General features: G+C 73.5%; 55 protein-coding genes and 1 pseudogene (2 of these 56 only partly in view). 23 read left to right on the top strand and 33 right to left on the bottom strand.

Annotation, left to right across the window (positions count from 1 at the left end):
* The 9 genes from AB0L89_RS16170 to AB0L89_RS16130 all read right to left on the bottom strand — a co-directional run.
* Positions 1-102, bottom strand: partial view of a type I polyketide synthase gene (locus tag AB0L89_RS16170; protein ID WP_365140714.1) — the 5' end (the start) only. The gene continues 10662 nt to the left of window position 1, outside the view; the window shows 102 of its 10764 coding nt (coding positions 1-102); the start codon lies at positions 100-102; the stop codon falls past the left edge of the window.
* 88 nt (positions 103-190) lie between these two features.
* Positions 191-1462: a methylaspartate mutase gene (locus AB0L89_RS16165; protein ID WP_365140711.1), complete on the bottom strand. Its 1272-nt coding sequence runs from the start codon at positions 1460-1462 to the stop codon at positions 191-193.
* Entirely contained in the window at positions 1459-1923 is a 465-nt protein-coding gene (locus AB0L89_RS16160) for a cobalamin-dependent protein (protein ID WP_365140708.1), read from the bottom strand. Before AB0L89_RS16160 ends, AB0L89_RS16165 begins: the two co-directional genes overlap by 4 nt.
* A complete protein-coding gene (locus tag AB0L89_RS16155) occupies positions 1923-3164 on the bottom strand; it encodes an alanine racemase (protein ID WP_365140705.1) in 1242 nt (413 codons plus the stop codon). The genes AB0L89_RS16160 and AB0L89_RS16155 overlap by 1 nt, the downstream gene beginning before the upstream one ends.
* Positions 3161-4645: an AMP-binding protein gene (locus AB0L89_RS16150; RefSeq protein WP_365141071.1), complete on the bottom strand. Its 1485-nt coding sequence runs from the start codon at positions 4643-4645 to the stop codon at positions 3161-3163. The genes AB0L89_RS16155 and AB0L89_RS16150 overlap by 4 nt, the downstream gene beginning before the upstream one ends.
* Before the next feature lie 68 nt (positions 4646-4713).
* A complete protein-coding gene (locus AB0L89_RS16145) occupies positions 4714-6291 on the bottom strand; it encodes an AMP-binding protein (RefSeq protein WP_365141068.1) in 1578 nt (525 codons plus the stop codon).
* A 26-nt stretch (positions 6292-6317) separates the two neighbouring features.
* On the bottom strand, positions 6318-6569 hold the full coding sequence (locus AB0L89_RS16140; protein ID WP_365140702.1) for a phosphopantetheine-binding protein: 252 nt from the start codon (positions 6567-6569) through the stop codon (positions 6318-6320).
* A gap of 36 nt (positions 6570-6605) precedes the next feature.
* Positions 6606-7541, bottom strand: a complete 936-nt coding sequence (locus AB0L89_RS16135) for an ACP S-malonyltransferase (protein ID WP_365140699.1) — start codon at positions 7539-7541, stop codon at positions 6606-6608.
* Positions 7542-7561: 20 nt separating this feature from the next.
* Entirely contained in the window at positions 7562-8458 is an 897-nt protein-coding gene (locus tag AB0L89_RS16130; RefSeq protein ID WP_365140696.1) for a proline iminopeptidase-family hydrolase, read from the bottom strand.
* A gap of 318 nt (positions 8459-8776) precedes the next feature.
* Between AB0L89_RS16130 and AB0L89_RS16125 the strand changes: the two genes are divergently transcribed.
* From AB0L89_RS16125 to AB0L89_RS16115, 3 genes are read left to right on the top strand one after another with little or no spacing between them, the layout of a single operon-like run.
* Positions 8777-10009, top strand: a complete 1233-nt coding sequence (locus AB0L89_RS16125; RefSeq protein ID WP_365140693.1) for a cytochrome P450 — start codon at positions 8777-8779, stop codon at positions 10007-10009.
* Positions 10010-10067: 58 nt separating this feature from the next.
* Positions 10068-11315 carry a cytochrome P450 gene (locus tag AB0L89_RS16120; RefSeq protein ID WP_365140690.1) on the top strand — a complete coding sequence of 416 codons (1248 nt, stop codon included), beginning with the start codon at positions 10068-10070 and terminating at the stop codon, positions 11313-11315.
* Positions 11316-11341: 26 nt separating this feature from the next.
* Positions 11342-11533: a ferredoxin gene (locus AB0L89_RS16115; RefSeq protein ID WP_365140687.1), complete on the top strand. Its 192-nt coding sequence runs from the start codon at positions 11342-11344 to the stop codon at positions 11531-11533.
* 14 nt (positions 11534-11547) lie between these two features.
* Here the strand turns inward: AB0L89_RS16115 and AB0L89_RS16110 are convergent, their stop codons facing one another.
* From AB0L89_RS16110 to AB0L89_RS16085, 6 genes are all read right to left on the bottom strand, one after another.
* On the bottom strand, positions 11548-12729 hold the full coding sequence (locus AB0L89_RS16110) for a GDSL-type esterase/lipase family protein (protein ID WP_365140684.1): 1182 nt from the start codon (positions 12727-12729) through the stop codon (positions 11548-11550).
* A 58-nt stretch (positions 12730-12787) separates the two neighbouring features.
* The gene (locus AB0L89_RS16105; protein ID WP_365140681.1) at positions 12788-13366 is read right to left on the bottom strand and encodes a WHG domain-containing protein; all 579 of its coding nucleotides are present in this window, start codon (positions 13364-13366) and stop codon (positions 12788-12790) included.
* Positions 13367-13454: 88 nt separating this feature from the next.
* Positions 13455-15929 carry an AAA family ATPase gene (locus AB0L89_RS16100; RefSeq protein ID WP_365140678.1) on the bottom strand — a complete coding sequence of 825 codons (2475 nt, stop codon included), beginning with the start codon at positions 15927-15929 and terminating at the stop codon, positions 13455-13457.
* Between the two features lie 162 nt (positions 15930-16091).
* Positions 16092-17003, bottom strand: coding sequence for a helix-turn-helix domain-containing GNAT family N-acetyltransferase (locus AB0L89_RS16095; RefSeq protein ID WP_365140675.1), 912 nt, complete (start codon positions 17001-17003; stop codon positions 16092-16094).
* A gap of 32 nt (positions 17004-17035) precedes the next feature.
* Positions 17036-17683 carry a response regulator transcription factor gene (locus AB0L89_RS16090; RefSeq protein WP_365140672.1) on the bottom strand — a complete coding sequence of 216 codons (648 nt, stop codon included), beginning with the start codon at positions 17681-17683 and terminating at the stop codon, positions 17036-17038.
* Positions 17668-18888 (bottom strand): sensor domain-containing protein, encoded by a 1221-nt coding sequence (locus AB0L89_RS16085; protein ID WP_365140669.1) that lies wholly within the window; start codon positions 18886-18888, stop codon positions 17668-17670. Before AB0L89_RS16085 ends, AB0L89_RS16090 begins: the two co-directional genes overlap by 16 nt.
* A gap of 108 nt (positions 18889-18996) precedes the next feature.
* Here AB0L89_RS16085 and AB0L89_RS16080 point away from each other — a divergent pair, with 108 nt between their 5' ends.
* Entirely contained in the window at positions 18997-19782 is a 786-nt protein-coding gene (locus AB0L89_RS16080; protein ID WP_365140666.1) for an ABC transporter ATP-binding protein, read from the top strand.
* Entirely contained in the window at positions 19782-22166 is a 2385-nt protein-coding gene (locus AB0L89_RS16075) for an FtsX-like permease family protein (protein WP_365140663.1), read from the top strand. The genes AB0L89_RS16080 and AB0L89_RS16075 overlap by 1 nt, the downstream gene beginning before the upstream one ends.
* A 55-nt stretch (positions 22167-22221) precedes the next feature.
* Here the strand turns inward: AB0L89_RS16075 and AB0L89_RS16070 are convergent, their stop codons facing one another.
* Complete coding sequence (locus AB0L89_RS16070) at positions 22222-23940, bottom strand: dihydroxyacetone kinase family protein (RefSeq protein WP_365140660.1); 1719 nt, start codon at positions 23938-23940, stop codon at positions 22222-22224.
* 303 nt (positions 23941-24243) lie between these two features.
* Between AB0L89_RS16070 and AB0L89_RS16065 the strand changes: the two genes are divergently transcribed.
* A complete protein-coding gene (locus AB0L89_RS16065; RefSeq protein WP_365140657.1) occupies positions 24244-25041 on the top strand; it encodes a hypothetical protein in 798 nt (265 codons plus the stop codon).
* On the opposite strand, the gene AB0L89_RS16060 is transcribed toward AB0L89_RS16065, so the two are convergent.
* From AB0L89_RS16060 to AB0L89_RS16050, 3 genes are all read right to left on the bottom strand, one after another.
* On the bottom strand, positions 25028-25459 hold the full coding sequence (locus AB0L89_RS16060; protein WP_365140654.1) for a hypothetical protein: 432 nt from the start codon (positions 25457-25459) through the stop codon (positions 25028-25030). The two genes, AB0L89_RS16065 and AB0L89_RS16060, sit on opposite strands and share 14 nt — an antisense overlap.
* A 231-nt stretch (positions 25460-25690) precedes the next feature.
* The gene (locus AB0L89_RS16055; protein WP_365140651.1) at positions 25691-26701 is read right to left on the bottom strand and encodes an alpha/beta hydrolase; all 1011 of its coding nucleotides are present in this window, start codon (positions 26699-26701) and stop codon (positions 25691-25693) included.
* Positions 26702-26843: 142 nt separating this feature from the next.
* Positions 26844-27215: a DUF488 family protein gene (locus tag AB0L89_RS16050; RefSeq protein WP_365140648.1), complete on the bottom strand. Its 372-nt coding sequence runs from the start codon at positions 27213-27215 to the stop codon at positions 26844-26846.
* 187 nt (positions 27216-27402) lie between these two features.
* On the opposite strand from AB0L89_RS16050, the gene AB0L89_RS16045 reads away from it, so the two are divergent.
* From AB0L89_RS16045 to AB0L89_RS16020, 6 genes are all read left to right on the top strand, one after another.
* Complete coding sequence (locus AB0L89_RS16045) at positions 27403-28941, top strand: phosphatase PAP2 family protein (RefSeq protein ID WP_365140645.1); 1539 nt, start codon at positions 27403-27405, stop codon at positions 28939-28941.
* 78 nt (positions 28942-29019) lie between these two features.
* Entirely contained in the window at positions 29020-29682 is a 663-nt protein-coding gene (locus AB0L89_RS16040) for a GntR family transcriptional regulator (protein ID WP_365140642.1), read from the top strand.
* A 173-nt stretch (positions 29683-29855) separates the two neighbouring features.
* Complete coding sequence (aceE, locus tag AB0L89_RS16035) at positions 29856-32543, top strand: pyruvate dehydrogenase (acetyl-transferring), homodimeric type (RefSeq protein ID WP_365140639.1); 2688 nt, start codon at positions 29856-29858, stop codon at positions 32541-32543.
* Between the two features lie 115 nt (positions 32544-32658).
* On the top strand, positions 32659-33285 hold the full coding sequence (locus AB0L89_RS16030) for a PadR family transcriptional regulator (protein ID WP_365140636.1): 627 nt from the start codon (positions 32659-32661) through the stop codon (positions 33283-33285).
* 101 nt (positions 33286-33386) lie between these two features.
* Positions 33387-33512: a hypothetical protein gene (locus AB0L89_RS16025; protein ID WP_365140633.1), complete on the top strand. Its 126-nt coding sequence runs from the start codon at positions 33387-33389 to the stop codon at positions 33510-33512.
* A gap of 77 nt (positions 33513-33589) precedes the next feature.
* A complete protein-coding gene (locus AB0L89_RS16020) occupies positions 33590-34273 on the top strand; it encodes a glycerophosphodiester phosphodiesterase family protein (RefSeq protein WP_365140630.1) in 684 nt (227 codons plus the stop codon).
* 22 nt (positions 34274-34295) lie between these two features.
* Here AB0L89_RS16020 and AB0L89_RS16015 read toward each other — a convergent pair whose 3' ends face one another.
* Entirely contained in the window at positions 34296-34853 is a 558-nt protein-coding gene (locus AB0L89_RS16015) for a GNAT family N-acetyltransferase (RefSeq protein ID WP_365140627.1), read from the bottom strand.
* Positions 34854-34935: 82 nt separating this feature from the next.
* On the opposite strand from AB0L89_RS16015, the gene AB0L89_RS16010 reads away from it, so the two are divergent.
* Together AB0L89_RS16010 and AB0L89_RS16005 are read left to right on the top strand one after the other, a co-directional pair.
* Positions 34936-35328 (top strand): VOC family protein, encoded by a 393-nt coding sequence (locus AB0L89_RS16010; protein ID WP_365140624.1) that lies wholly within the window; start codon positions 34936-34938, stop codon positions 35326-35328.
* A 78-nt stretch (positions 35329-35406) separates the two neighbouring features.
* Positions 35407-36072: a class I SAM-dependent methyltransferase gene (locus AB0L89_RS16005; protein WP_365140621.1), complete on the top strand. Its 666-nt coding sequence runs from the start codon at positions 35407-35409 to the stop codon at positions 36070-36072.
* 9 nt (positions 36073-36081) lie between these two features.
* Here the strand turns inward: AB0L89_RS16005 and AB0L89_RS16000 are convergent, their stop codons facing one another.
* From AB0L89_RS16000 to AB0L89_RS15980, 5 genes are all read right to left on the bottom strand, one after another.
* Positions 36082-36249: a penicillin acylase family protein gene (locus AB0L89_RS16000; protein WP_365141065.1), complete on the bottom strand. Its 168-nt coding sequence runs from the start codon at positions 36247-36249 to the stop codon at positions 36082-36084.
* On the bottom strand, positions 36246-36629 hold the full coding sequence (locus AB0L89_RS15995; protein WP_365140618.1) for a penicillin acylase family protein: 384 nt from the start codon (positions 36627-36629) through the stop codon (positions 36246-36248). The genes AB0L89_RS16000 and AB0L89_RS15995 overlap by 4 nt, the downstream gene beginning before the upstream one ends.
* Before the next feature lie 145 nt (positions 36630-36774).
* Complete coding sequence (locus AB0L89_RS15990) at positions 36775-37575, bottom strand: SDR family oxidoreductase (protein WP_365140615.1); 801 nt, start codon at positions 37573-37575, stop codon at positions 36775-36777.
* Positions 37576-37673: 98 nt separating this feature from the next.
* Complete coding sequence (locus tag AB0L89_RS15985; RefSeq protein WP_365140612.1) at positions 37674-39110, bottom strand: aldehyde dehydrogenase family protein; 1437 nt, start codon at positions 39108-39110, stop codon at positions 37674-37676.
* Positions 39107-40321, bottom strand: a complete 1215-nt coding sequence (locus tag AB0L89_RS15980; RefSeq protein WP_365140609.1) for an ArgE/DapE family deacylase — start codon at positions 40319-40321, stop codon at positions 39107-39109. Before AB0L89_RS15980 ends, AB0L89_RS15985 begins: the two co-directional genes overlap by 4 nt.
* 156 nt (positions 40322-40477) lie before the next feature.
* On the opposite strand from AB0L89_RS15980, the pseudogene AB0L89_RS15975 reads away from it, so the two are divergent.
* Positions 40478-40639: pseudogene (locus tag AB0L89_RS15975) on the top strand (GntR family transcriptional regulator); the annotation flags it as partial.
* A gap of 447 nt (positions 40640-41086) precedes the next feature.
* Here AB0L89_RS15975 and AB0L89_RS15970 read toward each other — a convergent pair.
* Positions 41087-41623 carry a MarR family winged helix-turn-helix transcriptional regulator gene (locus AB0L89_RS15970; protein WP_365140607.1) on the bottom strand — a complete coding sequence of 179 codons (537 nt, stop codon included), beginning with the start codon at positions 41621-41623 and terminating at the stop codon, positions 41087-41089.
* Entirely contained in the window at positions 41620-43404 is a 1785-nt protein-coding gene (locus AB0L89_RS15965; protein ID WP_365140604.1) for an FUSC family protein, read from the bottom strand. The genes AB0L89_RS15970 and AB0L89_RS15965 overlap by 4 nt, the downstream gene beginning before the upstream one ends.
* A gap of 167 nt (positions 43405-43571) precedes the next feature.
* On the opposite strand from AB0L89_RS15965, the gene AB0L89_RS15960 reads away from it, so the two are divergent.
* Complete coding sequence (locus tag AB0L89_RS15960; RefSeq protein WP_365140601.1) at positions 43572-44156, top strand: DUF5134 domain-containing protein; 585 nt, start codon at positions 43572-43574, stop codon at positions 44154-44156.
* 29 nt (positions 44157-44185) lie between these two features.
* Here the strand turns inward: AB0L89_RS15960 and AB0L89_RS15955 are convergent, their stop codons facing one another.
* Positions 44186-44827 (bottom strand): HAD family hydrolase, encoded by a 642-nt coding sequence (locus AB0L89_RS15955; RefSeq protein WP_365140598.1) that lies wholly within the window; start codon positions 44825-44827, stop codon positions 44186-44188.
* 249 nt (positions 44828-45076) lie between these two features.
* Between AB0L89_RS15955 and AB0L89_RS15950 the strand changes: the two genes are divergently transcribed.
* The 3 genes from AB0L89_RS15950 to AB0L89_RS15940 all read left to right on the top strand — a co-directional run bounded on the left by AB0L89_RS15950 (position 45077) and on the right by AB0L89_RS15940 (position 47495).
* On the top strand, positions 45077-46012 hold the full coding sequence (locus tag AB0L89_RS15950) for a M56 family metallopeptidase (RefSeq protein WP_365140595.1): 936 nt from the start codon (positions 45077-45079) through the stop codon (positions 46010-46012).
* A 67-nt stretch (positions 46013-46079) separates the two neighbouring features.
* Positions 46080-46766, top strand: coding sequence for a phosphatase PAP2 family protein (locus AB0L89_RS15945; RefSeq protein ID WP_365140592.1), 687 nt, complete (start codon positions 46080-46082; stop codon positions 46764-46766).
* 33 nt (positions 46767-46799) lie between these two features.
* On the top strand, positions 46800-47495 hold the full coding sequence (locus AB0L89_RS15940; protein ID WP_365140590.1) for an HAD-IA family hydrolase: 696 nt from the start codon (positions 46800-46802) through the stop codon (positions 47493-47495).
* Here AB0L89_RS15940 and AB0L89_RS15935 read toward each other — a convergent pair.
* Both AB0L89_RS15935 and AB0L89_RS15930 read right to left on the bottom strand, forming a co-directional pair.
* Entirely contained in the window at positions 47488-47952 is a 465-nt protein-coding gene (locus tag AB0L89_RS15935; RefSeq protein WP_365140587.1) for a (4Fe-4S)-binding protein, read from the bottom strand. The two genes, AB0L89_RS15940 and AB0L89_RS15935, sit on opposite strands and share 8 nt — an antisense overlap.
* A gap of 27 nt (positions 47953-47979) precedes the next feature.
* Positions 47980-48225 carry a DUF2630 family protein gene (locus tag AB0L89_RS15930; RefSeq protein ID WP_365140584.1) on the bottom strand — a complete coding sequence of 82 codons (246 nt, stop codon included), beginning with the start codon at positions 48223-48225 and terminating at the stop codon, positions 47980-47982.
* 226 nt (positions 48226-48451) lie between these two features.
* Between AB0L89_RS15930 and AB0L89_RS15925 the strand changes: the two genes are divergently transcribed.
* Positions 48452-49114 (top strand): helix-turn-helix domain-containing protein, encoded by a 663-nt coding sequence (locus tag AB0L89_RS15925; protein WP_365140581.1) that lies wholly within the window; start codon positions 48452-48454, stop codon positions 49112-49114.
* Here the strand turns inward: AB0L89_RS15925 and AB0L89_RS15920 are convergent.
* Positions 49111-50610: a hypothetical protein gene (locus AB0L89_RS15920; protein WP_365140578.1), complete on the bottom strand. Its 1500-nt coding sequence runs from the start codon at positions 50608-50610 to the stop codon at positions 49111-49113. The two genes, AB0L89_RS15925 and AB0L89_RS15920, sit on opposite strands and share 4 nt — an antisense overlap.
* A gap of 212 nt (positions 50611-50822) precedes the next feature.
* Here AB0L89_RS15920 and AB0L89_RS15915 point away from each other — a divergent pair, with 212 nt between their 5' ends.
* Positions 50823-51446 carry a DUF305 domain-containing protein gene (locus AB0L89_RS15915; protein ID WP_365141062.1) on the top strand — a complete coding sequence of 208 codons (624 nt, stop codon included), beginning with the start codon at positions 50823-50825 and terminating at the stop codon, positions 51444-51446.
* A 59-nt stretch (positions 51447-51505) separates the two neighbouring features.
* On the opposite strand, the gene AB0L89_RS15910 is transcribed toward AB0L89_RS15915, so the two are convergent.
* Positions 51506-52117: a DUF6214 family protein gene (locus AB0L89_RS15910; protein WP_365140575.1), complete on the bottom strand. Its 612-nt coding sequence runs from the start codon at positions 52115-52117 to the stop codon at positions 51506-51508.
* A gap of 151 nt (positions 52118-52268) precedes the next feature.
* Here AB0L89_RS15910 and AB0L89_RS15905 point away from each other — a divergent pair, with 151 nt between their 5' ends.
* Complete coding sequence (locus tag AB0L89_RS15905) at positions 52269-53636, top strand: FAD-dependent oxidoreductase (protein WP_365140572.1); 1368 nt, start codon at positions 52269-52271, stop codon at positions 53634-53636.
* Positions 53637-53679: 43 nt separating this feature from the next.
* Here AB0L89_RS15905 and AB0L89_RS15900 read toward each other — a convergent pair whose 3' ends face one another.
* Entirely contained in the window at positions 53680-54054 is a 375-nt protein-coding gene (locus tag AB0L89_RS15900) for a helix-turn-helix transcriptional regulator (RefSeq protein WP_365140569.1), read from the bottom strand.
* Positions 54055-54199: 145 nt separating this feature from the next.
* Between AB0L89_RS15900 and AB0L89_RS15895 the strand changes: the two genes are divergently transcribed.
* A protein-coding gene (locus tag AB0L89_RS15895) for an NADH:flavin oxidoreductase/NADH oxidase (RefSeq protein ID WP_365140566.1) crosses the window boundary here: on the top strand, positions 54200-54801 show its 5' portion. Its footprint extends 478 nt past the window's final position; the window shows 602 of its 1080 coding nt (coding positions 1-602); the start codon lies at positions 54200-54202; its stop codon lies beyond the right edge, outside the window.

Raw genomic sequence — 54801 nt, 5'->3', positions numbered from 1 at the left:
GACGGCGGTGCGCACCAGGTCGGTGACGAACCTGCGGTGCTGGGACGGCGCCGTGGCGGCGAGCCGCCGTGCCAGCGCTGAGTCGGAACCGGACCCGTTCATGCACGCATCTCCACTTTCCACCGACGCCTTTTTCCTCACCGTAGTGACGGCCCCGAAAAGGCCCCACCCTTACGGACCCCTAGGTCCATTACCCCTTTCCCGCCACCGCTCCAGGGGTGGTTTCCGGGTCGAACGAACGGCGAATGTAGGACAGTGACGCGATCAGTTCCCCGGACGTGATGGCGTGCGAGGAACGGGCGTCGGCGATACCGGCCAGCGGCATCCTCCCGATGTCCGCCCAGCGCAGCCTGCCGTCCTCGCCGATGTAACTCCTGGTGAGTCCCGCGTTGTCCGGATGCAGGCAGTAGGGGACGTCGAGATACCCCAGGGCGAAGGCCGAGAGCAGCGCTTTGCCGAGGTCGTCGTCCATCTCCAGGACCGCCTTGACCAGTGCGGACGCCTCGGCGTACGTCTGGGACGCGGTGCCCGGCAACGGGGCGCGCTCGGTGCGTGCGGCGACCGTGGCCGCGTATTCCAGGGCTTCGACGTTTTCCTGGACGGTCGGAATTCGGCGGGATTCCGCGACGGTTTTCACGATGAGCCGCTCCGAGCCGCTGGCGACGGCGAGTTCGGCGGCCTGTCCGAGGAGCCGGTAGGCGCCCTGCGGGGTCTCCGGATAGAGCCCCATGTAGGCGTAGACGACCACATGCCATTCGGCGTCCGGCAGGAGTTCACCGAGCAGACTGCGCAATGCGGCCACCGCTTCGGCGTCCTGTCGCGCATGGGTCTGCTGCGCGTAACTGGCCGAAATGCTGCGGATGCCGTGCCGGTAGAAGAACAGCGCTTCCAGGGCGCTGATGGCCACCAGCAGGCTCGGCGGGCAGAGCTGGCCGAGCACGCAGCCGCCGAAGGTCTCCAGATGCGGCTCGGCGCCGGTCTCGCGCAGCGCGGCGAGCAGCGCGCAGGACTCGGCCCAGTTGGCGACCGAATCGCGCAGCGGGACGCGGCCGTAGGGCAGGCAGTACGAGACGGGCCCGCCCTCGGACGCGTCGAGGCCGACGGTCATCAGGGCGCGGAAGATGTCCTGCGGGGCGGCGGAGCCGTGCCGGACCTGGACCGGGAAGCCGGGTCCCCGGATGCCGTCGAGGACCTGGTGGGTGGTGGCCCTGTCGTGGCTGACGATGGGGTAGCCGTTGAGCGAAACGCCTTCCAGGAGGGCCAGTTCGGCCGACTCCAGGTCCCCGACCCGGGTGTAGCTGTCCAGGGTGAGGGTGCCCACCGTCGTGGCGGCGGCGTCGCGGGTGGCGAGCAGGCCCGCGCGCATCAGGTCCGGGTGGCTCATCCCCATCCGGGGCTGGACCACGAGGTGCCCGGCGTCGTGGGCCCGGCGGACGAATCCGCCGAACCCGTCGCCGGTCACACCAGGGCCCGCTGCGGCAGTCCGCCGAGCATCCGCAGGAAGGCCGCGACGCCCCCGGGGCTGTCGTCGAACACCTCGTCGTATCCGGCGGCGCGCAGGGCGGCCAGGTCGTCGGCGCTGCGGGCGCCCGCGATGCCGAGCTTGCCGCCGATGACGGCGGGCACGTCGGCGAGTTCGGCGTGCTCGCGCAGCCGGGTGATGGTGCGCATGCCGTCCTGGTAGCCGTGGCCGTTGACGCTGCTGACGACGACGAGGGCGGGCCGGTGCGCGAGGGCCTCGGAGATCAGCAGCTCCTCGGGCACGCAGGGGCCGAGGTTGACGACGCGGTGGCCGTGCTCCTCCAGGAGCAGTTGCAGGAAGACGAGGTTCCAGGTGTGGGAGTCGGAGATGCCGCCGGCGACGATGACGGGGGCGTCGTCGGAGGCGCCGGGCAGGGCGTCGAAGGGAGCGGGGAGAGTCATCACAGGGCCTGTCCGTGCTCGTAGGTGCGGAGGTGTTCGATGCGGGACACCGACACCAGCTCCTCGCCGCGCACCACGACTTCCGCGGGCGCGGGTCTGCCGAGGAACATCAGGAGGCTGGCGGTGGGTCCGTAGGAGCCGGCGTTCGGGACGGTCAGGACGTCGCCGGGGGCCAGGTCGGGCAGGGCGACGTCCCGGCCGAGCAGATCGCCGGGGGTGCACAGCGGGCCGACGAGCGTGGCGGGCACGCGGCCGGTGTCGCCGCGCGACTCGTCGGGTTCGACGGAGACCGGCAGGATGCGGCCGAGGCCGGACATGCCGCCGAAGGTGTTGATCCCGGCGTCCAGGATGAGGAAGCGGCGGCCGCGGCTCTCCTTGACGTTGACGACACCGGCCAGCAGCGTGCCGCTGTCGGCGACGAGGTAGCGGCCCGACTCGCAGGCGATGCGGGGCGCGCCCCCGCGCCAGCCGGGGAAGTGCGCGTCGAGCGCGTCCGACAGGGCCTCGCGCAGCGTGCCGTAGACCGGCCGCTCGCCCTGCACCGCGTACGGCGCGGCGAACCCGCCGCCGATGTCGACGAAGCGGAACGGCACGCCCAGCTGTTCCTGGAGTCCGGCCGCCAGGGCGATGGTGTGCCGGAACTCGGCGATCAGGCTGGTCTCGTCCTTGGCGTTGCTGAGCGGGAAGAAGTGCAGACCGGCGACGGTGGTGCCGGGCACGTCGCGCAGTTCGGCGGCGAGCGCGGGCAGGGTCTCGCTGTCGAAGCCGAACTGCGAGGGCACGCCGGTCATCCGGATGCTGGTGACGGCGGCGCCGGTGGCGTTGTTGACCCGCAGCAGGCAGTCGGCGGTGACGCCGAGCCGTACGGCGATCTCGCCGACGCGCCGCAGGTCGCCGAGCGACTCGACGGAGAACAGCCGGACGCCCTCGGCGAGCGCCTCGGCCAGTTCCTCCTCGGTCTTGCCGGGGCCGGTGTAGAGGATGTCGGCGCCGGCGAAGCCCGCCTTGAGCACGGCGGCGAGTTCGCCGGTGGAGCTGATCTCCGCCCGGCAGACCCGGCCGTCGCCCGCGCGCATCGCGCGCAGGATCTCCGGGTGCGGGTTGGCCTTGGCGGCGTAGAACAGCTCGACCTCCTCGGGCAGCGCGGCGAACAGGTCGCTCCGCGCGGCCGCGACCCGGTCGAGGTCGTACACGTAGGCGGGGGTTCCGAAGCGCTTGGCGAGCTCGGCGGGGCCGGTCACAGCGGGGTTCCTTCCAGGAGGCGGGCGAGCTCCTTGCGGTCGTGCTTGCCGTGCAGGGTCAGCGGCAGCTCGTCGACGACGCGGGCGACCGCGGGAACCTTGGCGGGCTCCAGGCGCAGGGAGAGTTCACGCAGCAGGACGTGCGGGTCGATCTCGCCCTCGACGAAGACGGCGAGGGGACGGTCGTCGGCGGGCGCGAGGGCGGCGGCGGCCCGGATGCCGGGGACGTCGGTGGCGGCGGCCTCGATCTCGGTGGTGCTCATGCGCACGCCCTTGTGCTTGAACATGTCGTCGCGGCGGCCCTCGTAGTAGAGGAAGCCGTCCTCGTCGGTGTGGCCGAAGTCGCCGGTGTGCAGGCGCAGTCCGCCGTCCGGGGCGGGGCGGAAGGCGCGGGCGGTCTGCTCGGGGGCGCGCCAGTAGCCGGGCATCACGTGCGGGCCCTCGACGACGATCTCGCCGGTCTGTCCCGGCGCCAGTGCGCGGCCCTCGTCGTCGACGGCGAAGGCGCGGGTGCCGGGCAGCGGGCGGCCGACCGAGGTGGGCTTGGCGTCCTGGTACCGCGGCGGCAGCACGGAGATGCGCTTGCACTCAGTCTGGCCGAACTGGATGACGACCTCGGAGCCGGGGAACGCGGTGCGCAGCCCGTCGGCGGTGGTCTTCGGCAGCGCCGCCCCGGTGTTGGTGAACATCCGCACCCGCGACTCCTGCCGCGGTTCGCGCTCGGCGAGCGCGCAGATCATGGTGGCCAGGGACGGCACGATGGGCACGACGGTGGCGCCGGTCTCGCGGATGCGCCGCAGCAGCACGAGGTCGGACTCGCCGTCGGCGAGGACGAGTTCGCTGCGTCCGATGGCGGTCATCAGGACCTTGTAGAGGCCGTAGTCCCAGGAGATGGGGAACCGGCAGAACACCACGTCGTCGGGGCGGTAGCCGAGTTCGAGGTCGATCGCCTCGGAGGCGAAGACCATCCGGCCGTGCGGGCAGACGACCGCCTTGGGGGCCGCGGTGGAGCCGGAGGTGTAGACGAGGACGGCGATGTCGTCGGGCTCGACCAGGGCACCTCCCGAACGGGCCTCCTTCGCGCGCAGTGCCTCGACGTCCCGCCACACCTCGCCGAGCGGGAGGACGGGCACCGCCTCGGTCAGGGCCGCGATCCGGTCCACGGCGCGGTCGTCGGCGACGACCAGGACGGGCTCGGAGTTGGCGATGACCGCGCGCAGGTGGAAGTCCTTCATGCCGGTGTTGACGGGCACGAGGACGGCGCCGCGGCGGGCGGTGCCGTAGACCAGCGCGACCAGTTCGCGGGTGCTGGGCACCTGGACGAGGACGCGGTCGCCGTGGCCGACGCCCCGGGACTCCAGCCAGGCGTCGACGGCGTGGCTGTGGGCGGCCAGTTCGCGGTAGGTCCACCGGCCGGTGCCGTCGCTGACGGCTGCCGCGTCGGGCGCGGCGGCGGTGGCCTCGTCGAGCAGCGCGTGCACGGTGACGTCCGTGCGCGCGGCCTGCCGTCGAGGGGTCCCGGTGCGGGCTTCTGTTGTCCGTTGACGGTTCACTGCGCCCCGTTCTGCCTTTCGTCCGTGGTCCCGCGTCCGGCGGGAGCGGCGGTGCCCTGAGTCATGGCCGCCGCGGCGCGGGCGGCCAGCTGCCTGCGGTCCGTCTTGCGGTTGGGGTTCAGGGGGAATGCGTCGAGGTGGTGGTAGGCCCGGGGCACGACCGCGGCCGGCAGGACCTGCCGCAGGTGGCGGGCGATCCGGAGGGGAGGCACGGGTTCACCGGTGTGGAAGACGGCCAGCTCGGCCGTCCCGTCCACGGGGACCGCCACGGCCACCGCGTCCTGGACGCCCTCGCAGCCGCGTACGGCGGCCTCGACCTCGGCGAGTTCGACGCGTACGCCGTGCACCTGGACCTGCGCGTCGGTGCGCCCCAGGTACAGCCAGCCGCCGTCGTCGGCGCGGCGGACCCGGTCCCCGGTGCGGTAGAAGCGGTGTCCTTCGTGTTCGAGGAACCGTCCGGCGTCGTCGGCGGGGTCGAGGTAGCCGGGCGTCAACTGCGGCCCGGCCACGCACAGTTCGCCCTCGTCGGCGTCGCTCGGCGTGCCGAGGTCGTCGAGGAGCAGCACCTCGTGGCCCTCGTGGACGGCGCCGATGGGCACCATGTCGTTGAGGTGGCGCACCGGCGACCAGCGGTGGGCCGTGACGGTGATGGTCAGCTCGGTGGGTCCGTACAGGTTCTCCAGCGCCGAGGCGGGCGCCGCGGCGGCCCAGTCCTCGGCGTCCCGGCAGCCGAGCGCCTCCCCGGCGAAGAAGCTCCACCGCAGGGACGGCAGCGCGCCCGGGGTCAGCCCGCCCATGCCGCGGATCAGGGTGATCGCGCTGGGCGTGGAGAACCACACGGTCAGGCCGTGCTCGGCGGCGAACTCCGGCATGCTGCGGTAGGCCTGCGGCGGGGGCGGCACGAGGGTGGCGCCCGCTCCCCAGGCGCAGAACAGGTCGAACATCCCGCAGTCGAAATTGAGGTCGAAGGTCTGCGAGAAGACGTCGTCGGAGCCGAAGTCGTAGCGCCGGTCCAGGAGGCGGAAATAGTGCCCGGTGTTGGCGTGGGTGACCGGCACACCCTTGGGCCGGCCGGTCGAGCCCGAGGTGAACAGGACGTAGGCGATGTCCGTGGGCCGCGTGGGCATGGGCGCCTTGAGCGCGCTGTCCGGGTCGACGGGCAGCACGGGCATCGGCCCGCCGCCCGCCGGTCCGAGCGTGGGCAGCCGCAGGCCCTCCTCGTGCAGGGCGGCCAGCGCCGGCAGGTTCTCGTCGGCGGCGAGCAGGACGTCGACTCCGGCGGCCTCGATCATCTGCCGGGTGCGGCCCGCGGGGAACGCGGGCTGCAGCGGTACGACGGTCAGGCCGCTGTAGAGACCGGCGAGGAGCGCGGCGTACGCCGCGGGGCCCTTGCCGGTCAGCACGCCGACGGTGTGCCGACCGTCCGGCAGCCCGGCCAGCAGGGAACCGGCCAGCGTCAGTGCGCGCTCGTGCAGTTCGCGGTACGTCGGGCTCGCGCCGTCGGCGCGCAGCGCGGGCCGGTCCGGGGACAGGGCCAGGCCCCGCAGGAAGCGTCCGGACAGCGTGCCGTCCATGGTGGGGTCCACGGTGGCGGCTCCGGCTAGCTCGCGGAGGGCTGGAGCATGCTCTCCACGGTCGCCCACAGGACACCGGCGCTGCGGAAGGTCTCCATGGTCAGCGCGCCGTCGAGGAAGCGTATGCCGTAGGTCTCCTCCAGGGTGCCGAGGAGCTGCACGGTGGCCAGCGAGTCCAGGCCGAGGTCGCGCAGGTCGGCGTCGGGCGTCAGCGGCTCCTGCGGCGGCAGGAAGGGCAGGAAGGTGCGCACGGCCTGTTCGAACTGGTCGTCCCACATGATGTTGCCTCCATCGGGTCAGGTACGGGGAGTTGCTCAGGCGGCGCGAACGGGGCGCCGGGGGGCCATGGCCAGCCGCGGGTGGGCGGCGACGACCTCGAAGTTGCGGGTCGTGCAGGGGACCCGGCCGAACAGGCTGTCGGGTCCCGCGACGCAGACCCGTCGTACGCCGAGGTTCTTCAGCGAGGTGGTGACGCTCGGCCAGTCCAGGGGCTTCACGAAGCTGTCGAGGAGCATGGTGCGCAGCTCCTCGCCGGTCCGCAGGAGGGCGCCGTCCTGGTCGGCGACGACGGCGGGGGTCGGGTCGGCGAAGGTGAAGGCGGACAGCACCTCGCGCTCGGCCTTGTCGCGCAGCGGGCCGAACGCCGAGGCGTGCATGGGCGGGCGCATCGTGTACAGCGGCAGTCCGCCGACGGCGCGCAGCCGCTTCTCCATCCACTCCACGCGGTGTTCGGAGAGGGAGATCATCGCGAAGTCCTCGTCGACGTGGCAGGAGATCTCGTGCCACTCCCCCTGGTCGTCGAGTTCGGCGCGGATCTCGTCGAGCCGCTCCTTCGGCGTACGCACGAAGGAGAGCGTCACGATGTCCCGGTGCTCGTGGGCGAAGTAGTCGTCCAGGCAGCGGGCGATGCCGACGGTCAGGCGGATCGCGTCGGGCAGGGACAGGGCACCGGAGTAGGCGACGGCGGCCTTCTCGCCGAAGCTCGGCCCGGTGACCACGTCCGCTTCGACGCCGAGGCGGTCCCTGGCCCAGTACGCGCTGGCCAGGCAGTTGACGAAGAAGGCGACCTGCGCGGCCTCCGAGTAGTCGCCGTCGGACTGCCGGAAGGCGTCCACGAGGGAGTAGCCGAGGGTCTCGTCGGCGACGGCGACCAGCTCCCTGGCGTGCCGCTCGGCGACCATGAACCGGCCGACGTCGGCGAAGGAGTTGGGGCCCATGCCCGGGAAGACGAGAGCGGTGTCGTAGGCCATGGCGGGTTCCGTGTGTCCCTTCACAGGCTCTTCAGGAAGTCGGTGAGCACCTCGCGGAACCGCTCCGGCTCCTCCAGGTGCGGCAGATGGCTCGACTCCTCGAAGATCTCCCAACGGGCGCCGCGGATCCGGTCCTTGTAGGGCCGCACGACGGTCTCGGTGGCCTCGTCGTGGCGGCCGCTGACGATCAGCGTCGGGGTCTCGATCGCGTCGAGCTCGTCGACGATCGACCAGTCCTTGAGCGTGCCGATGACGTGGAACTCCGTCGGCCCGTTCATCGTGTAGTAGACGGTCGGGTCGTTGTAGATCTCCATGAAGGACGAGAGGAAGTCGCGCGGCCAGGGCTGGATCCGACAGACGTGGCGGTCGTAGAAGACGCGCATGGCCGCCAGGTACTCCTGCGTCTCGTAGGTACCGGCCGCCTCGTGCCGCCGCAGCGTCTCCTGGACGTCCGGCGGCAGCGCGGCGCGCAGGCGGGCCATCTCCTGGAGCCAGATCGGGTACGAGGCGGGCGCGTTGGCGACGACGAGGCCGCGCAGCCCCGGCGGGCGCCCCATGGCGTGCCGGGCGCACAGGGGCCCGCCCCAGGACTGGCCGTAGAGGACGTAGTCGTCGGCGATGCCCAACTCGGTGACGAGGTTGGCCAGTTCCCGCTCGAACAGCTCGACGGTCCAGAAGTCGGCGCCCTTGTCGGGCAGATGGGTCGAGCCGCCGTTGCCGAGCTGGTCGTAGTGGACGACGGGCCAGCCGTCCTCGGCCAGGCGGGCAAGCGGCAGCAGGTAGTCGTGCGTACTGCCGGGCCCGCCGTGCACGGCGACGACCGCGGGCCGGCCCGCGCCGAGTTCACCGGTGACGCGGTACCAGGTCCGGTACGGCCCGAACGGGACGGTGCCCTTCGCACTGGGCTGCGGGGACACAGTGATCACCTCATTCGGCGCGTGACGCGGTGACGGAAAGCGATACGGGATGTGTGCCGCGTGATGCGGAATCCGTGATCGAAGCTAATCGGCGGCGCGACGCGGCTGGACCCCTAGCCGCCCCTAGGGGGATGTCGCCCACGTCACGGCCGGTGCGGCCGCGGCACCGGGATCCCGCGGAACCAGGGGCCGCTAGGGGTGTGGCGCGCGGTGCGCGGGTGCTTAGCGTGCGAGAGGCCGACAGCGCCGCTTGACCGCCGGCTCCGGGCATCCGTCTGGGTGCCGACGTGCTCCTGTTACCCGATGCGAGAGGGCATCATGACTGCTCCTGCCGATCCGGCCCACGAGGCCGCGCTCCCCGACTTCCCGATGCGGCGCGCCTGCCCCTTCACTCCGCCCGAGTCGTACGGCCGGATGCGCGAGGACGAACCGGTCGCGAAGGCCAAACTGAAGGTGAACGGCAAGCCCACCTGGCTGGTCACCCGCCACGAGGACTACAAGAAGATCCTCGGCGACGCGCGGGTGAGCGCGAACCTGAAGCTGCCCGGATACCCGCTCCAGGTGCCGGTGCCCGAGGAGATGCTCCAGGCGGTGCCGCTGACGTTCCTGTCCATGGACCCGCCGGACCACACGGTCCAGCGCCGCATGCTGGCCCCGGAGTTCGGGCTGCGCCGGATGCGGGCGCTGCGCGAGCGCGTGCAGGAGATCGTGGACCAGCAGATCGACGAGATGATCGCCAAGGGGAACCAGGCCCCGGTGGACCTGGTGACCAGCCTGGCGCTGCCGGTCCCGTCGCTGGTGATCTGCGAGCTGCTCGGGGTGCCCTACGAGGACCACCCCCGGTTCGAGGAGTGGGCGTGGGCGATCATGAACCACGACATCAGCGACGAGGACCGCGGCATCGCGCACTACGAACTCGACAAGTACGTCGACGGCCTCGTCACCGCCAAGGAGAGCGAGCCGGGCGACGACATGATCAGCCGGCTCATCGAGTTCAACCGCGCCGAGCCGGCCGTCGAGCACTCCGACATCGTCAGCATGGCCCGCCTGATGCTGGTCACGGGCCACGAGACGACCGCCAACATGATCGCGCTCGGCACCCTGGCGCTCCTGGAGCACCCCGACCAGCTGGCCGCCGTCCGCGCGGAGCCCGAGCTGATGCCACGCGCCGTCGAGGAGTTGCTGCGCTACTTCTCGATCTCCGACGCGGGCACCGCGCGCGTCGCCCTGGAGGACATCGAGCTCGGCGACGTCACCATCCGCGCGGGCGAGGGCATCCTGCCGCTCAACAACTCCGCCAACCACGACGAGAGCGTCTTCCCCGACGCGGACCGCCTCGACGTGCGCCGCGAGGCGCGCAGCCATGTGGCCTTCGGCTACGGCGTCCACCAGTGCATCGGGCAGAACCTGGCCCGCCTCGAACTGGACGTCGTCTACTCGACCCTGTTCCGCAGGCTGCCGACGCTGCGCCTGGCCGCCCCGGTCGACTCGCTGCGCTTCAAGGACGACGCGATCGTCTACGGCCTGTACGAACTGCCCGTCACCTGGTGACGGCCCCCTTCCTCCAGCAGCGCACCCTCCGCCGCGCCCCGATCACGTGAGAGGCACCATGAGCCAGTCCGCCGAAGAGGCAACCGGGACGACCGGGACGCCGCCGTACCCGCAGTTCCCCGAGCGCCGCACCTGTCCGTTCAGCGAACCGGAGCGGTACGCCGAGCTCCGCGCGAAGGAGCCGGTCTCGCGCGCCTCCCTGAAGGTGAACGGCAAGCCCACCTGGCTGGTCACCCGCCACGAGGACGTCAAGCAGGTGCTCGGCGACCCGCGCGTCAGCTCCAACCTGAAACTCCCGGGCTATCCGCACCAGTTCCACATTCCCGAGGAGATGCTGGCGCAGGTCCGCCTGATGCTCCTGTCCATGGACCCGCCGGACCACACGGCCCAGCGCCGCATGCTCATCCCCGAGTTCACCGCCCGCCGCGTCAAGGAGATGCGCCCGCGCATCCAGGAGATCGTGGACGAGCACATCGACGCGATGCTCGCCCAGGGGAACCAGGCACCGGTGGACCTCGTGACGGCGCTCGCGCTGCCGGTCCCGTCCCTGGTGATCTGCGAACTGCTCGGCGTGCCCTACGAGGACCACGCGCAGTTCGAGGAGTGGTCCGCGGCGATGATGAACCACGATCTGAGCCCGCAGGAGTACGGGGCCGCGGTCCAGGCCCTCGACGTCTACCTCGACAAGCTCGTCACCGCCAAGGAGAACGCGCCGGGCGACGACCTGATCAGCCGGTTCATCGAGAAGAACCGCGAGGAGCAAATCGCCGACCACGTCGACGTGGTGACCATGGCGCGGCTGATGCTGGTCGGCGGCCACGAGACCACCGCCAACATGATCGCGCTGGGCGTCCTCGCGCTTCTGGAGCACCCCGAGCAGCGTACGGCCGTCCAGGACGACCCGGAGCTGCTGCCGCACGCCATCGAGGAGTTGCTGCGCACGTTCTCCATCTCCGACTCGGGCACGGCGCGCGTCGCCGTCGAGGACCTGGAGGTCGGCGGCACCACCATCCGCGCGGGCGAGGGCATCCTCGCGCTGAACAACGCCGCCAACCACGACGAGAGCGTCTTCCCCGACCCGGGGACCCTCGACATCCGCCGCAAGGAGGCGCGCAGCCACCTCGCCTTCGGCTACGGCATCCACCAGTGCATCGGCGCGAACCTCGCGCGGGCGGAACTGGAGATCGTCTACGGCACCCTGCTGCGCCGCGTCCCCGGCCTGCGGCTCGCGGCCGCCGTGGACGAGCTGCGCTTCAAGGACGACGCCATGGTCTACGGCGTCTACGAACTGCCCGTCACGTGGTGACGGCCGAGCCGACGGGACGCCCCACCATGCAGGTGAGTACCGACAGCGGCAAGTGCATCGGCGCGGGCCAGTGCCTGATGCTCGCACCCGACGTCTTCGACCAGGGGGACGACGGCATCGTCATCCTCCTGGAGGAGACGCCGGCCGACGAGTTCCACAAGGACGTGCGCGAGGCGGCGTCCCTGTGTCCCTCGCGCTCCATCCGTCTGGAGGAGTGAGGAGCGCCGCGGCCTCAGCGCCCTTCGCCGAAGGCACCGTCCGCGGCGAAGGCGCGCGCCGCGAAGCGTTCGCCGATGAGGCGGTGCGTGGCGGCGTCCGGGTGGAGGTTGTCCGGCAGGGGCAGCGCGGCGGAGTCCGCCTCGCCGTAGAGGTCGCGGCCGTCGAGGTGGTGCAGGTGCGGGTCGTCGGCCGACCGCTGCTCGACGACGCGGGCGAGCTCCTCCCGGATGACGTTGAGCGTCAGCTTGCCCGCGGCGCGCTCGGCCGGGTCGCCCGTCGCCTTGAACCGCACCTGCCCGGCCAGGAACGCCTCGACGTCCATGGCGCACGGCCCCGGGGTGTCCTCGTGGATGGGGCACAGGATGGGCGAGACGACCAGCAGTGGCACGGTGGGGTGCCCCTCGCGGATGGTGTCGAGGAAGCCGTGCACCGCCGGCGCGAAGGCGCGCAGCCGCATCAGGTCGGCGTTGACCACGTTGATCCCGATCTTGACGCTGATCAGGTCGGCGGGGGTGTCCCGGATGGCACGGGCCGTGAACGGGTCGAGCAGGGCGCTCCCGCCGAGCCCGAGGTTGATCAGCTCGACGCCGCCGAGGGTGGCGGCGCGGGCGGGCCAGGTCGTGGTGGGGCTCGCGGCGTCGGAGCCGTGGCTGATCGAACTGCCGTGGTGCAGCCAGACCTTGCGGCCCGGGTCGGCCGCGGGCTCGACCGGGGCGTCGGCGCGCAGTGCGATCAGTTCGGTGGCCTCGTTGTGCGGCAGCCAGATCTCGACGTCCTTGAGTGCATCGGGCAGCCCGTCGAAGCGGACGGTGGCAGGCTCCCCGGCGGTCCGCTCGAAGGACCCCTTCGCCATGTCGATGGTCAGGGTGTTGCCGCCGGTCACGCTCGCCTGCCCGGCGGGGCGGCCGTCGACGAGGAGGTCGTACACGCCGTCGGGGCGGGGCGGGGCACCGACGTAGACCCGCTTGGTGGGCAGCGTGTCCAGCTCGACGACGGTGGCACGGGTACGGAACACCAGGCGCACGCCGGACGGCTGGGACTCGGCCATGGCGAGCTGCGGGTCGTTGTTCTGGGCACGGGCGCGGCCGGGCAGCCGGTGCGGCAGCAGCCCGCGCCCGGTGCGCTCCACGTCGAGGGCGCCGCGCAGGAGGTCGGCGGTGAGGGGCGTGTCGGTCAAGGGGCGTTCGGTGCTCATGAGTTCAACCTGTCGAGAAGTGATGGGGGAAGGCTTCGGCCCCGGCGGCGGAGCGAGGTCAGGCGGGCGGCGCGGCAGGCCAGTTCCTCAGCAGGGCGTCCAGCGCGTCGATGACGCGCGACCACGTCTCCCCCGAGTCCGGCGCGCTGTGGCTGAAGCCCCCGGCCAGCTCCAGGCTGACGTAGCCGTGGAAGACGCTGCCGAGCAGGCGTACCGCATGGGTCTGGTCCGGCTCCGTCAGGTCGTAGCCGCGCAGGATGGCCCGCGTCATCTCGGCGTGCCGCCCGCCCGCGCTGGCGGCGGCCGCCTCGGGGGTGAGCCGGAGCTGGGTCGCGGCATAGCGCCCGGGGTGCTCCTGGGCGTAGTCGCGGTAGACGTTCGCCAGCGCGGCGAGCGCGTCCTTGCCGGCGCGCCCGGCCAGCGCGGCGGTGCCCCGGTCGGCGAGCTCGGCCAGCGCCAGCAGGGCGATGCCGGTCTTGAGGTCCTGGGAGTTCTTCACGTGCGAGTACAGACTCGCGACCTTGACGTCGAACTGCCGGGCGAGCGCCGAGACGGTCACCTGGTCGAAGCCGACCTCGTCGGCCAGCTCGGCCCCGGCCCGGACCACGCGTTCCGTGGTCAGTCCTGCGCGCACCATGACATTCCCCTCTTTTGGCTGAACCGATTATGCATTTGCCTAAACACTTTAGGCAAATCGGTATGCCGTTAAGGGAACGGGAGGGGGTTCAGGACACGGAGCAGACCAGTGCGTCGTCCCGCACGTCCGCGACGATCGTGTCCCCCGGGTTCGCCTCACCGCTCAGCAGCAGGCTCGCGATCCGGTTGTCCAGCTCGGACTGGATCGTGCGGCGCAGTGGCCGCGCCCCGAACTCGGGCTGGTGACCGTGCGCGACCAGCAGCTTCTTCGCCGCCTCCGTCACCTCCAGCGTCATCCCCTGCGCGCGGACGCGCCGCTTGCTGCCGTCCAGGAGCAGATCGACGATCTGCCCGAGATCCTCCACGGTCAGCCCGTGGAAGATGACGGTCTCGTCGATGCGGTTGAGGAACTCGGGCGGGAAGCGGCCCTGCAGGTCCCCCATGAGGTCGGCCTTGATCTCGGAGACGTCGCCGTGGTGGGCGAGGATGCGCTGGGCCCCGATGTTGGACGTCATGATGACGACGGTGTGGCGGAAGTCGACGGTGCGGCCCCGCGCGTCGGTGAGCCGGCCGTCGTCCAGGACCTGGAGCAGCGCGTTGAAGACGTCCGGGTGGGCCTTCTCCACCTCGTCGAAGAGCAGCACGCTGTACGGCTGACGGCGCACCTTCTCCGTGAGCTGACCGGCCTCCTCGTGACCGACGTATCCGGGCGGGGCTCCGACGAGCCGCGACACGGTGTGCTTCTCCTGGAACTCGCTCATGTCGAAGCGGACCATCCGGCTCTCGTCGCCGAAGAGCAACTCGGCGAGCGCCTTGGCCAGTTCGGTCTTGCCGACGCCGGTCGGGCCGAGGAAGAGGAAGGAGCCGACGGGCCGGTCCGGGTCGCCCATCCCGGCCCGGTTGCGCCGCACCGCCTCCGCGATGGCGACGACCGCCTCGTCCTGGCCCACCACCCTGGAGTGCAGGGCCTCCTCCAGCTTGAGGAGCTTGTCCTTCTCGCTCGCGGTGAGCTGGGCCACCGGGATGCCGGTGCGGCGGGCGACGATCTCGGCGATGTCGTCGGCGGTGACGTCCATGACGCCTTCACGGCGCTCGGTGACACCGGCGAGCTCGGACTCGGTCTCGGCGATCTGCCGCTTCAGTTCGGAGGCCCGCTCGAAGTCCTCGCCGGCGACGGCCTGTTCCTTCTCGCGGTTCAGTTTCGCCAGCCGGTCCTCGCGCGAGACGACCTCGGTCGACTTGCCGAGGGACTTGAGGCGGACCCGGGCGCCCGCCTGGTCGACCAGGTCGATGGCCTTGTCGGGCAGGAAACGGTCGCTGATGTACCGGTCCGACAGCTCGGCGGCGGCCACCAGCGCGTCGTCCGAGAAGCGGACCTGGTGGTGGGCCTCGTAGGAGTCCCGCAGTCCCTCCAGGATCAGCACGGTCTCCTCGACACCGGGCTCGGGCACCATGACCGGCTGGAAGCGCCGCTCCAGGGCGGCGTCCTTCTCGATGTACTTGCGGTACTCGTCGATGGTGGTCGCCCCCACCACGTGCAGCTCACCGCGCGCGAGCGCCGGTTTGAGCATGTTGCCCGCGTCCATCGCGCCCTCGCCGGAGGCCCCCGCGCCCACCACCGTGTGCAGTTCGTCGATGAACAGGATCGTCGAGTCCGCGGCCTGCCGGACCTCGTCGATGACCTTCTTGAGGCGCTCCTCGAACTGCCCCCGGTACTGGGCGCCCGCCACGAGCCCCGACAGGTCGAGGCCGATGACCCGCTTGCCCTCCAGGGACCCCGGCACCTCGCCCGCGACGATCCGCTGGGCGAGCCCCTCGACGATCGCCGTCTTGCCGACGCCGGGCTCGCCGATGAGGACGGGGTTGTTCTTCGAGCGCCGGGAGAGGATCTCGACGGTCTGCTCGATCTCCTCGGCCCGCCCGACGACCGGGTCGAGCTTCCCCGCCCGCGCCTCCTCGGTCAGGTCGCGCCCGTACTCGTCGAGGGTGGGGGTGTCGCTCTCGCGGTCCGCGGGCCGGCCGTCGGTGCGAGCCGCGCGGTCGGCGGCGCCGCGCAGCCCGCCGACGTCCGTGCCGGCGGCGCCGAGGGTCTTCACCGCGCCGGAGTCGGGGGTGTCCAGGAGCGCGGCGAGGATGTGCTCCTGGCCGATGTAGGAGGTCCCTGCGGCCTGCGAGCGCTCGTACGCCTGGAGCAGTACGCGCTTGGCGGCCGGTGTCATCCGCGGATCGGCGGAGGGCGTCGCGCTCTCGCCGGGCAGGGCCCGCGCGATCTCCTCGGCCAGCCGGTCCGGCTCGGCCCCCGCCTTCGCGAGCAGGGAGCGCGCGGGCTCGACCTGGGTGGCCGCCCACAGCAGGTGCTCGGTGTCCAGGTCCGTGCTGCCGTCCTTCACCGCGCGGGCCGTGGCCGCCTCGATGAGCCCGCGCGCCGCGTCCGTCAGGAGCCGCCCGATCGGCACCCGCTGGACGCGCGGCGGGGAGGAGGCGGGGGACGTCCCGAAGAACCGGTCCAGCATCTCGGAGAACGGGTCGGGACCACCGAAGGAACCGAAGGAGGACATGGACATCGAAGCCGCCCTGGGGTGGGAGAAGGGGGTGCTGGACGGGCCCCCGACAGCCCCGGCCACTGGTCCTCAGTGGACCAACCGTCCCTGCGGCACGCAATGCGGCCCCGGGCCGTCAAGGCGCCGATCGGGTGACACCCCTCCCCCGCGCGCGCCTCCCGGCCGCTACACCTCCTCGACCAGCCGCTTCTCGAACCAGTGGTGGGCGTACGGCTCGTCGTTGAAGGCCGGGACCTCGGCGAAGCCGCAGGACAGGTACAGGCCCCGCGCCGCGTCGAGCGCCTTGTTGGTGTCCAGGCGCAGGACGTCGCACCCGTGCCGCCGGGCCCGCTCCGCCAGCTCGGTCAGGAAGCGGCGGCCGAGCCCCAGGCCCCGCGCGGCGGGCGCGACCCACATGCGCTTGATCTCGGCGGGGGCGCCGGGCGGCAGCTTGAGTCCCGCGCAGCCGACGGGCTCGCCGTGCGCCCTGGCGACCAGGAAGAGGCCGTGCGGCGGGCGCAGCCCGCCCGCGTCGGGCAGCAGGCTCAGCGCCGGGTCGAAGCCGGTGTCGAAGCGCTCCTGGAGTTCGGTGAAGTAGGAGCGCAGGCAGTAGCGGGCGTCCGGGTGGTCGGGGTCGACGGCGTCCAGGGTGACCGTCGCGGCGGTGAGCAGCCGGTCGACCTCCGCCATGGCGGCGACGAGGCGGGCGCGCTGCGCGGTGTTGAGCGGCTCAAGGAGGGAGCCGGCGAGCGCGTCGCTGCGCTGGTCGAGCCGGGCGCGTTCGGCGCGGCCCGCCCCGGTGAGCCGGACGGTGCGGACCCGTCGGTCCTCGGGCCGCGGCTCGACCGTGACCAGGCCGTCGGCCGTGAGGGCGCGCAGCAGGCGGCTGACGTACCCGGAGTCGAGCCCGAGGCGCTCGCGCAGCCGTCGTACGTCCTGGCCCCGCTCGCCGATCTCCCACAGCAGCCGGGCCTCGCCGACCGGCCGGTCACCGCCCAGGTAGTGGTCGTGGAGTACGCCCACGCGTTCGGTGACGGTGCGGTTGAACCGCCGCACCCGCTCGATCTGCCCCGTTTCCGGCTCCACCCGTCGACTCATTCTCTGACTCTAGTCAGAGAAAGGGCCGGGTGTCAGGCCCGCAGGAAGGCCAGGACCGCCAGCACGCGCCGGTGCCCCTCGGTGTCCACGGGCAGGTCGAGCTTGGTGAAGATGTTGCCGATGTGCTTGTTGACGGCCGCCTCGCTGATGAACAGGTGCTGCGCGAGGCCCGCGTTGGTGCGGCCCTCCGCGATCAGCGCGAGCACCTCGCGCTCCCGGGGGCTCAGCCGCTCCAGGGGGTCCTGGCGCAGCCGGACCAGCTGCGTGATGACCTCCGGGTCCACCACCGTCCCCCCGGCCGCGACGCGTTCGATCGCGGCCATGAAGTCGGTCACCGCGCTCACCCGCTCCTTGAGCAGGTACCCCACCCCCGCTCCGCCGCCCGAGTCGAGCAGGCGCAGGGCATAGGAGCGTTCGACGTACTGGCTGAGGACGAGCACGGGCAGACCGGGGAACTCCTCGCGCAGGAGCACCGCGACCCGCAGCCCGTCGTCGCCGAGCGTCGGCGGCATCCGTACGTCCGTGACGACGAGGTCCGGCCGTTCGGCGCGTACGGCATCGGCCAGGGCGTCGGCGTCGCCGACGGCGGCCACCACCTCGTGGCCGACCCGTTGCAACAGCCCCACGAGGCCCTCGCGCAACAGAACGGCATCCTCGGCCACGATCAGGCGAAGCGACACGGAACCTCCACATGCAGCAGGGTGGGACCACCGACCGGGCTGGACACGCGCATCCGGCCGTCGAGCGCCGTGACCCGGTCCGCGAGCCCGGTCACGCCGCTGCCCGCCTCCGGGTCGACCCCGCCGTGACCGTCGTCCGTGATGTCGAGGATCAACAGGTCCGCATGGTAACGCCCGCGCACCTGGGCGCTCGTGGCCCCGCTGTGCTTGGCGATGTTCGTCATGGCCTCGTTGATCAGGTAGTACATGGTCGTCTCCAGCTTCCTGGGCAGCCGTTCGGGCAGCCGCAGGTCCACCGTCACCGGGATCGGGAAGCGGCCCGCGTAGTCCTCGATCGCCGCGACGAGTCCGTGGTCGGCGAGGACGGGCGGGTTCAACCCCCTGATCAGGGAGCGCAGTTCCTGGTGAGCGGCGGAGAGCTGGCCCTCCGCCTGCGTGAGCAGCTCGGCCTGCGGGGAGCCCGCCGGGGTGTCCAGGCGCAGCAGGCCCAGCGTCATCCCCAGCGAGACGAGGCGCTGTTGGGCCCCGTCGTGCAGATCGCGCTCGATGCGCACCCGCTCGGCGTCGAAGGAGTCGAGCAGCCGCACCTGCGAGGCCCGCACCTCGCGCAGCTCCTCCCCGAGCTCCCGGTCGCGCGGGGCGAGGAAGGACCGGGCCATCGCGGCCCGCGCGCCCGCCCACGAGGTCACCGTGTAGGGCGAGGCGAGCAGCACGATCCCGCCGAACACCGCCCAGGGCCAGGTCGTCCCGTCCAGCGAGGCGAAGGTGACGGCGGGTACGCCGAAGGAGAAGCCGAGGACCAGCAGGTCCAGCCACCACAGCGCCGCGGCCGACAGGAGCGCGAACATCAACTCCCGCCAGGTCACCTGTTCCTTGAGCCGGGTGGCCACCCAGGCGCGCGCACCGGGCGCGTCCGGGGCCCGGTGCGGGTCGGGCAGCCGCTCCAGGTCCACGAGCCGCAGCCGGCGCCGCTCCACCGCGGCCACCACGGTGGCGGCCAGCACGGTGCCGACCAGCGGGGCCACACCGACGAGCACGACCAGCAGGACGAGGCCCGCGGCCAGGCCGGCGGCGAGGACGAGGACGGCCGCGGCGCCGACCACGACGCCTCCGCCGAGATAGGCCAGTGACCGCCAGGGCCAGCTGGAGGTCAGGAAGCTCATGGGGCGCTGCGCCATGGCCTGCCAGGCGGTTGTGGGACGCATGGGGCCACCGTAGTACGGCCGTTCGGGCATCGCGGTAGAGCTGCCTCTACCTCTGAAGTAGAGCGTGGATCAGTGCCCGGGACCCCTCCTGAGCAGTGGAATCGACCCATGACGACGACACAGCACACCCTGACTCCCCCGCCGCGGCCCGCCGCGGGAGACGCGGTCGAACTCCACGGCGTACGCAAGGTCCACGGGACCGGCGGACGCCGGGTCACCGCGCTGGACGACGTGTCCCTCACCTTCCCGCAGGGCACCTTCACCGCGATCATGGGCCCCTCCGGTTCCGGCAAGTCGACGCTGCTGCAGTGCGCGGCCGGGCTGGAGCAGCCCTCCGAGGGCCGGATCGTCCTCGCCGGCGTCGACATCGGCCGGCAGAACGAGAGGCAGCGCACCGAACTCCGCCGCGACCGCGTCGGGTTCGTCTTCCAGGCCTTCAACCTGGTGGAGTCCCTGACGGCGGCTCAGAACGTGGAACTGCCGTCCCGGTTCGCGGGCCGCAGGGTCGGCCGCGAGCAGGTCGCCGACGCGCTGGCCGCGGTCGGTCTGGCCGACCGCGCCGGGCACCGGCCCAGTGAGCTCTCCGGCGGCCAGCAGCAGCGCGTCGCCCTCGCCCGCGCCCTGGTGACCCGCCCCGCCGTCCTGTTCGCGGACGAGCCCACCGGCGCCCTGGACACCGTCACCTCCCGCGAGGTGCTGCGGATGATGCGGATGCTGGTGGACCAGGAGGGCCAGACCACGCTGATGGTCACGCACGACCCGGTGGCGGCGGCCGTGGCCGACGTCGTCGTCTTCCTCAAGGACGGCCGTCCGGCCGGCCGCATCGCGCTCGACCCCCACGCGGGCGACAGCGCCGCCGAGATCGCCGCCCACATGACCCGCCTGGAGGCGTGATGCTGATCCTCGCGAACGTCCGCGCACGCTGGTCCGGTTTCCTCGGGGCCTTCGTCGCCGTCCTGGTCGGCGTGGCCCTGATCACCACGACGCTCGTCATCTACGACTCCGCGCGGCCCACGGTCCAGCCCCGGTACGCGGGGACCGCCGCCCTCGCCCTGCCGGAGCAGGCCGTCGACGCCGACGGCAGCCCCGAGGACCGCATGCCCTGGAGCGGGGCCGAGGCCGCGCCGCTCCTCGCCGGGCTGAACAGGGTTCCGGGCGTCGCCGACGCGGTGGCGGACCGCTCCTTCTACGCCCAGGCCGTCCAGGACGGCAGGCCCGTCGCCGACGAGGGCGCTCTGGAGTCCGGGCACGGCTGGGGCAGCGCACGGATGGCGCCCTACCGGCTGGTCTCCGGCCGGGCCCCCGGCGGCGCCGACGAGGTCGTGGTGGACCGCGCCCTCGGCGCGGCCGTCGGCAGCGAACTGACCGTCAACATCACCCGGGGCCGCGCACGGTTCACCGTCGTCGGCACAGTGGACGGACCCGGCTACTACTTCAGCGACGCGTTCGCCGCGCGGCAGCAGCCCGGCGTGCGGGCCATCGCCCTGGTGCCCGACAAGGGCGCCGACACCGGCACGCTCGTCTCCGCCGCCCGGAAGGTGGTCGGCGACAAGGGCGAGGTGGTCTCCGGCGACGGGCGCGCCGAGCTCCAGCCGCAGTACATCGAGCACAAGCGTTTCCTGGGCGTCCAGCTCATCAGCGCCATGGCCGTCCTCAGCCTGTTCACCACGGTGTTCGTGGTCGCCTCCCTGCTGGTCCTCGCCACCGGGATGCGCCGCCGCGAGATCGGCCTGCTGCGGACCATCGGCGCCGCCCCCGCGCAGATCCGCCGCATGATCCTCGGCGAGGCCGCCGTGATCGGGCTGCTCGGCTCGCTCGCCGGCTGCGCGGCCGGCGTGGCCGCCGCGCCGCTGCTGCGGTCCGTACTCGACGATCTGGAGGTCGTCCCGCCGGACATGACGGTGAGCGTCGCCGCCTGGCCGCTGCTCACGGCCGCCGCGATCGGGGTCGGTGTCAGCGTGGCCGGTGCCTGGGCCGCCGCCCGCAAGGCCGCCCGGGTCGCGCCCATCGAGGCGCTGCTCGACACGCGCTCCGTCAACAAGGGCATGGGGCGCGGGCGTTGGATCGCCGGACTCGCCGTCCTCGGTCTCGGGGTGTTCCTCGCCGTCGGCACCGCCGTCTCCAGCGCCGACGACCGCATCAACATGGCGATCTTCGCCACGATGACGCTGATCGTCGCGGCGGCCCTCCTGACTCCCGTGTTCATCGGGCCCGTCGGCCGGTTCCTGACCGCGCCGTTCCAGCGGGGCGGCTCGGCGGGGCCCGTCCTGATCCGGGCCGAACTGGTCGCCAACCCCCGCCGCGCGGCCTCCCTGGCGGCCCCGGTGATCGCCGCCGTCGGCTTCGCGGTGCTGCTCAGCGGGATGGTGGAGACCATGCGCGTGGCGTATCCGGCGGGCGAGGCCCTGAAGGTCTCGGGGCAGACGATCGTCACCCCGGACGGCACACCGGGCAACACCGACGAGGTGGTCGCCGCCAACCCGGTGGGCAAGGCCGCCCTGCCGACCCGCGCGTTCGTGACCGGCGACGCGGCGGAGAAGGCGACCGTCCTGGACGTCCTGGGCAGCCGCGACAAGCGCTGGAACAAGCCGGGCGAGGCCGTGCTCGGCGAGCGCACCGCCACTGACCTGGGCCTGAAGAAGGGTCAGGACGTGCCGGTACGGTTCGCCGACGGCGCGCGGGTCACCCTGCGCGTCGGGGCGGTCCTGCCCGACGATCCGGCCCGCGGCGACTTCGTGGTCGCCCGTGACCTGGTGCGGGCCCACGACCCGGCCGCGCTCACCGACGACATCTTCGTGCCACGCGACGCCGAGGCCAGTGACGAGGTCCCCGGCACGGCCCTGCACGACGCCGCCGCGTACGCCCTGGCCGACTACGAGACCGACGCCCGGCTCACCGACAGCCTGGCCGCGATGCTCATCGTGATCGCCGTCGGCTACAGCGTCATCGCGGTCGCCAACAGCATGGCCATGGCCGCCCACGGCAGGCGCCAGGACTTCGAGGTGATGCGGTCCGCGGGCGGCACCGTCCGCAAGCTGCTCCTCTGCTCGGTCGGCGAGACCGCCCTGGTCGTCGCCATCGGCGCCGCCCTCGGCGTCCTCGTGACGCTGGCGCCGCTGGCGGGCATGGCCTCCGGCCTCTCCCAGGCCACGTCGTCGGACGTGGGCCTGCACCTGAACACCGGCATCGTGACCGCCGCGGTCCTCGGCACGCTGCTGGCCGCCGTACCGGCCGCGCTCGTGGTCAACGCCAGGACGATGCGGCGACGGGGTGCGTAGCGCGGCCGGTGGGTCCGGGCCCGGGTTCCGCTCAGGAACCGGGCCCGGACCCGTGTCAGGACAGCACCGTGATGTGACCGGGCGCGGGCAGGCGAGGCGCCGTGGCCGGCTCGTGGATGTCGGCCAGGGCCATGAACAGCAGGGCGACCGCGAGGGCGCCGGGGTCCGGGACGCCGAGCGCGTGGTCGCCGACGTAGCTGGCCCGGCCGCGCCGGGGCCGCAGGGACGCGGTGCCCAGGGCGCCCCGGATGGCCGCCTGGGCGGCTTCGGTGAGCGGCGCGTCGGCGTCGGGGTTCCCGGCGGCGGCGGCCAGGGACTCGGCGGCGGGCGCGAGCGCGTCGACCAGCGTGCAGTCGCCGGGCACCGCGCCGCCCACCCGGTGGATGGCGGCGTGCCCGGCCTCTGCGGCCCGCGCGAGCGCGTCGACCGAGGGCGCCGAGCCGTCGGCCCGCACGGCGGTGGCGAGCTGCTGGAAGAGGAGCCCGAACAGGGGGCCGCTGGTGCCGCCGACGTCGTCGAGGAACGCCTGGGCGAGGGCGGTCGTGCCGTCCAGGCCGCGCTCGTCGGCCAGCTTCACCGCGCGTCGTACGCCGCCCGCGAGGTTGTCGCCGAAGTCGCCGTCACCCACGAGCTGGTCGAGCTTGGTGAGGTTGTCGCGCACCTGCGTGACGGTGAGCGCGTACCGGTCGAGGAGCGTGCGGTCGCCCTCCGAACCCGGCGTACGGACCGGGGAGTCCACCGGCTCCTGCGCGGCGGGCGCCGGGTGGTCGGGGGCGAGGGAGGGGCGGGGCAGGACGAGCGGCGTCCGGGTCGGGGCCAGCCACAGGTCGGCCCAGCCGTCCTCCAGCCGGGTGAGGGTGAGGGAGAAGCCCGCCATGTCGAGGGCCGCGGTGAAGGTGCCCGGGACGGTGAGGACCGGCCGGATGCCGCGGGCGGTGAGCTCGTCGTGCAGCAGGACGCCGATGGCGTTCAGCTCCAGCTCGGTGGTGGCGCCCAGGCCGTTGACGAGGGCGAGCACCTCGCCGGGCCCCTCGGGCAGGGCGTCGAGCAGGTCGTCGGTCATGCGCCTGACCAGGTCGCCGACGGCCGGGCGGGCGATGGTGCGGGTGCCGCGCTCGCCGTGGATGCCGACGCCGTAGTCCAGGGTGCCCTCGTCCAGCGTGAACGCGGGGGCCAGGGTGGTGGGCGAGGTCTGCGCGCGGGCGGCGACGGCGATGCTGCGCGAGCGGGCCACGACGCGCCGTCCCAGGTCGGCGAGCTCCTCCAGCGTCGCCCCCTGGTCGGCGGCCGCGCCCAGGAGCTTCTCGACGACGACCGTGGCGGCGGTGCCCCGGCGGCCGGTCGCGGCGTCCGCGCTGTCGGTGGCCAGATCGTCGTCGACGAGCACGGTGGCGACGGGAATCCCGTCGTGGCGCAGGCGCTCCGCCGCGATCTGGAAGTTGATCACGTCGCCCGTGTAGTTCTTGACGATGTGCAGGACGCCGCCGCTCTTGGCGGCCGCCGCGCTCGCCTCGTAGATCTGCCGGTTGTGCGGGGAGGCGAAGACCTCGCCGGGACAGACGGCGTCCAGGCCGCCGCGGCCCAGGAGCCCGGTGTGCAGGGGTTCGTGGCCGGAGCCGCCGCCGGAGACCAGGGCGACCGTGCGGGCCGGGTCCGCGTCGCGCGCCCGCAGGTACAGCGGGCTCGGATGCACCTCGATCATGCCGGAGTGCGCTAGGGCCAGACCGCGGGCGGCGGTCAGCACGGGGTCGGTCTCCGGCAGGAAGTGGCTCATCGGGCTCTCCGTGGGTGTGCGGCTGACGGACGTGCGCACCCGGGCGGCGTACGACGTGTACGGGCCGTCGAGGCGCGGCTGACCTGGCCACCCGTGGGTCGTGACGACCGTGGCGGGCGGCGGCGGGCCCACCATGGCCGTCCGCCGCGCCCCAAGGTCGGCACCGTCTGCTACCGGCACTCCGGCGTTCCGGTCGCCGTTCCCGTGTGCGAGGCTGACACCCTGCCCCGGCCCGGCCGGTGATCCGCGAAGGGCACGCGGCGCTCTCCTGACGGCCACCCCATCTTTGCGAGGTCTTTACTCTTGCTGGACGCGCGACGCGAGGATCTCGGGCGGATGCTGCGTGCCTGGCGGATGGCGCGGGACCCCGGCCTGCTGCCGGACCCCGTCCCCTTCCGGGGCCACCGCAGCTATCTCACCCAGCTCGACATGGCCCTCCTGCTCGGCGTCTCCGAGCGCTGGTACCGCGCCCTGGAGCGGGGCGAGGACCGCGGATACGCGCGCGAGATGATCGCGGGCGTGGTGCGGATCCTGGATCTCTCGCCCCGGCAGGCGACCGCCCTGTACCGGGGCACCGGCCACCAGCCGCCCCGGCACCGGGCCGACGGCGCCCGGCCCGACGCGGCGCTGCTGGATCTGCTGCACCAGCAGCGCCGGGTGAGCTGGATCTGCGACCAGGCCTGGGACGTGGTCGCGGCCAACACCGTGGCGGCGCGCCACTGCCCCTGGCTGATGCGTCCGGAGGCGAACACCATGACCTGGGCGTTCTCCGCCGAGGCGCGGTATCAGCTGCGCGACTGGGACACGAAGTGGGCCGTGCCGCTGCTGGGCCAGCTGCGCCTGGCGTGGCAGCGCTGGCCGGACAACGACCGCCTGGACGAGGTGGTGCGCACCGTGCGGCGCGAGCCGGGCGTCGCCGAGCTGTGGGAGGGCACGGCCGGTGTGCCGGGCGACGTCGACGACGCGGCGCGCCCGATGTACTTCCCGCTCGTCGCGCCGGACCCGCTCGACGTGCGCGTGACGACGTACGGCCGCTTCGGCGACACGGCGCTGCGCTGGGTCGTCCTCAGCCCCGTGGACCCGGCGGTCACCTTCCCTTGAGGGCCCAGCGGGACGCGTCCTCCGACACGTCCTCGCGCCGCCGCCCGTACCGGGCCCGCAGGAGGAGCAGTACGGCCCCGAGGACGAGACCCGCACCGGCGTACCCGAGGACCATGTCCTTCTCGGCGGGCGACTCCCGCACGTGGGCGTCACCGTCCTGCGACACCCAGATGCGGGCGCCGGAGATGTCGCTCGTCCCCTCGCCCTCCTCGTCCCACACGCCGTCCTCGGGCACGCCCGCGATGGGCCCGCGCACGCCGCGGCCCGCCGGATCCCGCCAGCCGAAGCGGCCGAAGTCGTCCCCGTCGGTGACGGTCGCCCAGTAGCCGGCCCGATAGGTCTGCGTGGCGATCAGCGCATGCCGCAGGGGCAGGGCGAAGGCGACCAGTGCCACGGCCCCCAGAACGACGGCGACCACGGCACCGGCCCGGCTCCGTCGCGCACCCGGACGACGTTCTCGCACGACATCCCCCCGGATGTGCTCGGCCCTGCGCGCGCGGTTCGGCGAAGGCACGGACGACGGTCTCCACGGCGGTGGCGACGGTGGCCCGCACCGGATCGTCCGGGCGACGCACACAGTACCGTCGCCGCCCATGACTGAACCGGCGCGCCCGCCCAAGGCATCGCCCCGCCGGTCGAGGGGCGCGGGTCAGCCCGGCAGCCCCGCCAGCCACCCCGTCAGGATCCGGTTGACCTCGGCGGGCCGTTCCTGCTGGACCCAGTGGCCGCAGCCGTCGAGGAGGTGGGTCGCGGTCAGGGCCGGCAGGGTTTCGGGGAACGCCATGATCGCGTCGGCCAGCCAGGTCGTGGAGGCGTCCAGGGCACCGCCGACGAACAGGGACGGCTGGGTGAGCGGGGCGCCCTCGAAGCGGGGCGTGAGGTCGGTCCAGTCGCGGTCCATGCAGCGGTAGCGGTTGAGCGCGCCGGTCAGGCCGGTCCGCTCGAACTCCCCTGCGTAGACGTCGAGATCGGCCGGGTCGAGCCAGCCGGGCAGGCGGCCCGTGGGGAAGTGTTCGCGCAGGGTGCCGCCCGGTCCCGTGACGTGCGGGGCGGGGGCGTCGGGGCCGGGCATGGTGTCCCCGGACAGCGCGGCGTAGAACCCGGCGAGCCAGCCGCGTACGTCGGGCTCGATCTCGGCCTCGGCCCGGCCGGGTTCCTGGAAGTAGGAGACGTAGAACTCGCCGCCCGCCCCTCCGTCCGCTCCCCCGCCCATCCGGGCGAAGACCTCACCGGGGCGCGGTCCGCCCGGCGGCGTGTAGGGGACGCCCAGCAGGGCGGCCGCGCGGAAGACGTCCGGCCTGACCAGCGCGGAGTGCGCGGCGATCGTCGCGCCCCAGTCGTGCCCGACGACCACCGCCCTCTCCTCGCCGAGCGCCCGCACCACGGCGGTGTTGTCCTCGACCAGGTCGAGCATCCGGTACGCCGCCACGTCGTCGGGCCCGGTGGAGCGGCCGTAGCCGCGTACGTCCACGGCGACCGCGCGGTAGCCCGCCGCCGCGAGGGCGGGCAGTTGGTGGCGCCAGGAGTACCAGGTCTCGGGGAAGCCGTGCACCAGCAGGACCAGGGGGCCCGTGCCCTGTTCCACCGCGTGGATCCGGCCCGCGGGCGAGGGGATCAGGTGGTGGGTGCGGTCGGCTGCGGGGGACGAGGTCGCGGGCATGGCCCCTCCTGGTGTGCTCGGGTGGCGGCTGTGGCCCGAGCATGCGGCGCGGCGCGCGACGCGGGCCACGTCTGTTGCCGTTCCGGCAAATCGGCGGCGGCCCACGGTCAGCTGACGGTGTCGCACCGTCGGTGTCGCACCGTCACCCGTCGTTCAGGACGTCCACCAGGACGCGCACATGGCCGTGCGGGAGGTCCTTGGTGGCGGTGAGCAGGGTGAGGCGGCCCGTGCGGGCCAGGCCACGGAGTCGGTCGAGTTCCTCGGCACGGCCGGGGTCCGTGAGTTCCTGCCGGTACCGCTCGGCGAACTCCTCGAAGAGGGCGGGATCATGGCCGTACCAGCGGCGCAGCTCGTTCGAGGGCGCGACGTCCTTGTCCCACGACTCCAGTCCGGCCCGCTCCTTGGAGACGCCGCGCGGCCACAGCCGGTCGACGAGGACGCGGGCGCCGTCGTCAGGCGCGGCGGGGTCGTAGACACGCTTGACCTGGATGTCGAGGGAACGACTTGTCGTCATGTCGGCATTCTCCGCCCGCGGGCTCGCGCTTTCGGTTCGAGGGCTCGTGCATTCCGCCCGCGGGCACGAGATCTCCGTCATTCCGCCCGCGGGCACGAGATCTCCGTTCGGGCTCACCGCTGCGTCGCGTGACCCGTTCGGGCCAGCAGCGCGGGCCGCCGCCCCTGTGCCCTGGTCCAGTGAGGCCATGACGGGACGGATCGGCAGGATCGACCGACGGTGGTTCGAACGGGTGGCGGCGGCACGGCTGCCCGGCGCGCAGCAGGTGCTGCCGCCGCTCAGCTCCGCGGCGAATCACGGACGGCTGTGGTTCGGCTGCGCCGCGGCGCTCGCCCTGGCCGGCGGTCCGGCCGCGCGGCGGGCCGCCGGCCGTGGCGTGGCCGCCCTCGCGCTGGCCTCGCTGACCACGAACGCGGTCGCCAAGTACGCGGTGCGCCGGCACCGCCCGGTGCTCGACACCGTGCCCCTGATGCGGCGCCTGGCGAAGACGCCGTGGACGTCGTCGTTCCCGTCCGGGCACGCGGCGTCCGCGGCGGCGTTCGCCACGGGCGTGGCCCTGGAGTCGACCCGCTACGGCGCCCTCGTGGCGCCCGTCGCCGCGGCCGTGGCGTTCTCACGGGTGTACGTGGGCGTCCACTACCCCGGCGACGTCCTGGCGGGCTGCGTGCTCGGCGCGGCAGCCGCCGCGGTGACCTGCCACTGGTGGCCGCCGCGCCCCTCGCCCGCCCACAGCGGGCACACCCGCGTCGCGGCGCCCGCGCTGCCCGAGGGCGAGGGCCTGGTCGTGGTTGTGAACCCCGGCTCCGGCAAGGGCGTCCCCGTGCTCGTACCCCCGCATCGGCATCTGGCGCAGCTGCTGCCGAAGGCCGAGGTCGTGGTGTCCGGTCCCGGGGACGACCTCGGCGAGCTCCTCGACAAGGCGGCGGCGCGGACGGCCGGGTCCGGCGGGGTGCTCGGGGTCTGCGGCGGCGACGGCACGGTGAACGCCGCCGCCCGGCGCGCGGCGGCGGCCGGTCTGCCGCTCGCGGTGTTCCCCGGCGGCACCCTCAACCACTTCTCCCTGGACGTGGGCGCGGCCACCTTCGAGGACACCGCGCACGCCGTGCGGACCGGGCAGGCCGTGCGGGTCGACCTGGCGCGGATCCGCGACGGCGAGGGCGCCGACGTGGCCGGTTTCGTGAACACCTTCAGCATCGGGCTCTACCCGGAACTGGTGCGCAGGCGCGAGAAGCTGGAGGGCCGCATCGGCAAGTGGCCCGCCGCGGCGGTGGCCCTGACCGCCGTGCTGCGGAGCGCGGCGCCGCTGCGGATCAGGCTCGACGGCCACGACCGCGTGCTGTGGCTGCTGTTCGCGGGCAACGGCCGCTATCTGCCGGACGGCGTCGCCCCCTCGCACCGGGCCCGGCTCGACGACGGGCTCCTGGACGTCCGCACGGTCGACGCGCGGGCACGCCTGGCCCGTACCCGGCTCGCGCTCGGCGCCCTGACCGGCACGCTGCGCACGTCGCGGGTGCTGACCACCGAGCGCGTGGAGCAGCTGCGGATCAGCGGCCTGGAGAGCGTGCCCGATCTCGCGTACGACGGGGAGACCTCGCCCGCGCCGAACACGCTGCTCCTCGACAAGCGGCCGGGTGCGCTGACCGTGTACGCGCCCGCCGAGGCACAGGACGAGTTCGCCCAGTGGGCGGTGGCGGCCGCGGCTAGCCGGGGCGGGCGGGTGTCGTAGGAGACCGAAGCGAGCAGGAGCCGTGCCGTAGAGTGACCAGATGATCGATCATCACACATCACTGCCCGGAGAGCCGACATGACCGCCGACGTACCGCCACGCATCCCCTCCGTACCGGCCCCCGTGGCCCGCGTCCCGCTCAGCGACCAGGTCAGGAACTTCGTCCTCGAAGGCCTCCTGAACGGCCGGTGGCAGCCCGGGGACCGGATCGTGGAGCGCCGCGTCGGACTCGAACTGGGCGTCAGCCAGACGCCGATCCGCGAGGCACTGCGGGATCTGCAGGCCATGCAGCTGGTCGAGTCGATCCCGAACAAGGGCATGCGCGTCAAGGAGCTGACGCCGGCCCAGCTCACCGAGGTCTACCCCGTGCGGGCCGCCCTGGAGAAGCTCGCCGCCGAGCTCGCGGTGCACCGCATGGCCGGTGACGTCTCCGCGCTGGAGCACCATCTGCGAAGACTGCGGGAGCTGGCGGACGCGGACGACATCGACGGCCAGATCGAGCACGGCGTGGCGTTCCACCGGGAGATCGTCCGGGCGGCGGGCAACCAGGTGCTGCTGCGCAACTGGGAGTCCCTGGCCATCGAGTTGTGGACCCGGCTCTCCCTGAAGTGGCTGCGCACCGAGCCGCACGAGAACGCCTGCGACCACGAGGCGATCGTCGAGGCGTTCCGCCGCCAGGACGCGTACGTGGGACGCCTGGTGCAGCTGCACGTCCTGGGGTATGCCTCGGCGGCCAAGTGACACCTCCGCCACCGCGCGCCCCATCCCCCCATCCCCCCATCATCAAATGATCGATCATCACTCATTACCGCGAAGTAACTGTTGACTGCACGCATCCACGGCTCCTAGATTCTGAATCACGGAACCGAGATTCCACATAACGGAACTCGTGGGTACGCGAAAGGGGATCACCCGTGTCCCAGCTCGACCAACTTCCCGACCAGGACCCGACCGAGGTCGCCGAGTGGCGTGAGTCGCTGGACGCCGCCGCCCGGTTCGGCGGCCCCGACCGCGCCGCGCACCTGCTGCGCCGCCTCGCCGAACACGCCCTGCGGACCGGGATCGACCTCCCGCCCCTGCTGGAGACGCCGTACGTCAACACGATCCCCACCGCCGACGAGCCGGCCTTCCCCGGTGACGAGGCGATGGAGGCCCGCATCACCGCCTGGAACCGCTGGAACGCCGCCGCGATGGTCACGCGCGGCAACCAGCGCGGGGGCCTCGGCGGGCACATGGCGACATTCGCCTCGGCGGCCTGGCTCTACGAGGTGGGCTTCCAGCACTTCTTCCGCGGCAAGGAGGCCGACGGGTCCGGCGACCAGCTCTACGTCCAGGGGCACGCGTCGCCCGGCGTCTACGCCCGCGCGTTCCTCGAAGGGCGCCTGAGCGAGGGCCAGTTGGACCGCTTCCGGCAGGAGGCGGGCGGCGCCGGGCTGCCGTCCTACCCGCACCCGCGGCGGCTGCCCTGGCTGTGGGAGTTCCCCACCGTGTCGATGGGCCTCGGCCCTCTGTCGGCCATCTACCAGGCGCGGTTCAACCGCTACCTGGAGCACCGCGGCATCAAGGACACCTCCGGCTCCCGCGTCTGGGCGTTCCTCGGCGACGGCGAGATGGACGAGCCCGAGGCCACCGCGGCGCTCGCGCTCGCCGCGCGCGAGCGGCTCGACAACCTCACCTTCGTCGTCAACTGCAACCTCCAGCGCCTGGACGGACCCGTCCGCGGCAACTTCAAGATCGTGCAGGAGCTGGAGCGCCAGTTCCGCGCGGCCGGCTGGAACGTCGTGAAGTCGCTGTGGGGTTCGGCCTGGGACCAGTTGCTCGCCGAGGACCGCGACGGGGCGCTCGTACGGCATCTGGGGCGCGTCCCCGACGGACAGTTCCAGACCTTCGCCGCCCGCGACGGCGCGTACATCAGGGAGCGCTTCCTCGGCGCGGACCCCGCACTGCGCCCGCTGGCCGACCGGCTCACCGACGCGCGCCTGGAGGAGATCGTCGGCACCTCGCGCGGCGGCCACGAGCCGCGGAAGGTGTACGCCGCCTACCGCGCCGCCGTCGAGCACGAGGGCGCGCCGACCGTCGTCCTCGTCCAGACCGTCAAGGGCTGGACGCTCGGCCCCGGCTTCGAGTCGCGCAACGCCAACCACCAGATGAAGAAGCTCTCGGGCAAGGAGTTCCGCGCGATGCGGGACCTGCTCGAACTCCCCATCCCCGACAGCGCGTTGACCGACGAGCTGGTGCCGTACGCGCACCCAGGGAAGGACTCCCCCGAGGTCGCCTATCTGCGCGAGCGGCGCGCCGCGCTCGGCGGACCCGCGCCCGCCCGCCGGATCGTCGCGAAGCCGCTGCCCGCCACGGGCTCCGCCGTCGCCGACAAGGCCTTCGCCGCGCTGAAGAAGGGCTCGGGCAGCCAGGAGATCGCCACGACCATGGCGTTCGTACGGCTGGTCAAGGAGCTGATGCGGGACAAGGAGACCGGCAGGCGCTGGGTGCCGATCGTCCCGGACGAGGCGCGCACGTTCGGCATGGAGTCGCTCTTCCCGTCCGCCGGGATCTACTCGCCGCTCGGCCAGACCTACGACCCCGTCGACCGCGACCAACTCCTCTACTACAAGGAGGCGAAGGACGGCCAGATCCTCAACGAGGGCATCACGGAGGCCGGTTCGCTCGCCTCACTGACGGCGGCGGCGACTTCGTACGCGACACACGCCGAGCCGATGATCCCCTTCTACATCTTCTACTCGATGTTCGGCTGGCAGCGGACGGCGGATCAGTTCTGGGCACTGGGCGACCAGTTGGGCCGGGGCTTCGTGATCGGGGCGACCGCGGGGCGCACCACGATGACGGGCGAGGGCCTCCAGCACGCCGACGGCCACTCGCACCTGATCGCCTCGACCAACCCGGCCGCGATCAGCTACGACCCCGCGTTCGCCTACGAGGTCGCGGTGATCGTCGAGGACGGGCTGCGCCGCATGTTCGGCCCCGACGCGGAGGACGTCTTCTACTACCTGACCGTCTACAACGAGACGAAGGTCCAGCCGCCGATGCCGCCCGGCGACGGCGTTCAGGAGGGCATCCTGCGCGGCCTGTACCGCTACCAGGAGGCGCCGGAGCCCGCCGCCGACGCCCCGCGCCTGCAACTCCTGGCGTCCGGCACGGCGATCCACTGGGCCCTCGATGCGCAGCGACTGCTGCGGGACGACTGGGGCGTCGCCGCGGACGTCTGGTCGGCGCCCTCGTGGACCGAGCTGCGCAGGGACGCGCTGGAGTGCGACGCCGCGAACCTCGCCGCCGCGTCCCACGGGACGACGGGCAGCGACCGGATTCCGTACGTCACCCGCGCCCTCGCGGGCGCGCCCGGCCCGGTCGTCGCGGTGAGCGACTGGATGCGTGCCGTGCCGGACCAGATCCGGCCGTGGGTCGAGCAGGACTGGACGTCCATCGGCACGGACGGCTACGGCCTCTCCGACAGCCGTGAGAACGCCCGCCGTCACTTCGGCGTCGACGCGCCCTCGATCGCGGTCGCCGCCCTTTCCGCCCTGGCCCGCCGGGGCGACGTCAAGCCGGAGACGGTACGGGAGGCAGCCGGGCGCTACGGCCTCTAGCCGCCGCGCGGAGGAAGGACCCGCGGGCCGGGGCGCGAGCGCACGGCCGCCCCCGCCCGCGCTCCCACCGGCACACTCTTGCGCGCGACGCGGGGCGTTCACTTCAATGCGGCCTATGGCAGTCCCTCGTACACCAGCGCAGCAGCACGAAGACCCCGCCGCCCCGGGGCTGCCGCCGACGGCCTGGGCGGTGCTCGGGCTGCTCTCCTTCCCCGGGGAGCGGACCGGGTACGAGCTGAAGAAGTGGGCCGACGCCTCGCTCCGCTTCTTCTACTGGTCGCCCGCCATCAGCCAGATCTACGCCGAACTGCGCCGCCTGGAAGCCCTCGGCTACGCGACCTCGCGCCGCTCGGGACCCGACGCGCCCCGCACCAAGCGGTCCTACGCCATCACCGACGAGGGCCGCGCGGCGCTCGCCGCCTGGGCGGACGGCGGCCAGGACGCGGGTCCCGCCGTCCTCAAGCACCCGCTGCTGCTGCGGGTCTGGCTCGGTCATCTGACCGGACCGGACCATCTGCGGGCGCTGGTCGGCGAGCACATCGCGCGGACGAAGGGCGAGCTGAAGGAGGTCAGGGACGCGCTCTCGCGGGCGGACGGCGCCGAGGCCTGGTCCCATCCCGAGGTGGCGCTCCGCTGGAGCGAGCGGCGTCTGGAGGCGGAGGTCGAGCTGGCCGAGGCGATGCTCGACGACCTCGGCGAACTGGCCGCGCGCGAGGCCGCGGCTCCTCCCGTCAACCCGTGAAGGACGCGCCCACGGCCGGGTGACGTGGCTCGCCCCGGTCGGGCCCCGGGCGGTAGGACGGAGGGGGTCAACACTCCCCCGCCGTACGGAGCAGCGCACCCGTGAGCACCCGTGCCGTCCTTGTCGCCGCCCTCATCACCGGGCTCCTCCTCGGCATCGTGGGAGCCAGAGCGGACGACTCCGGTCACTCCCGTCCGAGCGGTTCCCTCATCGGGACGGGCCATTAGGCTGCGACATTGCCGCGTGGTTTCCTCCGTCCTCACCGCGCGGCCGCCGAGCCGCCGTCGACGGAAGCGAGTGAATCTTGAACTTCCTCACCATCGGTCATCGCGGGGTCATGGGTGTCGAGCCCGAGAACACCCTCCGTTCCTTCATCGCCGCGCAAGCCGCGGGCCTCGATGTCATCGAGCTGGATCTGCATCTGAGCAAGGACGGCGCCCTCGTCGTCATGCACGACGCCGACGTGGCCCGTACGACCGACGGGAAGGGGCCGATCGCCGAGAAGACCCTCGCCGAACTGCGGGAGCTGGACGCGGGGCGCGGCGAGCGCATCCCCGTCTTCGAAGAGGTCCTCGACGCCGTCAGCGCGCCGCTGCAGGCCGAGATCAAGGACGTCGCGGCCGCGCGCGCCCTCGCCGAGGTCATGCACCGCCGCGATCTGGTCTCCCGGGTGGAGGTGATCTCCTTCCACGACGAGGCCGTCGCGGAGATCGCACGCCTGGTGCCCGGCGTGCGCACCGCGCTCGTCGCGAGCCGCTACGGCACGGACGTCGTGGAGCGCGCCACGGCCGCCGGCGCCACCACGCTCGTCCTGAACATCCGGCGCCTGACGCTGGAGATCGTCGAGCACGCCAGGAAGGCCGACCTGAGGATCATCGGCTGGGTGGTCAACACCCAGGATGACCTGCGGCTGGTGCGGGCGCTCCAGCTGGACGGGGCGACCACGGACTTCCCGGAGATCAAGCGGACGGGTCGCTTCACGGCCTAGCGCCCGCCCGCGGTCCGGCGCGTCAGCCCTGGTCGAGCTCCTTGACCAGCAGCTCGAACCGGAGGCCGTCGCGCTGCGGAATGCCGAAGCGCTCGTTGCCGTACGGGAAGGGCGTCGACTCTCCCGTACGGCGGTAGCCGCGCCGCTCGTACCAGGCGATGAGGTCCTCGCGGGCGTTGATCACGGTCATGCGCATCTCGGCGGCGCCCCACGTCTCGCGCGCGATCCGCTCCGCCTCGGCGATGATCACCTTGCCGAGGCCCTCGCCCTGGAGCGCCGGGCTCACCGCGAACATCCCGAAGTAGGCGTGGTCCCCGCGGTGTTCGAGCTGGCAGCAGGCCACGAGATCGCCGTCCCGCTCCACGGCGAGCAGCCGGCTCCCGGCCTTCTCGATGACCGCGGCGACCTCCTGCGGGTCGGTGCGCTGGCCCTCCAGGATGTCCGCCTCGGTGGTCCAGCCGGTCCGGCTCGAGTCCCCGCGGTAGGCCGACTCGACCAGCGTGACGAGCGCGTCGACGTCGGCGGTGGTCGCGTCGCGGAAGGCGAGCTCACGGGGCGCGGGGTGCAGGGCGGTGTCCATGGACGGTCTTCTCCGTTCTCCGCGCGGTCCCGGCGCGGTTTGTTCCTCCGCCGAGCCTAACCCCCGGCTAGGGTGCGGCCGCATGGTGCACGTACTGAGCAGCAGGACCCTCCTTCGCCCCGCCGACCCCGAGCGTTCCCGCGTCTTCTACGGCCGGACGCTGGGTCTGGCCGTCTACCGCGAGTTCGGCACGGGCCCCGAGCGCGGCACCGTCTACTTCCTCGGCGGCGGCTTCCTGGAGGTCTCCGGCCGCTCGGACGCCCCGCCTCCGCCCGGTCTCCGGCTGTGGCTCCAGGTCGCGGACGTCCGAGCGGCCCACGAGGAGCTCGCGGAGCGCGGCGTGGAGGTGCTGCGGCCGCCGGTCAGGGAGCCGTGGGGGCTGGTGGAGATGTGGATCGCCGATCCGGACGGCCTGGAGATCGTCCTGGTGGAGGTCCCGCACGACCACCCGATCCGCTACCGGCCCGGCATCTGACCGTTTCGGACGGGTGTCCGACGGCCGCCGCCGTGCCAGCATGAGGGGCCTTCGTCGAGCCCTTCTGGAGGCACTCCCGTGACCGACCTCGACAGCCAGACCGGGTACTGGGACGCCGTCGCGGCCACCAAGACGTTCACGCATCCGCTGTACGCGCCGTGGCTCGCGGGCGTGGGCCGGGGCGCCGCCGTCCTCGACTACGGCTGCGGATACGGCCGCACCCTGGAGACCCTGGCGGCCCACGGTTTCCGGAACCTCTCGGGCGTCGACACGTCCGCGGGGATGATCGAACGGGCCCGCGCCCTGCACCCCTCGCGCCGCTTCGACGTCCTGGCCGCGCCGCCCGCGACGGGCCGCCCCGCCGCGAGCGCCGACCTGGTCGTCCTGTTCGCGGTGCTGACCTGTGTGCCCCGCGCCGACGCCCAGCGGCGGCTGGTCGCCGAACTGGACCGGGTGCTCGGGCCCGGCGGGCTGCTGTACGTCAGCGACTACCTGCTCCAGGACGACGCACGCAACCGCGAGCGGTACGCGCGCTTCGCCGAACGGCCCGGCGACCACGCCCACGGCGTCTTCGAGACCTCCGACGGCGCGGTCTGCCGTCACCACACCGAGGAGCACCTGCGCGCGCTGCTGGCGGGCTTCGAGCAGGTCGACAGCCGGCGCGTCACGGTGTCCACGATGAACGGGCACGAGGCGGCCGGGGCGCAGTTCCTGGTCCGCAAGCCGCTCGTGCCCCTCGGGTGAGCGGGCGGCTCAGGGCGACGGCGGGGCCGGGGGCCTGAGCACCACGGTGCGCACGGTGTGCCGCTCGATCCGCTCGCGGGAGTACAGCAGCGGGAAGGCGCCGTCGGCCGCCCAGTCCTCGAACAGGTCGGCGTAGTGCGGGCTGCGGGGGTCCCCGGACTGGCCCGGGGAGTTCATCGCCACCGACTCGTCCCAGGCGCGGGCCCGACGGCCGCCCACGGCGGGGTGGTCGCGAGCGTGTACACGTCGAGGACGTCGTCGGGGATGACGGACAGGTCGAGGCCTTCGGGGACGCGCAGCCGGTGCGGGGCGGGTTCGCGGCGGCGGCGCAGCTCCTCGACGGCCGGGCCGTGATCGCGCAGGGTGAGGGCGCGGGCGACCTCGTCGTGGAGGTTGTAGTGCAGGCCGTGGCTGCGGAGCCGGTCGCGCGCGGCGTTGAAGCCCTGGGCGAGGAACAGGTCGTCCTGCGAGGCGGCGTACAGGTGGGGGACGCCCCACTCGTCGACGAGGATCTCCACGGGCTCGGCGAGTCCGGGCACCTCGAACTCCGTCGTCACCGGCCTTCGCGTACGTGAGGGAATCGGGCCGCCGCGTCCGCTGCCCGTACCGCGGTGCCGGACCGGGCGGCACCCGCACGACCGCCAGCGGAGCGGGACACGGTGCTCCTTCGGGTTCATGTCACAGGAGGTGGGGGCAGCGCCGTCACACGTCCGGCTCGTACCGCCCGTCGACCGCGGTCCAGCCGCCGTCGACGGTCAGCACGGCGCCGGTGACGTAGGTGGCCGCGTCGGACACGAGATAGGCGACGGCCCCGGCGATCTCCTCGGGCCCCGCCCACCGCTGGAGCGCGGAGGCCTGGGCGTAGGCCTCGTACCAGGCGGGGTCGGCGGCGATCTGGTCGGTGAGCGGGGTCCGTACGACGCCGGGAGCGATCGCGTTGAACCGCACCCCGCGCGGCCCCCACTCCGCGGCGGCGGTCCTCAGCAGCTGGACGAGTCCGGCCTTGGACGCGGCGTACACGCTCTGCCCCGGCTCGACCTGGAAGGCCCGCATCGAGGCGAACCCGACGACGCTGCCGCGCCCGCGCTCGGCCATGCCGGGGGCGACGGCCTGCACGAGCGTGAGGTAGGCGCGCAGGTTGAGCGCGACGACCCGGTCGAAGTCCGCGAGGCTGTAGTCGGCGATGCGCTTGCGCACGTTGACCCCGACGGTGACGACGAGGCCGTCGAGCGGGCCCCAGGCCGCGACGGCGTCCCGCACGGCGTCGGGGTCCAGGACGTCGAGGGGGTACGGGGTGGCGGTGCCGGACGCGCGGCCCGGCGCGGGCCGCTCGGCCGCGGCGAGCCGGGCCGTCTGCCCGGCTCCGGTCCCGTCGCGGTCCGCGACGATCACTTCGGCGCCCTGCGCGGCCAGCGCGCGGACGGCCTCACGGCCGATCCCGCTCGCACCGCCCACGACGGCGATCCGACGCCCGTCCAGACGGAACAGATCGGCGTACTTCACGGGTGTCTCCACGCTCTTGTGCCTCTCTCTGGTCTCTGCCGGAGGGGTCGGCGGACCCCGGCACGGGCTGCGCTCGCTCGTCGGACGCGGGCCGCCGGTCAGCCCGTGCGCATGACCGCCATCCGTGTCACCGTCAGCTCCTCGATCGCGAAGCGCGGGCCCTCGCGGCCGATGCCCGAGTCCTTCACGCCGCCATAGGGGGCGATGTCGCTGCGGTAGCCGGGGACTTCGTTGAAGACGACGCCACCCGCCTCCAGCGCCTCCACGGCGCGGAACGCGGTGCCCAGGTCACGGGTGAAGACCGCCGCGTGCAGGCCGTAGCGGCTCGCGTTGACGGCCTCGTACGCCGTCTCCAGATCCGGCACCGCCCGCAGGCAGACCACCGGGCCGAAGACCTCCTCGTCCCAGGCGGGCTCCCCGTCCGGCACGCCCGCGAGCAGCGTCGGCGCCAGACAGCGGCCGGCGCGGGTGCCCCCGGCGACCACCCGGGCACCCGCCGCGCGCGCCCGCGCGACCCACTCCAGGACGCGGTCGGTGGCCGCCTCGTCGATGAGCGCGGCCACCCGCGTGGCCGGATCGCGCGGATCGCCGACCCGTACGTCCGGCAGCAGCTCGGCGATCTTCTTCTCCAAAGCCGCGGCGACCGCGTCGACGGCGACGACCCGCTGGACGGAGATGCAGGCCTGGCCCGAGGCGTAGTAGCCGCCGCGCACCACCGCGTCCGCCGCAGCGTCGAGGTCGGCGTCCGCCGCGACGACCAGCGCCGCGTTGGAGCCCAGTTCGAGGACGACCTTGCGGGGCGCGGCGTCGCGCGCGATGCGGTGGCCGACGGCGGCCGAGCCGGTGAAGGAGACCGCGGCGACGTCCGGGTGGGTGGTGAGCGCGCGGCCCACCGTCTCGTCCCCGGTGACCAGTTGGACGGCCCCGGCGGGCGCGCCCGCGGCGGCCAGGCGCTCGCGGACGAGGTGGACGAGGCGCAGCGTGGCGAGCGGTGTCGCGGGCGCGGGCTTGACGATCACCGGGCAGCCCGCGGCGAGGGCCGGCGCGACCTTGTGGGAGGCCAGCAGGACGGGGTAGTTGAAGCCCGCGATGCCGACAACGACACCGACGGGCCGCCGGGTCCAGAACCCGAAGAGCCCCTCACCGGCCGGCTGGACGTCCAACGGCACTGTCTCGCCGCGCACATGGGCCACCTCGTCGGCGGCGGCCTGCCAGGTGGCGACGGCGCGCCGCATCTCCACCTCGCAGTCGACGCGCGGCTTGCCGGTCTCCAGGACGAGCAGGTCGGCGTACGCGGGCAGCGCGTCGGCGAGTTCCGCGGCGACCTCGGCGAGCACGCGGCGCCGTACGTGCGCGGGGAGCGCGCCGACCTGCCCGCGCAGGCCCGCCGCGTGCGCGACGGCGCGCCGCGCGAGCGTCTCGTCGCCGACGGGTGCCTCGCCGATCCCGCTGCCGTCGTACGGAAAGGTGACGGGCGCGCGGCCGGGCGCCGGGACCCAGCCGTCGCCGACGGGGAGCCCCTGCGGGTACGTCATCGGGCGCCCCCGGCGAGGAACGCGCGGGCGGCGGCCGCGTAGACGCGCGCGTACTCCCCGATCTCGCGCACCTCGACGTACTCGTCCTTCTGGTGGGCGATCCACTTGCCGCCGGGGCCGTAGACGACGGTGGGCAGACCGGCGTCGCGGGTGAGGATCGTGCCGTCCGTGGTGCCGGGCACGGCCCCGAACGGCGGTTCCTCCCCGTGGACCCGGCGGTGCGCGTCGACCAGGGCGGTCACCACGGGGTGGTCGTCGGCGACCTCGACGGCGGGCCGGTCGTCGACGACGGTCAGGCCGACGGAGACACCGACCCCGCAGGCCGCCCTCTCGGCCGACTCGCTTACGCGGGCGATGAGTTCGGCGTGGTCGGTGCCGGGCACGGTGCGCACGTCGACGCCGACGACGACGTGCGCGGGGATGACGTTGAGCTGGTCGGGGTCGCCGCCGAGCAGCACGGTCGGCGTGACGGTGACGCTTCCGGCGTGCGGGTGCGTGCCGTAGCGCTCCTGGGCCCACTCCTGGACGGCGGCGAGCGCGTCGACGACGCGGGCACCGGCCACGACGGGGTTCCTGGCCTCCTGCGGCATCGCGCCGTGGGCCATCACGCCGTGCAGGTCGAGCCGGAGCCGGATGCCGCCACGAGCCGAGGTGCACACCTCGTACCCCTCGGGCTCGCACACGATGACGGCGTCCACCTCCCGCGCGAGCGGCGACGCGGCGAACGCCTTCGCGCCGAGCATCAGCCCCTCCTCGTCGCAGAGCACGCCGACGACGACGCGGCCGGGGAAGGGTCCGGCGAGCTGGAGGGCGCGCACGGCGTGGATCATGGCGGCGACACCGGACTTCATGTCGGCCGCGCCGCGCCCCCACAGCTTCCCGTCGCGGATCTCCGCGCCGTACGGATCGACGCTCCAGTCGGCCGGATCGCCCTCGGTGACGACGTCGACGTGCCCCTCGAACATCAGCGTCGGCCCGGCCCCTCCCCCGCCCTCGACGACGGCGACGGTGTTGGGCCGCCCCGGGGCGACCTCCACGACGTCGTAGGTCCAGCCGAACGCGTCGAAGAGGCGCTGGACGAGGAGGGCGGCGGGCTGTTCGACCTCGGCCGCTCCGGCGGCGTTCACGGTGCGCAGCCGCACCAGGTCCTGGGTGAGGGCGATCGCGGCTTCGGTGTCGACGGCGGGGACGGTCGGGGGTGCGGTGGCCATGGAGGACCTCCAAGTCGTCCTGCTGAGTGCGGCGTTCACGGCCTGCTGGTCAGCTGGTCGGACCAGTCGAACTCCCGCACTCTGCCCGCACGTTCAGCCCCGGGTCAACCGTCGGATCTTGGTCGCCCGCACCGACCGGCAACCGTGGAGAGGGCCATGACCGCCGACGACGATCTCTTCCGGCCGGTCACGCCCGTGCGCGCCCATCAGCGGGTGGCGGAGCAGATCGAGGAGCGCATCCTCAGCGGTGAACTCCCGCCGCGCGCACGGATTCCCGGGGAGCGCGAGCTCGTCCGGCGGTTCGGCGCGGGCCGCTCCACGGTCCGCGAGGCGCTGCGCGTGCCGCAGTCGGCGGGCCTGGTCCGCTCCCGCCCAAGGGATCCGCTCGGCGCCGAGGTGCTCGGCGTCTCGCCGGACGACCTGAGCCGCGCCCTGGGCCGCCTCACCCAATCCCGCGTGGCCTCGCTCGGCGAACCGGTGCAGTTCCGCATGGTGCTGGACGCGGGGACCAGCCGCCTCGCGGCGCGGCTGCACACGCCGGAGGACGTCGTACGGATGCGGGAATCGCCCACCACCGCGAGGTCCTGGCCGCGATCGAGGCGGGCGACGGCACGGGGGCGGCCCGCCTGGCCCGGGAGGCGCTGCACGAGCACTACGCGGACCATGTGGAGCCGGAGGCAAGGGGGTTGCTGTCGGCGGCGGTGGCGGACGGCTGGGCCAACCGGACCCCGGCCGGGGATCCCGGGTCGGCCGCGAGGGTGTCGCTCAGCCCCGCCGCACCCCCATCCGCCCCTCCAGCTGCGCCAGCAACTCCCCCAGCAGTCCGCTCAGTCGGCCCTGGCCCTCGCCGTCGAGCACCGACAGCACCACCGTCTCGTACGCGAGTTGCTCCGGCAGGATCGCGTCGACGAGGTCGCGGCCCGCTTCGGTCAGGCGGACGTGCGCCACGCGGCGGTCGCGGGCGTCGGCGCGGCGGTCGACCAGCTCGCGCTCCTGGAGCTGCTTGAGCCGCTTGGTGACCGCGGCCCCTGAGGAGAAGGTCTCGCGGGCCAGCTCACCGGGCGTCAGCTCGTGACCGGTGCGGCGCAACGCGCCGAGCAGGTCGAACTCGGCGCGCGTGAGCCCCGCCCGGCGCAGCGGGGCGTCCTCGGCCTGCTGGAGGAGGGCCGCGCAGCGGTTGATGCGGCCGATGACCTCCATCGGCCCGGTGTCGATGTCGGGGCGCACCGTCTGCCACTGCCGCACCACCGCGGCCACGGTGTCCCCACCGGGGCCCGCCACCGGACCGTTCACTTCGCTCATGCTCGTGCGCCCTCCCAGGCGTCGGCGGCCCCCGCGCGGGGCCGCGTCCCCTGACCGTTCTCACCGCTCCGTCGTCGGACCGTCGCCGCGAGCGTACGGTGTCCGGCGCGTTCGGCGTCGACCACCCGCTGCTCGGGCAGGGCGCGCTGCCACCATTCCCCGGCCGCCGCGTCGGCGCTGGCGCGCAGGTCGACGAGGGCTGCGGTGAGCCGGCGCCGCGCCGGTTCGACCGCGCCCGCGCCCGCGAGGCCGGCCTCGGCCTGCTCCCTGGCCCGGTCGGTGGCCACGATGGCGCGTTCGATGTGGTCGGCGGCGCGCCGGTTGGTGACGAGGACGGCGGCGACGATCCCGAGCACGGCGCCGACGAGGGTGTCGACGACCCGTTCGAGGATCAGCTCGCCGGGCTGCTGGAACCGCGCGAACTCGGTGACGAGCAGCGCCATCGGCGTCACGCAGACGCTGCCGAGCCAGTAGTTCCTGGTGATCAGCGCCTCCGCACCGAAGGCGAGGACGAGGCAGCTGACGATGAGTTCGGCGTGCCCGAGGTGCGCGAAGGGGGCGATGGCGGCGAAGGCGAGCACGCCGACGAGGTTGCCGACCACGCGCTGCACGCCCCGGTTCCAGGTGAGGGTGACGTTCGCCTGATAGAGGGAGGCGGCGGTGACCAGCGCCCAGTAGGGGCGACCGATGCCGAGCGCGAGGGAACCGTACCCGGCGAGGGCGCAGCCGACGGCGGTGCGCAGCCCGACGGGCAGCAGCGGGGAGCCGGGGCCGACGCGCCGCCACAGCGACACCTTCGGCGCGGCGAGTTCGGCCTCCACTCCGAGGAGTTCGTCCGCCTCTTCGGGGCGTACGTCGCCGGGGCGCGGGACGGCGCCCGTGCCCCGCAGCCCTGCGGCCCAGGCGCGCAGCGCGGCGGGGTCCGCGGCGCCGGGTGCCGCGAGGGCCTCCTCGGCGCGCACGACGAGCCGGGCCAGGGCGCGCCGGGCGGCGGCGCCACGGGTCCCGGTGGCGAGCAGCGACTGCCAGGCGGCGTGCACCGCTGCGGCCGCGGCGGCACGCGCCCGCTCGGCGGCGGCGCGGGAGGCACCGGCGTCGGAGGCACCGGCGTCGGAGGCACCGGCAGCAGACGCGTCGGCTCGCGCGGTGTCGGCGTACGCGGCTGCGGCGTGGAGGGCGCGGGCGGTGGCCCGGCGCTCGGGCCCGTGCGGCCGCACCAGCGCGGGCGCCATGCCGACCAGCCAGGCGACGGCTCCGCCGGCGAGGGTCAGCGCGAGATGGCCGGGGACCTGGCCGAGGCTCTGCGGGGCGAAGAGGCTCGCGGAGCTGATGAAGGTGAAGATCAGGTGGCCGGGCGGCCCGATGCGGGTGGCGTCGCAGAGCGTCTTCTGCGCGGCGGCGAGCAGCGCGCCGACCGCGACGAGGATCACGGCGGAGCCGGTGAGCGAGGCGGTGACCAGGGCGACGGCGATGCTCGCGGTCATCCCGGCGACGACCCAGGCCAGGGCGCGCGCACGGGCGGCGTAGGGGAGGTTGTGGGCGTACAGGGCGCAGAACGTTCCGGCCATCGTGTACATCACGAGGTCGAGCCGCCCGAGGGCGAGCAGCGTGAGGTTCGGTATCGCGGTGGCCACGACCACGCTGCCGGCGGGCTTGAACCAGATGTCGGACGGCTTGACCGGGCGCAGCACACCGGCCAGCGGGAGCCGGCGGACGCGCGGGGGGCGCGCGGGCGCGGGCGACGGGGAGGCGGACGACGAGGACGGTGGCGTGCTGCTCATACGGAAAGGTTAGCAAGTGTTTTACCTGCAAAAGATCTGAACCCGGGACACGCCCCGGCAGGCGCGCCCCACTCCCCCGTGCTCCCCGTGCACCCCCATGCGCTCGCGTACGACCCCACGCCCCCGGGCATCGACCCGAGGACACCGTCGACAGGGGGAGGTACGCGGTGCATGGACCGGCGCAGGCCGCCTGGCTGCTCGTCGCGCTCTGCACGGCGACCGGGGCCTACTGCCTGCTGAGGATGCGCAGCCGGATCGAGGAGCAGCGCCGCACGGCCGGCGGCGAGGCGCTCATGGGGTTCGGGATGGCGGTGATGGCCGTGCCCGCCGCGGTGGTCGCGCCCCCGCGCTGGGCCTGGTGCGTCTATGCCGCGGTGTTCGGCGCGGCCGCGCTGCACGCCGTGTGGGCGGCCCGCGCGGACCGCCACCACCTGCACCATCTGATCGGCGCGGCCGCGATGGTCTACATGGCGGTGGCGATGCTCACGGCTCCCGGTTCGCACGCGGGGCACGGCGGCAGCGCGGGCAGCCCGGCGCTCACCGGCCCGCTCCTGCTCTACTTCGCCGGATACGTCCTGTGGTCGGGCGCCCGGCTCGCCCCGCGCGCGGTCGCCTCGACGGCGGGCGGCCCGCCCGCGCCCGGCCCGGTCACGGGCGGTCCCGGGCCCGGGTGGGGGGACCGCCCCGAGGTGGCACTGGCGTGCCGCCTGTCGATGGGGATCGGGATGCTCGCGATGCTGCTGACGCTGTAGTCGCGCAGGCGGCGCACCGGGGGCGCGGCTCAGCGCCCGAGCAGCGCCGAGAGCCCGATGAGACCGTCGATCTGCCAGTCCGCGGCGTCGGCGACGGCCTCGTCCTCGGCCCACAGGTGCCCCCACGGCCCGCGCCGGATGTGTGCCGTGCGCAGCCCCGCCTGTCGCGCGGGGAAGATGTCGTGGGCGGGGTGGTCGCCGACGTGCAGCGTCTCGCGGGGCCCGGCCTGGGCCGCTTCGAGCAGCCGCGTGAAGTAGGCGGGGTCCGGCTTGGCCACGCCCCAGTCCCCGGACGTGACGATCAGGTCGGCGGGCAGGTCGAGGTCGCGCAGGAGCTCGGCGGCGCGCGAGGTCCCGTTCCCCGCGACGACGACGCGGACGCCGAGGCGCTGCAGATTGCCGAGCGCGGGCCGCACGTCCGGGTAGAGGTCGGTCTCGTCCAGGTGCTCGCCGCGCCCCGCCGCCTCGCGCGCGTGGTACGCGGAGGCGACGTCCATGTCCGGGCTGATGAGCCGCAGGGCGTCGGCGGCGTCCCCGCCCCGCGCGACGACCGTGCCGACGAGCGCGGAGACGGTGTGCCGCGGCACCTGCAGCCAGTCCGCCCAGGAGGCCCAGTGACGGTCGTCTTTGGTGAGGGTCTCCCCCACGTCGAACACGATGGTCTCGATCATCACCAGCACATTACGGCGTATCCCGGGCACGAACGGCGGTCGTCACCCGTACGTGCAGCACGGTCGTGTCGCACGCGCGGGACAGCCGTGCGTGCGCGGTCCGGGCCCGTGCCCGCCGCCGGGCGCCCCTCGCCGGCCCTGGAGTACACCCGCACAGTCCGCGCGTCACACCTGTTCCGGCCGTGGCGTCCGTCACTTGCGCGGACAGGCCATACCCTCCGCCCGCCCGGCCCTCATAGGCTGGGCGGCATGATGGTCCCCGTCGCGCTGTTGCTGCTGGGCGCCCTGACCGCCGTCGTCGCCCCCCGCATGCTCGCACGGGCCGACTGGCCGGAGCGCGAACCCGTGGTCGCGCTGTGGGCTTGGCAGTGCGTGGTGGCGGGGGTGCTGCTCTGCTGCGCGCTCTCCATGACCCTGAGCGCCGCCGCCGCGTGGCAGGCCGTGCGCGGCCACGTCTTCGCGCCCGCGCCGCACGCCGTGGTCGAGGCGTACGCCCTGCAGGCCCCCGGGCCCTGGGCGGCGGCCACCGCGGTGACGCTGGCCCTGGGCGGGATGTGGACCGCCGCGATGCTGACGCGCGAGATCGCGCGGGCGCGGGCCCGACGGGCCGCGCGACGGGCCGAACTCCAGGTGCGCGCCCCGCTGTTGCCCGGCGAGGAGCCGGGCGCGGACCGTCTCGTGGTCCTCGAGGGGGAGCGCCCCGACGCCTGGTGGCTGCCGGGCCAGGCCCCCCAACTGGTCATCACCACGGCCGCGTTGCGCCGCCTGAAGGGCCGTCAGCTCGACGCGGTCCTCGCGCACGAGCAGGGCCACGCGAAGGCGCGGCACGACTGGCTGCTGCACTGCTCGGGCGCGCTGGCGGCCGGCTTCCCGCAGATGCGGATGTTCGCGGCGTTCCGGGACGAGATGCACCGCCTGGTCGAGCTCGCCGCCGACGACGTCGCCTCGCGCCGCTTCGGCCGCCTCACGATCGCCCTGGCCCTGGTCGAACTGAACGAGGACCGCGGCGTGTTCGGCCCCTGCCCGACCCCGCAGGCCCACGTCCCGCAGCGCGTGCACCGGCTGCTCGCGGCCCGGCCGCGCCTGACCGCCGGGCGCCGACTGCGCCTGACGGCGACCGCCGCGCTCGTCCCGGTGATCCCCGTCCTGGTCACCTTCGTGCCGGGCCTGCGCGCGCTGGGCTGACGCCCGCGCGCCGCGCCCGGGAACCCCGGGATGGCCGCGGCCCCGCCCCGTCGGCGAGGATCACCACATGGACACCGCACCCCCCGACTCCCCGCCCCGTCCGCCCGGCACCCGCGCCGCGCTCACCGCCGCGGTCCTGTGCGTGCCGTCCTGCCTGCTGCTCCTCCTGGTCGCGCTGGAGTGGAGCCCCCTCTTCTCGCTCGACGGCGACATCGCGCGCACGACCCACCGCTGGGCGGTGGGCGACCCGGACGCCACGCACGCCGCCAAGATCCTCACCGACTGGTTCTGGGATCCCTGGACGATGCGGGCGCTGTGCGCGGTGGCGGTGATCTGGCTCGCGGTACGCGGCGCGCGGTGGCTCGCGCTGTGGGTGGCCGGTGCCTGCGTGCTGGGTTCGGTGGTGCAGCAGTCCCTCAAGGCGGCGTTCGACCGGCCCCGGCCCCAGTGGCCCGACCCCGTGGACTCCGCGCACTACGCGGCCTTCCCCTCCGGCCACGCGATGACGGCCGCCGTCGTCTGCGGCCTGCTCCTGTGGCTGCTGCGCGTCCACGGCGTGGGCCCGCTCCTGTGGCGCACGGCGGTGGCCCTCGCGGTGGTCTCCGTCGTCGGGGTCGGCCTGACGCGGATCTGGCTCGGCGTGCACTGGCCGTCCGACGTCCTGGGCGGCTGGCTGCTGGGCGCCCTGGTGGTGGCGCTGGCCGTGGCGACGTACGCGTACGGCCCCGGACGGCGCGCCACGGGCCGCACTTGACCCCGCGTCGGCCGGTCGCGGAGGATCCTGGGCATGACGATCAAGGGCGTGCTCTTCGACTTCTCCGGGACCCTGTTCCGCATCGAGCCGACCGAGTCCTGGCTGCGGGCCGTGCTCGACGATCTCCAAGTCGCGCTCCCAGAGGACGACTTGAGCCGAACCGCCGAGGCCCTGGAGCGGGCGGGCGCGCTGCCCGGCGGGGCCTCGCCCGTCGCCGTCCCTGCGCACCTCGCCGACCTGTGGGCCACCCGTGACGAGAGCGCCGAGCTGCACCGCGCCGCGTACACGGGTCTCGCCCGTGAGGTGCCGCTGCCCGACCCCCGGCTGCACGACGCGCTGTACGAGCGGCACATGAGCCCGCGCGCGTGGAGCCCGTACGGCGACGCGGCGCGGGTCCTGTCCGGGCTGCGCGAGCGGGGCGTCGGCGTCGGGGTGGTCAGCAACATCGGCTGGGACCTGCGGCCCGTCTTCCGCGCCCACGGGCTCGATCCCTACGTCGACGCGTACGTCCTGTCGTACGAGCACGGCATCCAGAAGCCCGATCCGCGGCTGTTCGCGGTGGCCTGTGAGGCGCTCGGGACCGATCCGCGGGACGTCCTCATGGTGGGCGACGACCGGCGGGCCGACGGCGGCGCGGCGGGCCTCGGCTGCGCGGTGCACTTCGTCGACCACCTGCCGCCCGCCGCGCGCCCGGACGCCCTGGAGCCGGTCCTCGACCTCGTCAGGTGACGGTCCTGCCGTCCTCGGACGCGTCGTCCGAGGACTCGGGCCGGCCGGACGGGTCGCAGGGCCCGGCGTGATCGCAGAACGGCTGGTTGCCGCTGCGGCCGCAGCCGCACAGCGTCACCCGTGTCTCGCGCGACTCCGCCCCGCCCTCGACGGACAGCCGTAGCTCGCCCCGCACGACGATCCGGCCGTCCGGGAACCGCCGCACGGTCGTCTCCGGGCCCGCCGTCTCGGTGGCGCCGTCGGCCCGCTCGTACTGGAGCGCGCCGGACGGGCAGCGCCTGACGACCTCGGCGACCTCGTCCGCGGGCGCCGCGTCCGGCAGGATCCAGGGCCGCCGGGCCGTGTCGAAGACCCGCGGCAGACCGCGCACGCACTCGGCCGCGTGGATGCAGCGCCCGGCGTCGAAGGTGACGGTGATGGCGTTTCCCCGGTAGGGCCTGCCTCGTTCGGCTCCCATGGCGGGCTCCTCAGTACGGCGCGGGAATCATGACTGGTATCCCTCGACCTCGTCGGCCGGGCGGACCCGCGCGTCGTCGGGGTTCTCGCCGAACTCGGCCTTGGCGCGCCGCTGGCGCAGCAGGTCCCAGCACTGGTCGAGCTCACGCTCCAGGGCGCCGAGCCGGGCGTGCTCCGTGGGCTCGTCGATCTCGCCCGCGGCCAGCGCGTCGCGCAGCTTCTTCTCGTCCTCGACCATGGCCGTGATCCGGGACAGGATCTGCTCTTGGTCCATGTCAGCAAGCCTCCTCGGCCCCCCGGCCCACTCTAGGGAGGGCGGGCCGGATCGGCGAGGAGAGCGGCCGGTCGGACCGCGCCGAACCGCCTGCGAGCAGGCAACACTCCCCCGCGGTGTTGCCTGCCCGAGGCCGTCGTGTCCCGAACGGGACCCGTACGGGCCCCTTGGACGGGACTCGCTGAGTATATTGGCTCGGAGCCAGTCAACGCAGGAGTTATTCAGGATGTCCCCGCGTAGCCCGTCGGTGAATGAAGAGCTGCGCAGGCGTTCCCGGGAGCGGCTGCTGCAGGCCACGGTGGAGTTGGTCGGCGAGCGCGGCTACGAGGCCACGACGCTCGGCGACATCGCGGACCGCGCGGGCGCGGCCCGCGGCCTGGTGTCGTACTACTTCCCCGGCAAGCGGCAGCTGCTCCAGTCGGCGGTGCACCGGCTGATGCACCGCACGCTGGAGGCGGGCCTGGAACGGGAGCCGCGCACCGAGGACGGCCGCGAGCGCCTCGCGCGTGCCATCGACGCGATCCTGGGCCTGGCCCGCGACGAACCACTGCTCATGCGCACGCACATGGCGGGCATCCTGCAGGCCGAGGGCTTCGTGCAGTGCCCCGAGCAGCAGCGGCTGGCCGAGCTGCTGCGGGACACGGTGGTGCGTTACGGATCGACGGACGTCGACCGGGACTATCCGCTGCTGCGGGCGCTGCTGATGGGCACGGTCGTCGCCCTGCTCATCCCGGGGGCGCCGATGCCGCTGGGGACGCTGCGGGCCGAGCTGTTCCAGCGCTACGACCTCGACTGGAAGCTGGGGGTCCCGCCGGGCGACACGCCACCCGACGGGACCTGCGGGGCCGACCGGCCGGCCAGGCGGCTCAGCGGCCGGTCGAGCGACTAGTCGAAGTAGTCCGGCTGGGTCTGGACGTTGAGCTCATGCAGGCGGACCTTCCGCCCGGGGTCCGTGCGCTTGTCGTTGATCTTCAGTACGTCGAGTCCCTGGTTGATCTCGTTCGAGTAGACCAGGCCGTTGTAGTAGTACGCCGACCAGGAACCCGAGACGGTGATCTTGTCGGTGGTGTGCGGACCGCGGTCGAAGTAGCCGATCTCCTTGGGCCGGGTGGAGTCGGTGAAGTCCCAGACGGAGACGCCGCCCTGGTACCAGGCCTGCACCATGAGGTCCTTGCCCTTGACCGGGATCAGCGAGCCGTTGTGGGCCACGCAGTTCTCGGTCGCGCCCTGGTGGCGCGGGATCTTGAAGTAGCTCCGGAAGACGAGCTTGCGCTTGTCGCCCTTGCCCTTGATGTCGTAGATGCCGTTGGCGCCGCGCTCGGGGCCGGTGGCCGCGTCGCAGGTGGCGGCGCTGCCGCCGCCCAGCTCGTCGGTGAAGACGACCTTGTTCGCCTTCTGGTTGAAGGTCGCCGAGTGCCAGAACGCGAAGTTCTTGTTGTCCTGGACCTGGTCGATGACCTTCGGGTGCTCGGGGTCCTTGATCGAGAACAGGATGCCGTCGCCCATGCAGGCGCCGGCCGCGAGGTCCTCGGAGGGCAGCACGGTGAGGTCGTGGCAGCCGGTGGTCTTCTGGACGCCCGGGTTGGTGGGCCCGCCCGGGTTGCCGCCGCCGTCGGGGCCCTCACCGGGGAAGAGCACGGGGAAGCCCACGACCGCGGCCTTCTCGGGGGCCTTGCGCGGCACCTTGATGACGGAGATGCCGTCGTGCGGCGGCTGGCAGTCGGGGAACGTCGCGCTCGGGGAGTACGAGGAGACGTACACGTAGACGTTCTTGCGCTCCGGCACCAGCGTGTGCGTGTGGGAGCCGCAGGCCGTCTCGACCGCCGAGACGTACTTGGGGTTCGCCTTGTCGCTGATGTCGAAGATCTTCATGCCCTCCCACGAGGACTTCTCCGTCGCGGGCTGGGAGGTGCTGTTGCAGGAGTTGTCGCTGCGCGAGGAGTCCGTCGACAGGAAGAGCAGGTTGCCCGAGACGGAGACGTCGTTCTGCGATCCGGGGCACAGGACCTGCGAAACCGTCCTGGGCGCCTTGGGGTTGCTGATGTCGTAGATGCGGAAGCCGTCGTAGTTGCCGGCGAAGGCGTACTTCCCCTGGAAGGCGATGTCCGTGTTCAGGCCGGGCAGCGCGTCCTTGGGGACGTTGGCCAGGTGCTCGATGTTGTCCGAGCGGTCGATCTCGCCGGGCGCGGGGATGTCGCCGCGCCCGATGGCGTCCTTCGTCTGCTTCTCTTCGCTCTTGGATACGCCCTGAGGGGCTGCGGGCGAGTCGCCGGGGTCGGGGATCGCTCCCGCGGGCGCGGCGGTGAGCAGCGCGGCGAGCAGTCCCGCCGCCGCCACGCCGACTCCCAGGCGTCTGCGCCGAGTTCGGGGGTTGTTCAGGGTCACTGCGTCCTCCCTTGTCGCCGTTCGCAGTGGAACGGATCGCGTCCACCGGCAGTATCGTGCCCGTCATGCACAGATCAATAGGGTGCAACAAACTCGTCATACGGCCGTCCTGTCACCGCAGCCCCGCCGCGTGCTAGGACAACCCTCGGAACACCCGCGTGTCACAGGAGGTCGCAGTGCTCAACCGTCGTACGTCCGCCGCCACCGCGCTCATGACGACAGCCGTCCTCCTGCTCGGGGGCTGCGACTCCGACGCGGGCGGTGACGGCGGATCCGACGCGGGGCACAAGGCCTCGCCGGGGCCCTCGGTGATCGCGCCCGGCAAGCCGGGCGAGGCCGCGGAGACGCTGTCCGCGCAGGACGCCGCCGAGCAGCGGGCCGACGACGACACGCCCAACTCGGCCGACTTCACCTACACGCAGATGATGATCGTGCACCACGGACAGGCCCTGAAGATGACCGAACTGGCCCCGAAGCGGGCCGAATCCAGCCGCGTCAAGCGGCTCGCGTCGCGCATCAGCGCCGCGCAGGGGCCGGAGATCGGTGCGATGAAGGGCTGGCTGAAGAACCACGGCGGGCCGCGCGAACACGCCGGACACGACCACGGGACGATGCCCGGCATGGCGACGGACGCACAGCTGAAGCAGTTGCGCGCCGCGAAGGGCAAGGCCTTCGACGAGCTCTTCCTCAAGCTGATGATCACGCACCACAACGGCGCGATCACCATGGCCACGGAGGTCCTCTCGGACGGCAACAACGTCCAGGTGGAGGAGATGGCGAACGACGTGGTGGCACAGCAGTCGAGCGAGATCGGCCGGATGCGGGAGATGGACTGAGGGCCGCGCGCCGGACCGGGGAGCGGCCGTCCGCCGCGCCCCGGGGCCGTCGGCCTTCGCTACCTGCGGTGGTGGCGCGGCGTCAGATAGCCCGCGTCGCGCGCGCCCGCGATCAGCCTGAGCGACTTGCGGCGGCTGCGCCCGGTCGCGCACATCACGGCGAGCACCGGGTCGCGCCCCTCGTCCTGCGCGGCGCGGTAGGTGTCGGCGACGGCGCGGCGCCCCGCGTTGCCGCGCGGCAGGGCCGGGCGGGCCCGGCGCGTGGCGACGGGCTCCCGGGAGGAGCCGTCGAAGCCGTCGGAGGGGCTGCCGGAGAAGGCGTCAGGCCGTGAGCTCGGCGGGTCGGTCTCACCCTGCGCGTACTGCTCCGCGACGACCGGCCAGGCGTCGTGCGGCGGGCGCTCGGCCTTGTCGGCTCGCGTGACGAGGCCGTCGAGGAAGAGCAGGGGCTCGGCGCGCGGGGGATCGACGGGCACGTGGCCCTGCGCCGCCACGGCGAGGACGTCGAGCGCCGCGCCGTCCGCGAAGGTCAGGCGGACGTGGCACCAGGGCGGAAGGACGTCGCCGGGCGCGGCGGGGCCGTATCCCTGGGACTCCCCGCCCGGCCAGACCGTGACGGCACCATCCGGCTGATAGTGATCAGAAACGTCAAAATATGAGCTATCCCTCACAAGCGCACGCTATCCGTGCAATCGCATTTGAACAGGAACGGCGCGCTCAGGCGTACGGAGGTCTCCCCCGACCACCGCATACCCCTGACAGCGCGACCCCGTGGTGCGATCCTGGGACCGTCCCGGGCCCGTCTCGCGGAGGGAGCACCACGTGCTGCAGGTCGCCGTCGTCGGAGCGGGTCCCAGCGGGGTGTACGCCGCGCAGACCCTCGTCCAGCAGGACCGGGTGCCGGACGTGCGGGTCGATGTGCTCGACCGCCTCCCCTGCCCGTACGGCCTGGTCCGCTACGGCGTCGCGCCGGACCACGAGAAGATCAAGTCCTTGCAGAACAACCTGCGTACGGTCCTGGAGCACGAGCGGGTGCGCTTCCTCGGCGGCGTCGAGATCGGCCCCGGCACCGTGCCACCGGAGCGGCTGCTCGGCCTCTACCACGCGGTCGTCTACTGCGTCGGCGCGGCGGCGGACCGCCGGCTCGGGGTGCCCGGCGAGGACCTGCCCGGCAGCCATTCGGCGACCGAGTTCGTCTCCTGGTACAGCGCGCACCCGGACGCGTTGACGGACGGCTTCGCGCAGGACGGCTTCGTGCGGGGCGTGGAGTCCGCCGCCGTCATCGGCGTCGGGAACGTCGCGGTGGACGTCGCCCGCATGCTGGCCCGGGGCGTCTCCGAGTTGCTGCCCACCGACATGCCGGACGCGGCGCTCGGCGTGCTCGCGGACAGCCGGGTGCGCGAGGTGCAGATGGTGGGGCGGCGCGGGCCCTCGCAGGCCCGGTTCACCACCAAGGAGCTGCGGGAGCTCGGCTCGCTCCCGGACACCGAAGTCCTGGTGGACCCGGCGGAGTTGGCCCTCGACCCCGCGTACGCCGACCCCTCGGGGCTGCCCGCCGCGAGCCGCCGCAACGTGGAGGTGCTGCGCGGCTGGGCCGAGCGCCCCGCCCGGGACCTGGCGCGCCGGATCAGACTGCGCTTCTTCCTGCGTCCCGTCTCCCTGACGGCGGGCCCCGCGGGCCGGGTCGCCGGGGTGCGGTTCGAGCGCACGGTGCCGGACGGCAGGGGCGGGGTGACGGGTACGGGGCGGTACGAGGACATCGCGGCCCAGTTGGTGCTGCGCTCGGTCGGCTATCGCGGAGTCCCTCTGGAGGGGCTGCCGTTCGACCCGGACCGGGGCACGGTGCCGCACGCCGCGGGCCGGGTGCTGCGCGACGGCGTGCCGTCCCCCGGCGAGTACGTGGCCGGGTGGATCAAGCGCGGCCCGACCGGCGTCATCGGCACCAATCGCCCGTGCGCGAAGGAGACGGTGCTCTCCCTGCTCGACGACGCCCCCGCCCTCGTACGGAGGGAGCTTTCGTCCGATCCGCTGACCGGGCTCAGGGCCCTGGGGCAGGCGCCCGTGGAGTGGTCGGGATGGCTGGCGATCGAGCGGGCGGAGGCGGAGCTGGGGCGCTCGCTGGGGCGGGGCGTGGTGAAGATCCCGGACTGGCCGGGGCTGCGGGCCGCCGCGCGGGGCGCGGCGGGCTGATCCGACGGGTCGCGGCGGGTCGATCAGACGGGTCGGCGGCCGGTCAGCCGTCGGCGCCGGGCGGGTCCACCTGGCGCACGGCCGCGGCGAGGACGCTGTCGAGCAGGCCGGGGAAGAGCGCGTCCAGGTCGGCACGGCGCAGCACGTTCAGCTTGGTCGTGCCGCGGTAGATCTGCCGGATGACACCGCTCTCGCGCAGCACGCGGAAGTGGTGCGTCAGCGTGGACTTGGTGACGGGCAGGTCGAAGTGCGAACAGGAGAGCCCGTCCGCGCCCTCCTCCCGGGCCAGGTCACGCACCACCCGCAGCCGCAGCGGGTCGGCCAGGGCGTGCAGCACGCCCTCCAGCCGGATCTCCTGCGGCTCGGGGTGGGCGAGCGTCCTGCTGCTCGCGCTGCCGGTCGCGGCGGCGGTCGTCATGGCGGCTCCACTTCGTCCTGTGTTCCTGAGGCGGCGTCCCTGATCCTCATCGTCATTGTACGAGAGCCATCGTAGTTTGACATTTTCCGTACTACGGGGTCTATCGTACGAGCAGCACTTCAGCCCTGACGATTGGGAGGCCGCCGTGAGCGCGCTGTTCGAGCCCTGCACCCTGCGATCGCTGACGATCCCCAACCGGGTCTGGATGCCTCCGATGTGCCAGTACTCGGCGGCGCCCGAGGGGCCCGAGACGGGCGCCCCGCGGGACTGGCACTTCGCGCACTACGCGGCCCGTGCCGCCGGCGGCACGGGCCTGATCGTCGTCGAGGCCACCGCCGTCAGCCCCGAGGGCCGCATCAGCCCGTACGACCTGGGCATCTGGAACGACACGCAGGTACGGGCGTTCCGCCGCATCACGGACTTCCTGCGGAGCCAGGACACCGTGCCGGCGATCCAGCTCGCCCACGCGGGCCGCAAGGCGTCGACCGACCGGCCCTGGAAGGGCGGCGCCCCGGTCGGCCCCGACGCGCACGGCTGGCAGCCGCTCGCGCCCAGCGCCGTCGCCTTCGACGAGCGCCACCCCGTGCCGACGGAGCTCACCGTCGAGCAGATCCGCGAGGTCGTCACGGAGTTCGCCGACGCCGCGCGGCGCGCGCTGGACGCCGGCTTCGACGTCGCCGAGATCCACGGCGCGCACGGCTACCTGATCGGCGAGTTCCTCTCCCCGCACAGCAACAAGCGCACCGA

Source organism: Streptomyces sp. NPDC052114, assembly GCF_040680155.1.
Lineage (GTDB): Bacteria > Actinomycetota > Actinomycetes > Streptomycetales > Streptomycetaceae > Streptomyces.
The sequence above is the reverse complement of the archived record's forward strand: the minus strand, read 5'-3'. Positions and strand labels throughout refer to the sequence as shown.

Bases quoted from the DNA above. Each gene is read 5' to 3' on its own strand.
- AB0L89_RS15945 (WP_365140592.1), top strand. From the start codon at position 46,080: ATGGACACCGCACCCCCCGACTCCCCGCCCCGTCCGCCCGGCACCCGC.
- AB0L89_RS16105 (WP_365140681.1), bottom strand. From the start codon at position 13,366: ATGGTGCGCGCAGGACTGACCACGGAACGCGTGGTCCGGGCCGGGGCC.
- AB0L89_RS16030 (WP_365140636.1), top strand. From the start codon at position 32,659: ATGGCAGTCCCTCGTACACCAGCGCAGCAGCACGAAGACCCCGCCGCC.
- AB0L89_RS15940 (WP_365140590.1), top strand. From the start codon at position 46,800: ATGACGATCAAGGGCGTGCTCTTCGACTTCTCCGGGACCCTGTTCCGC.
- AB0L89_RS16160 (WP_365140708.1), bottom strand. From the start codon at position 1,923: ATGACTCTCCCCGCTCCCTTCGACGCCCTGCCCGGCGCCTCCGACGAC.
- AB0L89_RS16015 (WP_365140627.1), bottom strand. From the start codon at position 34,853: ATGGACACCGCCCTGCACCCCGCGCCCCGTGAGCTCGCCTTCCGCGAC.
- AB0L89_RS16125 (WP_365140693.1), top strand. From the start codon at position 8,777: ATGACTGCTCCTGCCGATCCGGCCCACGAGGCCGCGCTCCCCGACTTC.
- AB0L89_RS16080 (WP_365140666.1), top strand. From the start codon at position 18,997: ATGACGACGACACAGCACACCCTGACTCCCCCGCCGCGGCCCGCCGCG.
- AB0L89_RS16055 (WP_365140651.1), bottom strand. From the start codon at position 26,701: ATGCCCGCGACCTCGTCCCCCGCAGCCGACCGCACCCACCACCTGATC.
- AB0L89_RS16095 (WP_365140675.1), bottom strand. From the start codon at position 17,003: ATGAGTCGACGGGTGGAGCCGGAAACGGGGCAGATCGAGCGGGTGCGG.
- AB0L89_RS15925 (WP_365140581.1), top strand. From the start codon at position 48,452: ATGTCCCCGCGTAGCCCGTCGGTGAATGAAGAGCTGCGCAGGCGTTCC.
- AB0L89_RS16085 (WP_365140669.1), bottom strand. From the start codon at position 18,888: ATGCGTCCCACAACCGCCTGGCAGGCCATGGCGCAGCGCCCCATGAGC.
- AB0L89_RS15980 (WP_365140609.1), bottom strand. From the start codon at position 40,321: ATGGCCACCGCACCCCCGACCGTCCCCGCCGTCGACACCGAAGCCGCG.
- AB0L89_RS16120 (WP_365140690.1), top strand. From the start codon at position 10,068: ATGAGCCAGTCCGCCGAAGAGGCAACCGGGACGACCGGGACGCCGCCG.
- AB0L89_RS16140 (WP_365140702.1), bottom strand. From the start codon at position 6,569: ATGTGGGACGACCAGTTCGAACAGGCCGTGCGCACCTTCCTGCCCTTC.
- AB0L89_RS16010 (WP_365140624.1), top strand. From the start codon at position 34,936: ATGGTGCACGTACTGAGCAGCAGGACCCTCCTTCGCCCCGCCGACCCC.
- AB0L89_RS16040 (WP_365140642.1), top strand. From the start codon at position 29,020: ATGACCGCCGACGTACCGCCACGCATCCCCTCCGTACCGGCCCCCGTG.
- AB0L89_RS16070 (WP_365140660.1), bottom strand. From the start codon at position 23,940: ATGAGCCACTTCCTGCCGGAGACCGACCCCGTGCTGACCGCCGCCCGC.
- AB0L89_RS15900 (WP_365140569.1), bottom strand. From the start codon at position 54,054: ATGACGACCGCCGCCGCGACCGGCAGCGCGAGCAGCAGGACGCTCGCC.
- AB0L89_RS15915 (WP_365141062.1), top strand. From the start codon at position 50,823: ATGACGACAGCCGTCCTCCTGCTCGGGGGCTGCGACTCCGACGCGGGC.
- AB0L89_RS15950 (WP_365140595.1), top strand. From the start codon at position 45,077: ATGATGGTCCCCGTCGCGCTGTTGCTGCTGGGCGCCCTGACCGCCGTC.
- AB0L89_RS16045 (WP_365140645.1), top strand. From the start codon at position 27,403: ATGACGGGACGGATCGGCAGGATCGACCGACGGTGGTTCGAACGGGTG.
- AB0L89_RS15955 (WP_365140598.1), bottom strand. From the start codon at position 44,827: ATGATCGAGACCATCGTGTTCGACGTGGGGGAGACCCTCACCAAAGAC.
- AB0L89_RS15935 (WP_365140587.1), bottom strand. From the start codon at position 47,952: ATGGGAGCCGAACGAGGCAGGCCCTACCGGGGAAACGCCATCACCGTC.
- AB0L89_RS16000 (WP_365141065.1), bottom strand. From the start codon at position 36,249: ATGAACTCCCCGGGCCAGTCCGGGGACCCCCGCAGCCCGCACTACGCC.
- AB0L89_RS16145 (WP_365141068.1), bottom strand. From the start codon at position 6,291: ATGGACGGCACGCTGTCCGGACGCTTCCTGCGGGGCCTGGCCCTGTCC.
- AB0L89_RS16050 (WP_365140648.1), bottom strand. From the start codon at position 27,215: ATGACGACAAGTCGTTCCCTCGACATCCAGGTCAAGCGTGTCTACGAC.
- AB0L89_RS15930 (WP_365140584.1), bottom strand. From the start codon at position 48,225: ATGGACCAAGAGCAGATCCTGTCCCGGATCACGGCCATGGTCGAGGAC.
- AB0L89_RS16100 (WP_365140678.1), bottom strand. From the start codon at position 15,929: ATGTCCATGTCCTCCTTCGGTTCCTTCGGTGGTCCCGACCCGTTCTCC.
- AB0L89_RS15985 (WP_365140612.1), bottom strand. From the start codon at position 39,110: ATGACGTACCCGCAGGGGCTCCCCGTCGGCGACGGCTGGGTCCCGGCG.
- AB0L89_RS16115 (WP_365140687.1), top strand. From the start codon at position 11,342: ATGCAGGTGAGTACCGACAGCGGCAAGTGCATCGGCGCGGGCCAGTGC.
- AB0L89_RS15965 (WP_365140604.1), bottom strand. From the start codon at position 43,404: ATGAGCAGCACGCCACCGTCCTCGTCGTCCGCCTCCCCGTCGCCCGCG.
- AB0L89_RS16075 (WP_365140663.1), top strand. From the start codon at position 19,782: ATGCTGATCCTCGCGAACGTCCGCGCACGCTGGTCCGGTTTCCTCGGG.
- AB0L89_RS15970 (WP_365140607.1), bottom strand. From the start codon at position 41,623: ATGAGCGAAGTGAACGGTCCGGTGGCGGGCCCCGGTGGGGACACCGTG.
- AB0L89_RS16110 (WP_365140684.1), bottom strand. From the start codon at position 12,729: ATGAGCACCGAACGCCCCTTGACCGACACGCCCCTCACCGCCGACCTC.
- AB0L89_RS16135 (WP_365140699.1), bottom strand. From the start codon at position 7,541: ATGGCCTACGACACCGCTCTCGTCTTCCCGGGCATGGGCCCCAACTCC.